Origin of the sequence: Desulforamulus ruminis DSM 2154 (assembly GCF_000215085.1) — a bacterium.
Classification (GTDB): domain Bacteria; phylum Bacillota; class Desulfotomaculia; order Desulfotomaculales; family Desulfotomaculaceae; genus Desulfotomaculum; species Desulfotomaculum ruminis.
The window spans coordinates 3,860,698-3,918,368 of record NC_015589.1 but is presented as its reverse complement, the minus strand read 5'-3'; the positions used below and the strand labels follow the sequence as shown (position 1 = coordinate 3,918,368).

Annotated in this window: 53 protein-coding genes (1 of these 53 running past the window's edge); 37 read left to right on the top strand and 16 right to left on the bottom strand. The window is 46.0% G+C overall.

Annotated features, from left to right (window positions below; all coding sequences use genetic code 11):
- The 12 genes from DESRU_RS19370 to DESRU_RS19315 form a co-directional block, all read left to right on the top strand.
- Positions 1-139: the 3' end of a flavodoxin family protein gene (locus DESRU_RS19370; protein WP_013843795.1), read on the top strand. Its footprint begins 515 nt before the window's first position; only the last 139 of its 654 coding nucleotides appear in the window; its start codon lies off the left edge, out of view; its stop codon occupies positions 137-139.
- A gap of 21 nt (positions 140-160) precedes the next feature.
- Entirely contained in the window at positions 161-964 is an 804-nt protein-coding gene (locus DESRU_RS19365) for a nitroreductase family protein (protein WP_013843794.1), read from the top strand.
- Positions 965-1,162: 198 nt separating this feature from the next.
- A complete protein-coding gene (locus tag DESRU_RS19360) occupies positions 1,163-1,687 on the top strand; it encodes an RNA polymerase sigma factor (RefSeq protein ID WP_013843793.1) in 525 nt (174 codons plus the stop codon).
- Positions 1,674-2,978, top strand: coding sequence for a DUF4179 domain-containing protein (locus DESRU_RS19355; protein ID WP_013843792.1), 1,305 nt, complete (start codon positions 1,674-1,676; stop codon positions 2,976-2,978). The genes DESRU_RS19360 and DESRU_RS19355 overlap by 14 nt, the downstream gene beginning before the upstream one ends.
- Positions 2,979-3,187: 209 nt before the next feature.
- Positions 3,188-3,577, top strand: coding sequence for a GntR family transcriptional regulator (locus tag DESRU_RS19350; RefSeq protein WP_013843791.1), 390 nt, complete (start codon positions 3,188-3,190; stop codon positions 3,575-3,577).
- Entirely contained in the window at positions 3,570-4,469 is a 900-nt protein-coding gene (locus DESRU_RS19345) for an ABC transporter ATP-binding protein (protein ID WP_013843790.1), read from the top strand. Before DESRU_RS19350 ends, DESRU_RS19345 begins: the two co-directional genes overlap by 8 nt.
- Complete coding sequence (locus DESRU_RS19340) at positions 4,444-6,447, top strand: DUF6449 domain-containing protein (protein ID WP_013843789.1); 2,004 nt, start codon at positions 4,444-4,446, stop codon at positions 6,445-6,447. The genes DESRU_RS19345 and DESRU_RS19340 overlap by 26 nt, the downstream gene beginning before the upstream one ends.
- Positions 6,448-6,721: 274 nt before the next feature.
- Positions 6,722-8,032 carry a hypothetical protein gene (locus DESRU_RS20080; RefSeq protein ID WP_013843788.1) on the top strand — a complete coding sequence of 437 codons (1,311 nt, stop codon included), beginning with the start codon at positions 6,722-6,724 and terminating at the stop codon, positions 8,030-8,032.
- A gap of 139 nt (positions 8,033-8,171) precedes the next feature.
- Entirely contained in the window at positions 8,172-9,176 is a 1,005-nt protein-coding gene (locus tag DESRU_RS19330; RefSeq protein WP_013843787.1) for a methyl-accepting chemotaxis protein, read from the top strand.
- Between the two features lie 285 nt (positions 9,177-9,461).
- Positions 9,462-10,154 carry a response regulator transcription factor gene (locus DESRU_RS19325; RefSeq protein ID WP_013843786.1) on the top strand — a complete coding sequence of 231 codons (693 nt, stop codon included), beginning with the start codon at positions 9,462-9,464 and terminating at the stop codon, positions 10,152-10,154.
- Complete coding sequence (locus DESRU_RS19320; protein ID WP_013843785.1) at positions 10,132-12,339, top strand: HAMP domain-containing sensor histidine kinase; 2,208 nt, start codon at positions 10,132-10,134, stop codon at positions 12,337-12,339. The genes DESRU_RS19325 and DESRU_RS19320 overlap by 23 nt, the downstream gene beginning before the upstream one ends.
- A 458-nt stretch (positions 12,340-12,797) precedes the next feature.
- Positions 12,798-13,001: a cold-shock protein gene (locus tag DESRU_RS19315; RefSeq protein WP_041275494.1), complete on the top strand. Its 204-nt coding sequence runs from the start codon at positions 12,798-12,800 to the stop codon at positions 12,999-13,001.
- 89 nt (positions 13,002-13,090) lie between these two features.
- Here the strand turns inward: DESRU_RS19315 and DESRU_RS19310 are convergent, their stop codons facing one another.
- The 7 genes from DESRU_RS19310 to DESRU_RS19280 form a co-directional block, all read right to left on the bottom strand.
- Positions 13,091-13,558, bottom strand: coding sequence for a CarD family transcriptional regulator (locus DESRU_RS19310; protein ID WP_013843783.1), 468 nt, complete (start codon positions 13,556-13,558; stop codon positions 13,091-13,093).
- A gap of 283 nt (positions 13,559-13,841) precedes the next feature.
- Positions 13,842-14,741 (bottom strand): succinate--CoA ligase subunit alpha, encoded by a 900-nt coding sequence (locus DESRU_RS19305; protein WP_013843782.1) that lies wholly within the window; start codon positions 14,739-14,741, stop codon positions 13,842-13,844.
- Entirely contained in the window at positions 14,738-15,856 is a 1,119-nt protein-coding gene (locus tag DESRU_RS19300) for a succinate--CoA ligase subunit beta (RefSeq protein WP_013843781.1), read from the bottom strand. Before DESRU_RS19300 ends, DESRU_RS19305 begins: the two co-directional genes overlap by 4 nt.
- A gap of 16 nt (positions 15,857-15,872) precedes the next feature.
- Positions 15,873-17,291 (bottom strand): acylating sulfoacetaldehyde dehydrogenase, encoded by a 1,419-nt coding sequence (gene sauS / locus DESRU_RS19295; RefSeq protein WP_013843780.1) that lies wholly within the window; start codon positions 17,289-17,291, stop codon positions 15,873-15,875.
- A 28-nt stretch (positions 17,292-17,319) separates the two neighbouring features.
- A complete protein-coding gene (gene xsc, locus DESRU_RS19290; protein WP_013843779.1) occupies positions 17,320-19,059 on the bottom strand; it encodes a sulfoacetaldehyde acetyltransferase in 1,740 nt (579 codons plus the stop codon).
- Between the two features lie 48 nt (positions 19,060-19,107).
- Positions 19,108-19,659 carry a tripartite tricarboxylate transporter TctB family protein gene (locus tag DESRU_RS19285; protein WP_013843778.1) on the bottom strand — a complete coding sequence of 184 codons (552 nt, stop codon included), beginning with the start codon at positions 19,657-19,659 and terminating at the stop codon, positions 19,108-19,110.
- A gap of 23 nt (positions 19,660-19,682) precedes the next feature.
- Positions 19,683-20,657: a tripartite tricarboxylate transporter substrate binding protein gene (locus DESRU_RS19280; protein ID WP_013843777.1), complete on the bottom strand. Its 975-nt coding sequence runs from the start codon at positions 20,655-20,657 to the stop codon at positions 19,683-19,685.
- A 711-nt stretch (positions 20,658-21,368) separates the two neighbouring features.
- On the opposite strand from DESRU_RS19280, the gene DESRU_RS19275 reads away from it, so the two are divergent.
- The 13 genes from DESRU_RS19275 (at position 21,369) to pfkB (ending at position 34,526) form a co-directional block, all read left to right on the top strand.
- Positions 21,369-22,880, top strand: a complete 1,512-nt coding sequence (locus DESRU_RS19275; RefSeq protein WP_013843776.1) for a tripartite tricarboxylate transporter permease — start codon at positions 21,369-21,371, stop codon at positions 22,878-22,880.
- An 88-nt stretch (positions 22,881-22,968) separates the two neighbouring features.
- Positions 22,969-23,652, top strand: coding sequence for a TerC family protein (locus DESRU_RS19270; protein WP_013843775.1), 684 nt, complete (start codon positions 22,969-22,971; stop codon positions 23,650-23,652).
- A 12-nt stretch (positions 23,653-23,664) separates the two neighbouring features.
- A complete protein-coding gene (locus DESRU_RS21570) occupies positions 23,665-24,723 on the top strand; it encodes a response regulator transcription factor (protein ID WP_013843774.1) in 1,059 nt (352 codons plus the stop codon).
- Complete coding sequence (locus DESRU_RS19260) at positions 24,710-25,804, top strand: LytS/YhcK type 5TM receptor domain-containing protein (RefSeq protein ID WP_013843773.1); 1,095 nt, start codon at positions 24,710-24,712, stop codon at positions 25,802-25,804. Before DESRU_RS21570 ends, DESRU_RS19260 begins: the two co-directional genes overlap by 14 nt.
- A 112-nt stretch (positions 25,805-25,916) precedes the next feature.
- On the top strand, positions 25,917-26,453 hold the full coding sequence (locus DESRU_RS19255; RefSeq protein ID WP_013843772.1) for a 2'-5' RNA ligase family protein: 537 nt from the start codon (positions 25,917-25,919) through the stop codon (positions 26,451-26,453).
- A gap of 55 nt (positions 26,454-26,508) precedes the next feature.
- Positions 26,509-26,880, top strand: coding sequence for a VOC family protein (locus DESRU_RS19250; RefSeq protein WP_013843771.1), 372 nt, complete (start codon positions 26,509-26,511; stop codon positions 26,878-26,880).
- Positions 26,881-27,072: 192 nt separating this feature from the next.
- Positions 27,073-28,074, top strand: a complete 1,002-nt coding sequence (locus DESRU_RS19245) for a LacI family DNA-binding transcriptional regulator (protein WP_013843770.1) — start codon at positions 27,073-27,075, stop codon at positions 28,072-28,074.
- A gap of 148 nt (positions 28,075-28,222) precedes the next feature.
- Positions 28,223-29,173: a substrate-binding domain-containing protein gene (locus tag DESRU_RS19240; protein ID WP_013843769.1), complete on the top strand. Its 951-nt coding sequence runs from the start codon at positions 28,223-28,225 to the stop codon at positions 29,171-29,173.
- An 89-nt stretch (positions 29,174-29,262) separates the two neighbouring features.
- Positions 29,263-30,756 carry a sugar ABC transporter ATP-binding protein gene (locus DESRU_RS19235; protein ID WP_013843768.1) on the top strand — a complete coding sequence of 498 codons (1,494 nt, stop codon included), beginning with the start codon at positions 29,263-29,265 and terminating at the stop codon, positions 30,754-30,756.
- A 2-nt stretch (positions 30,757-30,758) separates the two neighbouring features.
- Positions 30,759-31,745, top strand: a complete 987-nt coding sequence (locus DESRU_RS19230) for an ABC transporter permease (RefSeq protein ID WP_013843767.1) — start codon at positions 30,759-30,761, stop codon at positions 31,743-31,745.
- Between the two features lie 10 nt (positions 31,746-31,755).
- Complete coding sequence (locus DESRU_RS19225) at positions 31,756-32,712, top strand: sugar kinase (RefSeq protein ID WP_013843766.1); 957 nt, start codon at positions 31,756-31,758, stop codon at positions 32,710-32,712.
- Positions 32,703-33,557, top strand: coding sequence for a class II fructose-1,6-bisphosphate aldolase (gene fba, locus DESRU_RS19220; protein ID WP_013843765.1), 855 nt, complete (start codon positions 32,703-32,705; stop codon positions 33,555-33,557). The genes DESRU_RS19225 and fba overlap by 10 nt, the downstream gene beginning before the upstream one ends.
- 39 nt (positions 33,558-33,596) lie before the next feature.
- Positions 33,597-34,526: a 1-phosphofructokinase gene (gene pfkB / locus DESRU_RS19215; protein ID WP_013843764.1), complete on the top strand. Its 930-nt coding sequence runs from the start codon at positions 33,597-33,599 to the stop codon at positions 34,524-34,526.
- A 12-nt stretch (positions 34,527-34,538) separates the two neighbouring features.
- Here the strand turns inward: pfkB and DESRU_RS19210 are convergent, their stop codons facing one another.
- The gene (locus tag DESRU_RS19210; protein WP_049786770.1) at positions 34,539-35,930 is read right to left on the bottom strand and encodes an FAD-binding oxidoreductase; all 1,392 of its coding nucleotides are present in this window, start codon (positions 35,928-35,930) and stop codon (positions 34,539-34,541) included.
- 173 nt (positions 35,931-36,103) lie between these two features.
- Here DESRU_RS19210 and DESRU_RS19205 point away from each other — a divergent pair, with 173 nt between their 5' ends.
- Both DESRU_RS19205 and DESRU_RS19200 read left to right on the top strand, forming a co-directional pair.
- On the top strand, positions 36,104-38,299 hold the full coding sequence (locus DESRU_RS19205; protein ID WP_013843762.1) for a DNA topoisomerase III: 2,196 nt from the start codon (positions 36,104-36,106) through the stop codon (positions 38,297-38,299).
- Between the two features lie 227 nt (positions 38,300-38,526).
- On the top strand, positions 38,527-40,242 hold the full coding sequence (locus DESRU_RS19200; protein WP_013843761.1) for a Na/Pi cotransporter family protein: 1,716 nt from the start codon (positions 38,527-38,529) through the stop codon (positions 40,240-40,242).
- A 172-nt stretch (positions 40,243-40,414) separates the two neighbouring features.
- Here DESRU_RS19200 and DESRU_RS19195 read toward each other — a convergent pair whose 3' ends face one another.
- Positions 40,415-41,644 carry a DUF401 family protein gene (locus DESRU_RS19195; protein WP_013843760.1) on the bottom strand — a complete coding sequence of 410 codons (1,230 nt, stop codon included), beginning with the start codon at positions 41,642-41,644 and terminating at the stop codon, positions 40,415-40,417.
- Positions 41,645-41,842: 198 nt separating this feature from the next.
- Between DESRU_RS19195 and DESRU_RS19190 the strand changes: the two genes are divergently transcribed.
- The 4 genes from DESRU_RS19190 (at position 41,843) to DESRU_RS19175 (ending at position 46,372) form a co-directional block, all read left to right on the top strand.
- The gene (locus DESRU_RS19190; protein WP_013843759.1) at positions 41,843-44,365 is read left to right on the top strand and encodes an EAL domain-containing protein; all 2,523 of its coding nucleotides are present in this window, start codon (positions 41,843-41,845) and stop codon (positions 44,363-44,365) included.
- A gap of 90 nt (positions 44,366-44,455) precedes the next feature.
- Positions 44,456-45,013 (top strand): peptide-methionine (S)-S-oxide reductase MsrA, encoded by a 558-nt coding sequence (gene msrA / locus DESRU_RS21860; RefSeq protein ID WP_013843758.1) that lies wholly within the window; start codon positions 44,456-44,458, stop codon positions 45,011-45,013.
- The gene (gene msrB, locus DESRU_RS21855) at positions 44,992-45,429 is read left to right on the top strand and encodes a peptide-methionine (R)-S-oxide reductase MsrB (RefSeq protein WP_013843757.1); all 438 of its coding nucleotides are present in this window, start codon (positions 44,992-44,994) and stop codon (positions 45,427-45,429) included. Before msrA ends, msrB begins: the two co-directional genes overlap by 22 nt.
- A 229-nt stretch (positions 45,430-45,658) precedes the next feature.
- Entirely contained in the window at positions 45,659-46,372 is a 714-nt protein-coding gene (locus DESRU_RS19175; RefSeq protein WP_013843756.1) for a flagellar brake domain-containing protein, read from the top strand.
- Between the two features lie 4 nt (positions 46,373-46,376).
- Here the strand turns inward: DESRU_RS19175 and rocF are convergent, their stop codons facing one another.
- On the bottom strand, positions 46,377-47,276 hold the full coding sequence (rocF, locus tag DESRU_RS19170) for an arginase (RefSeq protein WP_013843755.1): 900 nt from the start codon (positions 47,274-47,276) through the stop codon (positions 46,377-46,379).
- A 190-nt stretch (positions 47,277-47,466) separates the two neighbouring features.
- Here rocF and DESRU_RS19165 point away from each other — a divergent pair, with 190 nt between their 5' ends.
- Complete coding sequence (locus tag DESRU_RS19165) at positions 47,467-48,195, top strand: YkgJ family cysteine cluster protein (protein ID WP_013843754.1); 729 nt, start codon at positions 47,467-47,469, stop codon at positions 48,193-48,195.
- A 276-nt stretch (positions 48,196-48,471) separates the two neighbouring features.
- Here DESRU_RS19165 and DESRU_RS19160 read toward each other — a convergent pair whose 3' ends face one another.
- Positions 48,472-49,116, bottom strand: coding sequence for a spore coat protein (locus tag DESRU_RS19160; protein WP_013843753.1), 645 nt, complete (start codon positions 49,114-49,116; stop codon positions 48,472-48,474).
- Between the two features lie 128 nt (positions 49,117-49,244).
- Here DESRU_RS19160 and DESRU_RS19155 point away from each other — a divergent pair, with 128 nt between their 5' ends.
- Positions 49,245-49,898 carry a hypothetical protein gene (locus DESRU_RS19155; protein WP_013843752.1) on the top strand — a complete coding sequence of 218 codons (654 nt, stop codon included), beginning with the start codon at positions 49,245-49,247 and terminating at the stop codon, positions 49,896-49,898.
- A 230-nt stretch (positions 49,899-50,128) separates the two neighbouring features.
- Positions 50,129-51,565 (top strand): NAD(P)/FAD-dependent oxidoreductase, encoded by a 1,437-nt coding sequence (locus DESRU_RS19150; protein WP_013843751.1) that lies wholly within the window; start codon positions 50,129-50,131, stop codon positions 51,563-51,565.
- 57 nt (positions 51,566-51,622) lie between these two features.
- Here DESRU_RS19150 and DESRU_RS19145 read toward each other — a convergent pair whose 3' ends face one another.
- The 4 genes from DESRU_RS19145 to DESRU_RS19130 form a co-directional block, all read right to left on the bottom strand.
- Positions 51,623-52,309, bottom strand: a complete 687-nt coding sequence (locus DESRU_RS19145; protein ID WP_013843750.1) for an alpha/beta hydrolase — start codon at positions 52,307-52,309, stop codon at positions 51,623-51,625.
- Between the two features lie 62 nt (positions 52,310-52,371).
- Positions 52,372-52,944, bottom strand: a complete 573-nt coding sequence (locus DESRU_RS19140; RefSeq protein ID WP_013843749.1) for a TetR/AcrR family transcriptional regulator — start codon at positions 52,942-52,944, stop codon at positions 52,372-52,374.
- A gap of 203 nt (positions 52,945-53,147) precedes the next feature.
- A complete protein-coding gene (locus DESRU_RS19135) occupies positions 53,148-53,897 on the bottom strand; it encodes a CsxC family protein (RefSeq protein ID WP_013843748.1) in 750 nt (249 codons plus the stop codon).
- Positions 53,898-54,250: 353 nt separating this feature from the next.
- Positions 54,251-54,952: a LytR/AlgR family response regulator transcription factor gene (locus tag DESRU_RS19130; protein WP_013843747.1), complete on the bottom strand. Its 702-nt coding sequence runs from the start codon at positions 54,950-54,952 to the stop codon at positions 54,251-54,253.
- A gap of 161 nt (positions 54,953-55,113) precedes the next feature.
- On the opposite strand from DESRU_RS19130, the gene DESRU_RS19125 reads away from it, so the two are divergent.
- Positions 55,114-55,551, top strand: a complete 438-nt coding sequence (locus DESRU_RS19125) for an ImmA/IrrE family metallo-endopeptidase (protein ID WP_013843746.1) — start codon at positions 55,114-55,116, stop codon at positions 55,549-55,551.
- A 94-nt stretch (positions 55,552-55,645) separates the two neighbouring features.
- Here the strand turns inward: DESRU_RS19125 and DESRU_RS20070 are convergent, their stop codons facing one another.
- Complete coding sequence (locus DESRU_RS20070; RefSeq protein ID WP_013843745.1) at positions 55,646-56,026, bottom strand: transcriptional regulator; 381 nt, start codon at positions 56,024-56,026, stop codon at positions 55,646-55,648.
- 723 nt (positions 56,027-56,749) lie between these two features.
- On the opposite strand from DESRU_RS20070, the gene DESRU_RS19110 reads away from it, so the two are divergent.
- Positions 56,750-57,352 (top strand): hypothetical protein, encoded by a 603-nt coding sequence (locus tag DESRU_RS19110; protein ID WP_013843743.1) that lies wholly within the window; start codon positions 56,750-56,752, stop codon positions 57,350-57,352.
- Between the two features lie 15 nt (positions 57,353-57,367).
- Positions 57,368-57,526 (top strand): aspartyl-phosphate phosphatase Spo0E family protein, encoded by a 159-nt coding sequence (locus tag DESRU_RS20455; protein WP_013843742.1) that lies wholly within the window; start codon positions 57,368-57,370, stop codon positions 57,524-57,526.
- The last annotated feature ends 145 nt before the right edge of the window (positions 57,527-57,671 follow it).

The following is a 57,671-nucleotide window of genomic DNA, read 5'->3' as shown; positions in this document are numbered from 1 at the left end:
GTTTAAGGATTATTCAAAGGTAGTGGCGGACCTTTTTGATCCCGAAAAGAAGGCCAAAAGACGGGAAGAAGTATTTCCGGAGGATTGTCGTAAGGCCTTTGAGTTAGGGGCCAAATTGGCGGCAGCCGGTGGCAAATAATTTTTTTCGGAGGTTTTTACCATGATTGCTGTAAATCAGGATTGTATAAAGTGTGGAGTGTGCGCGGAAGTCTGCCCCGTGAGTATTCTGGATATGGGGCAGGACGGACCCAGCTTGCTTCATCCGAAGTCTTGTATTCAATGCGGCCATTGTGTGGCTGTTTGTCCCCAGGAAGCCTTAGACCATGAACAGTTTCCCCGGAGCCAGCAAGTTCCCCTGGAGCGTTATCCGGTTCTAGACCCGCTGACCGCAGCCCGGTTTTTGAGGTCCCGCCGCTCCATCAGAAGCTATAAAAATGAAGCGGTACCCAAGGAAAAGCTGCTGGAACTGCTTGAGATTGCCAGATTTGCACCCTCCGGCGGTAATAGTCAGGGATTGTCTTATATCGTTGTTACGGAAAAAGAATTGCTGAAGAAGCTTACGGCAGCAACGGTGGACTGGATGGAAGAAGAGATCCGTAAAGGGGTAGCCTGGTCCAAGGCCTATGAAGGGGTGGTCCGGGGTTACCGTAAAACCGGACGGGATTTAATTTTACGGGATGCTCCGGGGTTGATCGTGGCAACGGCGCCGAAGACCTTTCCCCTTGGCCACGATAACACTCGTTACTCTTTAGCCTATGTGGAATTATACGCTCCGGCCCTGGGTTTAGGATCCTGTTGGGCCGGGTTCTTTGAAATGTGCGGCGCTTCGGGTTATCCCGAAATCTACAGACTGTTGGATATTGCCGAGGGAATTACGGTGACTGGAGCCGTTATGGTAGGATTTCCTAAATATCAATATCACCGGTTAGTTGACCGGAATCCATTACAAGTGACCTGGAGGTAAAGAATCCCGGATAAAACCGGCGCCTTGTCCCGGCCCCTTTTTAAGAGTAAAATAAAGCGGGTATCCTGATTTTAGCCAGGATACCCGCTTTATTTTCTAAGTGCTAATTTGTCTTTTACGGTTTTTCTTTAAAAGTTTTATGGAAAATGAACTTTTTGCCGGAGAATCGACTCTTATAGGTGAAAGAGAGGTGCCGGGGTGGTAGAAGAACTTGTGAAAAAAGCCAAGCAAGGGGATAAAGAGGCTTTAATTCAACTAATCATGCTGCGGAAGCAGGAATATTATAAATTGGCCTATGTCTTTACCGGCAATGAGGAAGATGCTTTGGATGCCATGGAAGACATGATTGTCAGTGTATATGAAAATATAAAGAAATTAAAACGGGATGAAGCCTTTTACACTTGGAGTAAAACGATACTGGTTAATGGCTGTAAAAAAATATATAGAAACACCAGGAAAAACGTACCCATTGAAACCCTTGGAGAAGTTGCCGCCGGGGATGGCCTTCAACAAAAAGACAATCAAATTTTACTGGAGAAACATTTGGCCAAATTAAGTGATAAACATCAAGCGGTGATCCGGCTGCGGTATTTTTTAGATTTAGAATATCAGACTATCGCAGATATTTTAAAAATCCCCTTGGGAACCGTAAAATCCCGCCTGGCCTACAGCCTGGAGAGATTAAAAGAGAGTTTGGGGGGTGAGGTTTTTGAAGAACATTGAACAATGGTTAAATGACAAAAAAATTGAGATAGACCAATTAGAAGCGCCCCGGGAGTTGGAGTTTAAGCTGCGCAGTGCTTTGGCAAAGGCGGAAAGCCGGAGAAAAAAGGGTTGGGGAATCCGGGTGGCTGCTGCCTGCCTGGCCATTTTTATCATAAGCTATAACTTTAGTACATTCGCCTATTATGGCAAAAGGCTGGTAGGCTACGATCAGGTTATGGACGGCCCTTTAAACAAGTTGAACCAATTGGGCAAAGGACAGATCATCGACAAGAAGGTTACTTTTAACAATGGCGTGGTCATAACTTTAGACGGGATCATGCTGGATGAAAACCAATTACTTGCTTTTTATCGCATCCAGGACCCAACGGGCAAAGTGGATGTAGAGCAGCTCAATTTCCAAATGCAAATGGAAGGATTTTGGGGCAGATATTATATGCAAAGCGGCAGGGGGGAAATCAAGGAAGAAACCGGGGAAATGAAATGGGTTGCCAGCTTTGGACCCCCCGGTTTATTGGAGAAAAATTTACATCTAAAGATTGGGCTAATAACGGAGAAAGGGCTGCTGGAGGAAGAGGAGATTCTTTTTCCACTGGATAGAAATAAAGCCATGAGCACCACCTTAAAAAAGAATATCCGGCAAACCATTAGAGCAGAAGGAAGCAGCGTCCGGTTTGAGTCAATTTTAGCTTCACCTACCCGGACCGTTATAACGGGGTCCATAGAAAATATTCTAGAACTGGCCATAGACCAGATGAAGGGAGAGCGGATGCGACCGGAAGGTTTGTCCATAAAACTGCTGGCCAATGGTGAACCGGTGCCGCAGCAAGGGGCCGGAATGAGTACCGATATGAAAGGAATCACCTTTGAACATTATTTCGATCCTTTACCGGAAAAACTGCAATCCCTCCAGATTCAGGTGGATAGCCTCTCGGCAGATTATGATGTGAGGCAGGAAGTGGCGCTAAAAAAAGACGGGCAGGGGCAAAACATAGAGATTTTAGGCCAGAAGATTGAAATCAACCGCATTTATCAAGCTCAGGGCAGCAGCTATATCACCCTCACCACCGCGGAAACAACCCTGCTTACCAGGGTGTATCTGGTGGTTGACGGAAAAAAAGTAGCCCTTAAAAAGACCATAACGAATGACTACAAAAAACAGGCAGACGGTAGAATCCTGCACACCCGAACCCTGCATTTCCCGGAGACGGGTAAAAGTTACCGGTTGGACATTGAAAGAATGAGCTTTTTAAAAAACGTGAATAAGCGGATTAATATCCCTGTGAATTAATTCGTTATCCCTGACCTATGGAAGAACAAACCGACGGCAGGCACAGGGTATGGATACGAGCATGACCGAAGCAAATCCGCCTTTACTTATGGCAACCCGTGCCATGGGTAAAGGCGATGATTATTTTTTAGTCTTTACAAAGCAAGAGGGCTCATCTATAATAACTGTATTGGCAGTAATAGTACAGATGGTGCGGAAGGGGGGAGCCCATGTTTGATTTGGATTTAAGAAGTCGCTTACCCATTTATGAACAGTTGGTGGAAAAATTTAAGGAATCCATTATCAATGAAGTTTTAAAAGCAGACGAACAACTGCCATCGGTACGGACCCTGGCCCAGCAGTTGACCATTAATCCAAATACCATTCAAAAGGCCTATCGGGAGTTGGAAAGACAAGGATATATTTACTCCCTGCCGGGGAAAGGAAGTTTTGTAGCCAGCATAAGCCATCATAAAAATGATGAAAAGCTGGCCCGGTTAAAAGAAGAATTAATTAAAGTTTTATCGGAGGCTATGTATCTGGGCATGAAACAGGAAGAAATTTTAGCCGTTGTTTCTCAGGTCCATAGCACGGTGAGGAGGGGTAAGCGAAGTGATTGAAATAAAAGGGGTAAGTAAGTCCTTCGAGGACGTCAAGGCTTTAAAAGAAGTAACCCTCAGGATCAATAAAGGTTCTGTTTACGGATTAATCGGGTCCAATGGAGCGGGGAAAACCACCCTTCTAAAAATCCTGGCGGGAGTATACCAAGGGGATGAGGGAAAGGGTTATATGGCCGGCCAGGAGGTATTTGAAAATGTGGAGATTAAAGCAAAAGTTATTTTCATTCCGGATACTTTGTACTTTTTTTCAACCTACTCTGTGCGGGATATGGCCAATTTTTATAAAAATATTTATCCTACCTGGAACCAGGAACGTTTTGAAAAGTTAAAAACAGCTTTTGATATTGACATCAACAAAAAGATAAATCGACTTTCTAAGGGCATGCAAAGGCAGGTGGCTTTTTGGCTGGCTTTATCCGCCATGCCGGAATATCTAATTTTAGATGAGCCTTTGGACGGTCTGGACCCTGTGATGCGGCAGAAGGTAAAAAATTTAATCATTCAGGATGTGGCGGAGAGAAATATGACCGTTTTAATCTCCTCTCATAATCTGAGGGAACTGGAGGACCTTTGTGACACCATCGGTATTTTGCACCGGGGCGCGTTGATCTTGGAGAAGGAACTGGATGATTTAAAGTCGGACATCCATAAGGTTCAGGTGGCTTTTAAACAAGAGGTATCCGGCCCAATTCTGCAGGATATTCCGGTCTTATATGAAGAGAGCCGGGGCAGTGTCAGGCTTTTTATTATTCGTGGCCACAAAGAGGAGATGATAAGGCAGTTTAAAAAGCATGATCCGGTGATCTTGGATATTTTGCCTTTGACCCTGGAAGAAATCTTTATCTATGAAATGGGGGGGATCGGCTATGCCATTGAGAACGTCATTTTTTAATAAAGGCATTTTTATCGACGATTTAAAAAGATTCAGTTGGATCGGCATTTTGTACACACTGGCTTTGGTCTTTATTGTGCCGCTACATATCTTAATGATCCATGGCCAGGAAGAGCCCAATTACACCCTTTTAAAGGATTTATTTTACCCCGGTAACGGAGATGAGCTGTCCATCTTTGTCTTAGCTTTTGCCATTTTCACCGGAATTTTTATCTTTCGTTATATGCAGGTAAAGGCAACGTCAGATATGATGCACAGTCTGCCCGTTAAAAGACAGGTCTTATACCGGACCCATATTTTAACCGGCTTGGTACTGCTGACTTTGCCGGTATTCATAACAGCCCTGCTTTCCTGGATATTGAACGGTGCGCTGGGCTTAGGAAGCTACTACGGCTTTCAGGATATTGTTCAATGGGCCGGTTTTATCATCTTAATGGAGCTGCTGATCTTCCTTGTTTGTGTTTTTGTGGGCACGCTGGTGGGTATGTCCGTCGTTCAGGGGGTTATCACCGTCATCTTCCTGTTCCTGCCTTTAGGATTAACGGTTTTGTTCACAACCGCTTTGGACACCTTCCTCTATGGATTTACCTTTAATATAGCGCTGCAGGAGGCCGCCCTTTCCCCGGTAGTAAGACTGATAGAAGGGTTTAAGGATCATATGAGCAGCGCCGAAGTCATTACAGATATCCTTCTTTGTCTGGTATTGTATTTTGTATCTGAATTTTTATACCGTAAGAGAAAAATGGAAGTGGCTTCTCAGACTATTGGCTTTCAACAATTTCGCTGGATTTTTAAATACGGCGTAACCCTATGCGCCATGTTAGTGGCAGGCTTTTATTTTAAACATTCCCAGCAGCACATCGGCTGGATTTTATTTGGCTACCTGGCAGGCTCCTTGCTTGGCTATTTTAGCGCAGAAATGATTCTCAAAAAATCCTTTTGGGTTTTTAAAAATATAAAAGGCTATTTAATTTATGCGGTTGTAGCCATGGTCCTCTTATTAGGGCTGCAGGTTGATCTGGTTGGTTATGAGAAGAAACTTCCCGACGTTAGTGAGATCGAAAGCGTTGCTTTTGGCAGTGGCTTTTACGAACTGAGAAACGGACAGAATGTATATGTTGAGCAAAAAGACATCGCCAATATTCAAGGACTGCACAGGCAACTGGTGGCGGACCGGTCGGAAAATAAATATGGGGATAAAAAATCAACCGAGCAAATGGTCTTCGTATATCAGCTAAAGGACGGCAGTCAATTAACCAGGGGTTATTCTGTTGCTCACGATCGTTATGCCCAATATTTAAAACCCATTTGTGAGTCTATGGAATACAAAAAATTTCAATATGAAGTTTTTAAAGTAGATAGTCCGGATGTTGAAAAAATTACCATTCGTCCCGCCTATAGCCGGCAGGATAAAAAGGCCGTTATCCTGGACCCGGAGGAGATTAACGAAGCCATCGAAGTATTACGGCAGGATATTGAAGATGAAACCTATGAGCAGATGACCGACAACAAGGTTCCTTGGGCCAGTATTCATTTGTCCATTGCCAATGACAAGCTGAAAAAGTATTTGGATTTGTATCCGGACATGGATCGGGAAAGAACGGAGATCTCCTTTGGCGCCTCTTGGAAAAAGTCTTACGTTCGTTTTGAGGCCTGGCTGGAACAAAAGGGTTATTTAGACAAGGCCAGAATTCTACCGGAAGAGATCGACTATGTTGTGGTAGAAAAAATCGAGGACTTCCAGCAGTGGGAGGAAAAGCGGCGAAACGGGGAATGGATTAATGAAAAGAGCACCAAGAGACTGGAAATCCGGGATAAAAGCCAGGTTGAAGAATGTTTAAGAAGCCAAACCGATGTATGGGGAGAAAATCGTAACCGCCGGTACATTATCGGATTTTATGCCGAGGGGTATGGCAACATCGGGTATGGAAGTTTTAACGAGGAGCAAGTTCCCTCCTTTATTAAAGAGCGATTATAGCATAAGCAGTGAGCGAGGCATCCTTCATTTGACCTATGGAGACAAAAACCCGGTTTTAACCGGGTTTTTATCATTATCCGCTTATAAAGGGAACTCATAGCTTCCAATTTTAGGTCTTAGAAATACAAAAAATTGCTTTTTCGCTTTGTTGCCAGCGGAGAAGCGGTGCAGGCCGAAGGCCACGATTATTTTAACCGATTTGTAACCCTTTTGTCGTCCGGTTAAAGTAACATAGAATTATCAACTACCATCGCCCGAGAGGAGACTCCATATCATGAAAAGACAAATTAAAAAAAGCGTGAAGCGACAAGCATGCGCCTTTATTCTGGCAGCGGCCATCCTGGCCGGGGGACACGCTGCTTCACCGGCCCTTGCAGCCACCCAGCCTCCGGACCCTTCAGCGGTAAACAGTCTGCCGGCCCTTGATTCCGTTGCGGATCAGACCGGCCTGTTGGTCCGGGACCCCCTTACGATTCTAGGCCTGAACTACCAGGAATTGTTGGAGTTGCAACCGGGGGGCCAATTGCAATATAGCACCGGTATCGCTGGGAAAATCCTGTCCCAAGTGCAATTTACAGAGAGATGGTTTGCAATGGAAAAGCCCGTGCTGGCAGAGTATGCTGTTTCCGGGGACAAAACCCAGCGTATTCAACAGATCACCCTTCATTTCCCGAAAGAAACCAACCGGGAAGAATTGATGCAGCAAATAACCCGGGCACTCAATGAACCAACCCTTCAAGAAACAAGTCAACCGGGAGATTCCTCTGATTATTCCGCTGGTTGGATTAAAGGCGGGGTGGTCTATAACCTGAAAGATACCGGCGGCTTCATGGAAATGTCTATTTTACCGGCTTTGTTTCAGGAGGCGGAAAAGTATAACTTGCCGGAGAATACCTATATTCTGCAGCAAGCGCTGGAGGATGTAACCGGCGACGGTCAAAAAGAGCGTGTCACTCTGTTGGGCAAACGGTTTGACGACACCGCCATGTATATGGAACACCTGTATTTGTTGGCCGAGGACCCGGCTAAGGCTGAGGAGCAGGGGATTTTAATTAAACTGCCGGAGGAGTCGGACGGGGGTTATGGCGCGGAAATGCAGTTGTTGGACTTTAACGGGGATAAAGTAAAGGATTTGTTCGTTACGGCCAATACCGGCGGCAGCGGCGGATATTACAATCATCATATCTACTCTTTAAAGGATGGGCAGGAAAGAATTCTTTACCAACCCGCAGAGGAAAACCAATTAAATATTACCGGTTCCCTGCAGGATCATTATCAGGCGGTGTTATTTATAAAAGAGACCAAGCAGTCCTATACCATTAATCTGCAGGACCGTAAGGATCTCTATCAGGAGCTGAACGTGTATAAAGGCGGCAAACTCTTGGAAAAAGTAGAGGTTTGGCACGGCGGCTACAACTCTCTGGCGCCGGTGGATGTTAACCAGGACGGGATATTTGAACTGGCAGGCGTACAAACCATTAAAGGCACCAGTAACGCCGATTCCATTGCCCAGGCCACTTCGTTGTGGCGTTTTAATGGCCGGCAGTGGGATTTACTGCAGGCAGAGGTGAGTAAAAGGGAGTAGCACCGGATCGCATCATTCATTATTTCACAAGCCGGGTCCCGGATACTTGAAAATCGTGGCAGTTATTATATAATAATGACATGGCAACGGGGCCTACCTTATATTTAGGTAGGCCATTTTTTGTTGGGGGGATAGGATTTTGGCAAATAATGATCTGGTTATCGATGCATCGGTCCTAATCGGCGAACTAAAAAATGCCAATCAAGAGATGAGCAATGTCATTGAATCCATTGAAGACATTGCGGTACGGACAAACTTATTGTCACTAAACTCAGCCATTGAGGCAGCAAGAGCGGGAGATGCCGGCAGAGGATTTAGTGTAGTGGCTTCTGAAATTAAAAGACTGGCCACCAACAGCTTAGCTTCTACCAAAGAAAGCACAAAAATTATTGAAAATATCCAAAGCAAGGCCAATGAGGTAATGGCCGTTCGAACCGCGGATGTAGCCTATGATACCATTGATAAAATTGATAGGAATCTTTTTGAACGCAACTGTGATGCCCAGGCTTGGGCAACTTTTGATAAGGTAAGAAATTGCTTTTGTACTGCGGATACCGAGCGCTTTTCAGCAGCTAATGAGCTTTTGAAAAACCTGGTGGAAATCTATGAGGTTTATCTTGATCTTTATGTATTGACGGATGAAGGTGAAATTGTTGCCGCAGGCGTCCGGCGTGAACTGATTGGAAAAAACATGGGGGATAAAGACTGGTTTATAGAAGCCAAAGCGGCCAATGCCATCTCTGTCAGCGATCTTTATCATTCCGCCGTGGAGAATTTTCACACCGTAGCCTATACCTGTCCCATCCGCAGCGAAGAGGGGAAGATTTTGGGGTATTTCTCCACCCGGTTTAATTGGGAATATATCTATGACATTATTGATTCAGCGCGCATCGGCCATAATGGGGACATCTTCATTATTAATAAGGAAGGGTTTGTGATCGCCTGTCGCAGCCGGAAGGACATTTTAACCGCTAATTTAAAACACCTTGCTGCAGCCCAGCGAGCCATGCAAGGAGAAACCTACGGCTATCTTTTGGATAAGGATGCCCGGGGCAATATCAAAATTTATGGCTACGCCCATACCCGGGGTTATAACGCTTATAAAGGGAAAAACTGGTCGGCCATTATCTGTGAAACCCTTTAACTCCGGCGTAGCATGATATAAAATAAATAGCCCGGAACAAATCCATTTCTCTTGTTTTTTGTTCATCCGGCACGGGACCACAGGCAATAATCTTGTGGTCTTTTATTCTGCCTAAGTGGGAGGGAACTTTTCCCCGTTACGTATTTATGGCTGAAACGTGTCATTGTTAGCGGTGAAGAACTTAAGAAAATCTTAAATATTTTGCTGACCGGATATTAAGAATTGCCTTTTATAATTTAGCTAGCTCAACAGGAGTACCCCTTGAAAGGAGCGTGAAAGTAGAATATGGATCATTACTTTGTGTTGGTTGTGGATGATGAAGAAGAAATCCGGGATGCCGTAGAAATCTATTTGAAAAATGAAGGCATCACCGTTATAAAAGCAAAGGACGGGATTGAAGCCATTGAAAAATTAAATGAGCAGGTGATTCATCTCATTATTTTGGATGTCATGATGCCCCGTCTGGATGGAATTGCCACAACCTTTAAGATCCGGGAAAAGAAAAACATTCCCATTATTATTTTAAGTGCCAAAACCGAGGATACCGATAAAATTTTAGGGCTGCAAGTTGGCGCCGACGATTATGTCACAAAGCCCTTTAATCCGCTGGAATTGGTGGCCCGGGTCAAATCCCAGTTAAGAAGATATGTCACTTTGGGCACCTACGAAGGAATCAGAAAGGTGATTGATCTGAAGGGCCTTACACTGGACCAGTCTGCCAAAGAAGTGACGGTTCACGGGGAGGTTGTCAAGCTAACCCCCCTTGAATACAAAATTGTTGAATTATTAATGACCAATGCCGGACGGGTATTTTCAATCAATGAAATTTATGAGCGGGTGTGGAGGGAACCCGGCTATAATGCGGAAAACACCGTTGCTGTACATATTCGTAAAATTCGAGAGAAGATTGAGATTGATCCAAAAAATCCAAGATATTTAAAGGTGGTATGGGGAATTGGCTACAAGATGGAAAAATAAAGTCGGCCTGGTGGCCTGGATATTATTGTTTACCTTTGGCTTGAGCGGCACCCTATCGGGAGTGTTTCACGGAAGTGAGTACCTTCAAAGAGATTATTTCCAAACCCAGAGGTTTGATGATCAACTCAGTCAATTTACTGATTACTTAAATCTATTTGAGTTAAATAATCCGGGTAAAGAAGAAATGAAAAAAGAGATTACCGTTACCGACGATGAAGTAAATGAGTATCGCTACCGCTATGGAGAGCTGCCTGTGCAAATTGCGGATATCCAGGATCAATACGAAGGTAAAATTCAAGATGCCTTGGCAAACCGGAACAATGAATTGGCCAATATCTATACTGCCGAAAGAGATGAAAAAATAAAAGATATCACTAATAACTTTAAAAACGACGAATATGTTCGGGAAAAAATTATAAAAGAAAAAGAACAGGAGATTGACGAGTATTTCCGGAACTTGGAAAGTCATCGTCCGGAGTTTACAAGGCTTAATACCGAGTTTAAGTATTATTTAAAGGATACTGCAACCGGTGAAGTCTTTACCAATTTAACTGCAGTAACCGATAGGAACGTAGATGAGTGGATAAACAGCCGGAATACCCTATTTATCCGCAGTTATCCTACGGCAGAGCAGGGCTATCTTTCAACCGGGGAACAGATGAATTATTGGGGATATAACGAGACGGTCGATTCATTTGCCAAAAACCGGATGTTCGAAGGAAAAATCGCGGTGGCTAAAGCAACAGCCGGAGCAAGCAGTATCATCAGGAGTTATAATGGCTATCAAGAAAAACAAAGAATCTTTTTCATCTACGCCTTGAGTTCCGTAATCGCTTTAGGCATCAGTATTTATTTGTACAAGAAGATACCTTTATCCCAGCTCGTTGCCGGGGAAAAATGGCAAGGAGCCTATAATCTAATCCCCATTGACGTAAGTGTGATCAGTCTGACTTTTTTCGGGTTATTTACGTTAACGCTGTTGACCATGAATGAGGTGAATGGCAGCCCTCCGGTTTTTATTAAAGAAACTCTTTTTCATGCAATAGGGACCGCCCTTTTGGTTGCGATAACCGCTGTTCAGGGATTTTTTCTTTGGCAGAGGATAATGAATGGCTGTGGGCTGAAGGAAGAATGGCGAAATAGTTTGCTCTGCCGGGTTTACCGGGGGATTAAGGACGCCTTTTTAATCCGCAGCGTGGGGATCCAGGTTTTAATTGTTTTGCTGCTGGTATTTGCTTTCGGCGCGGGGATTGTAATTGTTGGGATTGAGCCCCGGGTCCTGCTGGTTTATGCTCCGGTATGTCTGGTCATCGGGCTTCCCATGATCTATTTCATCGCAAGGAGCACCGGCTATTTTAACCGTATTGTGGGTCACACGGGTGAACTGGTGCAGGGAAATCTGGAACCGGACTTGCCGGTAAAAGGCAAATCGCCGTTGGCTCATTTGGCACAACATATCAATGCCTTAAAGCACGGGGTTAAAACCTCCCAAAGGGAGCAAGCGAAGAGTGAACGATTAAAAACAGAACTGATTACCAATGTCAGCCACGACTTACGAACACCGCTAACTTCCGTGATTACCTATACCGAACTGCTGAAAACCCCGGGCCTGGCCGAAGAAGACCGTGAAGCATACATCCAGATCATTGATCGCAAAGCCAAACGCCTAAAGGTATTGATTGACGACCTTTTTGAAGCGTCAAAAATGGCCAGCGGCAGCATTGAACTGGTAAAGGACAGAGTGGATCTGGTTCAGCTTTTACAACAGGCACTGGCTGAGCACAACGAAACCATGAGTAAGTCAACTTTGCAAATTCGGGTGTCAAAGCCGGATAAACCCCTTTACGCCCTGGTGGACGGACAAAAACTATGGCGCGTTTTTGATAATCTGCTGGTCAATATTTTTAAATATTCCTTAGAAAATACCCGGGTCTATATTTCCGCCAAGGCTTTACCCGACAAAGCGGTTATTGTATTTAAAAATGTGGCCAAATATGAGCTTGGCGAAGATGTGGATGAGCTGTTTGAACGCTTTAAACGGGGCGATGCATCCCGCCACACGGAAGGTTCCGGATTGGGACTGGCCATTGCCAAATCCATTGTGGATCTTCATGGCGGAAGTTTGGAGATTGAAGTAGACGGTGATTTGTTTAAAACAACGGTGTCTTTAAATACCCTGGATTGAAAATTAATTAATCAAAAACTGGAACTGTGGCAAGATAACGTAGAATAGCGCCTCAAGGAACAGGCAGATAACCCAACGAACCACCGGGCTAATAAAAGAATAGAACACGGATTGAACGGATAATACGGATTTTCGCGGATTTTAATTAAAAATTACAAAATCCGTGGAAATCCGTATTATCCGCGTTCTATCCTTTTTTGGAATTAAAGGCCTGCGCAATCCAACCATTCCGGGTTCCTTTGGCAATATCCCTGGGCAAGGGTAAAAGGAGTGGGCCTAATTGGCAAAAACTTGCATTCCAATTTGTTATATGCTATACTGAATTAACATAAATTAGATCCTTGATCACATATTGTAAAGGGTTGTTATTTGTGCGATAAAACCTTTTACAATATGTGATCTCTATTTTTCTTTGGAAAATAAAAAAGGACCTGTTAAATTAAAATTTTGGAGGGAATATGATGCAAGGTACAGTTAAATGGTTTAATGCGGAGAAGGGTTTTGGCTTTATTGAAGTGGAAGGCGGCGGCAAAGATGTTTTTGCCCATTTCAGCGCCATAACCGGTGACGGCTACAAAACCCTGGAAGAAGGCCAACGCGTTGAATTCAACATAGTAGAAGGCAATCGCGGACCACAAGCAGAAAACATTGTAAAGTTATAATTTAGACAAAACGGCCCTTTAACAGTGTTAAAGGGCCGTTTGTGTAAGCGTAGAAAAAGTTACAGGACATTATAAAAAATAGGCTCCAACTAATTATTAATAGCATCGTTCAGCAAATCAAGGGCTTGTTCTTCAGCGATGCCTTTTACCAGTACAAGTTCACTGATTAATATTTGCATGGCATTATCCAACATGGCTTTATCCCCTGCGGCAAGGGCTCTCTTTTTACCCATGAGCATGAGCTCCCGGATCACCTGAGCTCCCTGGTAAATATCGCCACTCTTCATTTTATTCATGTTGCTGCGGTATCTCTGGTTCGGCTTAAGGGATGGTTCTAATTCTCCATCATTGAAAGTAGTAAATACGTCTTCCAGTATATCTAAATCTACAATGGGTCTAATGGGAATGTTAGACTCCAGAGGAAACATTACTTGCATGTTTCGAATGTTCATGATATAGTAAAACTGCTTGTTACCAAGAATTTCCTTTTCTTCAATGGCTTCAATAATACCAGCCCCATGCATAGGATAAAAAACTTTATCGCCAATTTGAAACACAAAAGGTCACCTCCTCTTAGAGTAACTTCATAATTATACCACAAAAATAATAAAATATCAAAAAATTATCTTAACATAGGGATTTTACTCATGTCAATATATTTAGTTTTTTAAGTGCTAATTTATAAATTGCCCGGGGTTTCAAGTCTGTAGGGACATTATATAGGCACAGGTTTCTCCATGTCGGCTCAAATAGAAAACCTATGGGGTTTAGCTGCCCATAGGTTTCTTTGCACGGATGACCTTTTAAGAAGAAAGGTAAAAATCTGTGAGAAGAGGAGATTTACAGGGATACGCAAGGACTGCCCAGTTTCCTTTGCAGCAGGGTGCCAACCATGCTGGGGCGGTCGGCAACCAGTGCTCCGGCCTGGGTTAAAGCCTGAATTTTATCGTCAACCGTTCCTTTGCCGGCTGTAATAATTGCCCCGGCGTGACCCATCTTGGTTCCTTTAGGTGCGGTTCTGCCGCCCATGACGGCGATGAGGGGTTTTGTAAACAAGCCGTTTTTCATTGATTCGGCAACTTCCTCTTCCATGGTTCCGCCAACCTCGCCAATCATCACCACCGCAGCAGTGTTGGGATCTTCCTGAAACAGGGGCAGCAGTTCTGCAAAACGTGTAAAGGGAACCGCGTCGCCCCCGACACCTACAATGGAGGTTGACCCGAAGCCGGCCTTAACGATTTGGGCCGTAATTTCATTGGTTAACGAGCCGCTTCGGGTCATGACGCCAATGCGGCCCGGTTTATAGACCCGTTCCAGCCAGAAGGGGAAAAATCCCATCATTGATTTCCCGGTGGAGATTATGCCGGTGGTATTTCCGCCGATGACCGTAGCCCCAACGGATTTAGCCGCTCTGCGGATCTGCACCTGCTCATGTAAAGGGATGCCGTCGGCAGTGACTACGATGGTTTTAATTCCCGCATCTAGAGCTTCAAAAATGGCCCCCATGGCAAAGCGCGGGGGAACAAAAAGGAGGGAGGCGTCCACCGGATGATGATCCATAGCCCGGCGAACCGTATGGTAGACCGGTATATTCTCCACCAATTCACCTTCTTTGCCGGGAGTCACGCCGGCGACCACCTTTGTTCCGTAATCAATCATGTGTTTTACCCAGAAGCGCCCTTCTTTTCCTGTAGCTCCCTGTACCAGAATGCGGGTATGGGAATGAATAATGATGCTCATTTGGAACCACCCCCTGCAAATTCCACTGCTCGTTTAACCGCTTCCTCGGTATCATTAAGCGGTTCTAGCCCCACACTTTTTAGTAAGGCCATGGCTTCTTCTTCCCCGGTGCCCCGAATGGCGGTGATGATGGGAATGGTTGGTTTTAAATCTTTCACCGCTTCCACAATCCCCTGGGCCATAACGTCCGCCCGGGCAATGGTGCCAAAGGTGGATATGAGTATTACTTTGGGATTGCTGCTGAGCATCATCTCCATGCACTGATGGGCTTTGCGATAATTGGGGCCGCCAAATTCCAGATAATTGGCCACCGTTCCACCGGCATAATGAATTAAATCAAAAATAATATTGGTTAAGCCCGCGCCGGCACACATTAAGCCGATATCCCCGTCAAACTGGATGTAAGGGATGCCTTCCCGGGCCGCTTCATATTCTAAATCATTATTAAAATATTCTCTGGTGATTTGGAAACGGCCCTGCCGGAATAAAGCATTATCATCCAGGCTTACTTTGCCGTCGGCGGCGATAAGACGGCCCTCCCTGGTAATCATCAAGGGATTGATTTCCACCAAGTCGGTCTCATATTTTTGGAATACCTCATATAGTTTCATTAATAACTGGCAGCCCTGTTTGGCCTGTTCACCTTGAAGTCCCAAGGCATACACCAGGTTATAAGCCTGATAAGTCATCAGACCCACCGCTAAATCAACATATTCCACAACTATTTTTTCCGGGCTGGTCCGGGCAATTTCTTCAATTTCAACGCCCCCTTCTAGGCAAGCCATGATCATGGCTGATCCGGAGACAGGATCAACGGTAATGGATAGGTAGATCTCATGATCAAATTCAACCGCGCTTTCGACCAATACTTTCCGGCTGGTTAAGTCAAAAATGCGCTGGGCCTGGGTCCGGGCTTCTTCCATGGAAGCCACCTTGGCGATTAAACCGGCCTTGCCCCGGCCCCCTTGTAAAACCTGGGCTTTAAGAACACAAGGAAAACCGATGCTTGAGACGGTCTCTTCCAATTGATTTAGATCATCCATGATCCTGCCTGCGGGAACGGCAATGCCTTGCTCCTGAAAAAGCATCTTTGCCTGATACTCAAATAGCTTCATGTCTCACCCTCCTTTGCTATTTTCCGTACTTGGACCAATAGGAACCAAAAAGTTTTTCTTCCGAGGGGATCACCTCCGGGATGGTCCTGGATACTTTGGTGATATTCATAAAATGTTTATAATTCAAGTTATCCCCGATATTATTCCCCGCCCAGGTCCCGCCGCCCATGGAAAGGGTAAAATTCATACCGTTATTAAAATTGCCTCCGTTACCAAAGCACTGTATTTGGTTGATCATGATACGGCAGACATCCATTTCAAAGCCAATGCGTTCAATATGGGATTCATCGGTGGTGTGCAACCCGCAGGAATGGCCCCGCCCAACATAATTGAGAATCCTTTTGGTAATTTCCAGTGCGTCGGAAAAGTCCTTGACTTTGTATAAGGCCGCCACCAGTGCCAGTTTTTCCCCGGAAAAAGGATAAGAGCGACCCACTCCCGTTTCTTCAACCAGAAAGAAGGAGGCTTGTTTGGCCTCGGGATTGGTAAAACCGGCTGCTGCGGCCATAACCTCTGCGGATTTTGCCGTGGTTGCTCCCTTGCGTTTGCCCGTGGCTTCATCCCACATGGCTTTTTGCAGTTGAGCTTTCTCCTGTTCATTGCATAAATAAGCGCCCTGTTTTTTTAGTTCTTCAATCATTTGATCATAGACGCCGGCTTCCACAACAATGGCGTTATCGCTGGAACAACTGGTGGCATAGTCAAAAGTTTTACTTTTGGTAATCCTGGAGGCCGCATCCCCGAGGCTTGCCGTGCGATCTACGATGGAAACCACATTTCCCGCGCTGACGCAGGCATTGGGAGTGCCGCAGGACTGTCCCGTTGCCACGTTTTTGCCGGATCCTGTAACCGTCACCATATCGGCCTGCTTCATCAACTCATAGGTTAATTCCTTGGAAACCGGTGCCGGAAGCATCTGCACCAGGTCTTGGGGCGCCTGGATCTTGGCCAATTCTTCATGGACATAGGCAAGAAATTTGGCGCAGGTGGTGGCTCCTTTGGGGGAGGGGGCGAGAATGACGGCGTTTTTACTTTTAAGGGCAAACATGGATTTATTGGCCGGTGTTGCTCCGGGGTTGGTGGAAGGACATACGGCCGCCACAACGCCTACGGGTTTGGCAATTTCCAGAATCCCTTTTTTGCGATCCACTTTAATAATGCCTACGGATTTGGCCTGAGGGTCCAATAAGTCCCGCAAAGCGCCAAAGGTCTTACGCCGATTTTTAAGGACCTTATCTTCATATTTGCCTAGGCCGGTATCCTGTACGGCTATTCTGGCCAACTCCTCCGCACGGTCCTGCCGGTAAATAGCCCAGGCAACCGCCTGGACCAATTCATTGGCTTGTTCCTGGCTGTAGTCTTTAATTTGCTCCATGGCCCCACGGGCCTTGCGCACTAATTCCGCGACGATTCCTTGAACATCCCGTTCACTCATGGGCGATTACCTCCTAGCTCCTGTGATGTTACTCCCAGTTTTTATAATCCAGGTGAGAATATTGGGGCAGGTGGCGGGTGGGCAGGGCAAGGGCATCCTTCCGGAAGGGAGGAGCAAGCTGCGTACCGTCACAAACAATTTCGAGAACCGTAGGCTTCCGGCTCTTCAAGGCCTGGTCCAGGGCTTCTCCCACCTGGCTGGGACTGTCTACACGGATGCCCTGGGCGCCCATGGCCTGGGCCACCGGGACAAAGCTTTCGGGATTGGGAATGTCCGCACCCACAAAACGGTTGTTATAAAAGTCCACCTGATTTTTCTTCTCCGCGCACCAGGCCCCGTTTCTAAACACACAAGCCACCACGGGCAGATTTTGTTCAACCGCCGTACTGACTTCATGCAGGCTCATACCCCAGGCGCCATCCCCAATAATGGCCGCCACCGGAGCCTCCGGGCGGCCCAATTGCGCACCAAGGGCGGCGGGGTAGGCAAAGCCGGTATTACCAAAGGTTAAAGCGGCGATGTGCATGCCCTTATCCCGAAAACGCAGGTAGGTGTTGGCGGTGGAGGCCACGTTGCCAATGTCTGTGGCTACAATGGCATTCTGGGGCAGGGCCCTTTGAATTTCCAATAACGCCCGCCGGGGATTGATGGGGTTGCCGTCCACCATGGCCAGGTTGACGGTTTCTTCTTCCCAATCCTGCTGCCGGGCGCTAATCTGGTTTAAACGCTCCTCATTGATTTGCGGCTGGGGAATTTTGGCCTCCAGGCCCTTTAGGATTTCCAGGCTGGCTTCTTTGGCATCGCCGACGATACCTACCTCAACGGGATGAGTCCGGGCAATGTGCTTGGGATTAATGTCAATTTGAATGATCTTGGCGTCTTCCGGGAAATAGTGAATGTCATACTGGGGTAAGGTGCCAAACACGGAAAGCCTGGTTCCGATAGCCAGAATGACGTCCGCCTCCTGCAGGGAATACATGGCGGCTTTGGAGCCCATATACCCGATGGGTCCCACCATCAGTTCATGATCGGCGTAAAAGCCGTCGTTATGGAGGTAGGTAACCGCAACCGGGGCGGTCAAGTGTTCGGCAATTTTGGCCACGATGTCTTTGGCCTGGGAATCTACAACGCCCCGGCCGGATACAATGACCGGGCGTTGGGCCTGGGCCAACAGTTCGACGGCCCGGTTCAGGGACTCCCGGGAACCGCAGCCTCGGGCATCCACACGATATTGGTGGGGAGCCAGGATGCGTTCCTCCAGCTCGCCGTAAAAATAATCTCGGGGAATGTCATAAAGCACCGCACCCCGTTCGGCATAAGCGATACGGAAGGCCGTTCTCAGGCAGTCGGCAGCCCTTTTGGGATGGGGAACCCGTACCGTGGCTTTAGTAATGGCCCGGAAAACAGACACCTGGTCACACTCCTGGAAGCCGTCCCAGCCGATGGTGGGAGTACCCGCAGAAGGGGATATAACAACCAGGGGAGTGTGAGCCATATTGGCAGCCGCCACCGAGGTAACCATGTTGGTAATTCCGGGGCCGTTTTGTCCCACGCAGACGCCGCATTTACCCGTGACCCGGGTGTAAGCGTCCTCCATATGGGCCGCAGACTGTTCGTGGCGCACCGGGATAAAATGAATCCCGGCTGTGGGAAAGAGATCCAGCATATCCATAAAGGCCGAGCCAACAATCCCGGTAACGTGTTCTACCTTTTCCTGCAATAGTGTTTCAACAATGGCTTCGCTGGGGGTCATTTTTAGCTTGGTCATTTTTCATACCTCCGTTGCTTTCAAAGGATTTATTTCAGCATTCACTGGTTACTGAATGCTTAACAACCTGTAAATGAGATAAGTTACTTCAGCAAAGGGCCCTTTTCCAATGGGCAGGGAAACATAAACCACCTTAACAAATATAAACACGAGAAAAACGGTTCCTAATAAGCTGCTGATCCAGATTACGGCAGTCTGCCGGTACCGGCCTACGTACATAAAGGCCACCAGATATAAAAAAGTGGTTAAAAAGAACCCCAGAGTACTGACCAGTCCCACATAGCCTAAGGTCAGCGCGCTGCCCAGGTAAAGGAGCCGCGGGTATTTTTGCTTGGACTCTTGGGAAGCTTCATCATCAACCACTGCAATCTCTTCAGGAGGTTTAGTGGGCTTCCTAAGAAAGCTCTGGCCAATCTCCATCAGGCACATAATCATAACCAGTATCAGCACGGTCTTGGGCCAAAAATCCGGGCCCAATCGGCCCGGTTTGGCCGCATAGACAAAATGGTTGGTGCTGAGAAACAAGAGGACTGCCGCCGCCAAAAGAACCAGTGTAAATGCGTTTTCTGTAACCGCTTTCCGTAACGTCCGCCCTGGCATGGGTATCACCTCACCTTAAAGCTCTACTTTGCCAGCAGAGCTTTCATATTATCTAATTCCTGTTGCAGATAAAGCTTGGTATCTTCGGGCCCGGAATAACTGTCCTTCGAGGCGTATTGATCCTGCAGGAATTTTTGGTACTCCGCCGTGTCATAAACCTTCTTAAGGGTTTCTGCCAGAATGTTGACCTTTTCCGGGTCGGTACCCGCCTTTACGATGATGGAACGGAATTGAGGCAAGTAGATTTCATAACCCAGTTCTTTGGAACAGGGGACATCTTTAAAGGCCGGATCCCGTTCTTCATTAAAGATGATAAGCGGTCTGATTTGCTGGTTCTCCAGGTATTGGCGCACATCTCCCGCCTGTTCATAAAGCAAGTCCACATGGCCGCCCAGTATGGACGTATAACGCTCGCCGGGACTGGGAAAAGGCACGCCGGTCACTTTAATCCCTTTTGACTCCAGGTAACTGAGCGTAACATCGTCCAGGCTTCCTTCTCCCAGGATGCCCACTTTAAATTTACCCGGATTTTCTTTAGCGGCTTTTTCAAAGTCCGCCCAGGTTTTAAAGGGACTGTCGGCCTTTACAAACAGATAGGAAGGGGATTTCAGCATGATGCATATGGGGGTAAAGTCCTCCAGTTTCCAGGTTGCTTTTCCGGTATTCATGGTGGCATGGGTATCGGCAATATAAACGGATATGGACTGGCCGTTGGCTTCTGCCGCCAGTAATTTGGCCATGCCCGTTGCGCCGGTGGCGCCGGGCACATTAATCACCGGCAGGGAAACCTTTAATTCCTTTTCAGCTTCTTTAGACACTAACCGGGCCAATTGATCCGCTCCGCCGCCGGGTCCCCAGGGAACAATAAACTCAATGGGTCTTTCCGGGTAGTTTGCTTTTTGAGCGGTGGCCGGTTCTTCCGATCCACCACATCCGTTTAAACAAACTGCCAGGAGTAAAAGGGAGAGTGCGACCAAAGCCCTCCGCAGCTTCTTCATTTTCCTACCTCCTTTTTGCTTGACCTTCATTACCCCATGGATCTTAAGCCGGTCTTTTTAAGCATCACCCCCTGGTTTTTCCTTAAGCCTTTGCTTGGGGGTATTCTAGCGATTCTTGTTTTTACTGGGAATAGCCCTTAAGGTGGATTTTCCGGCGGCAAAAAAGGGTTAACAGAATTTTTACAGTGACAATCTTGTCCCTTCATCCAGGCCTGAATATAGAAAATAATCCTTTTAAACAGGAAAGTGCGTAAATGACAAAAGAAAAAGGACTTTCCAAGCAGCCTGACCGGATTAGACCATGGATTCTAAATAAGCCCGGAAAAATCTGTTTGCCAAAAGATAATTCCGAGCACCGAAGGGGTTCTTTTTTTGTCACGCTTCCATCTGTCCTTGAAGTCCGCGGGATAAAGAAAAACAAGGGGCTTTTTCCTTAAAGTTGTCCAAGATGAAATTGGCCGCAGCGGCACGGAGGACGGGAAAAATCCACCTTAAGAGCTATTCAAACTAAAATTAATAATGGCTAAAATACTCCCAACCAAATTTGGCCAGGAGTAAAAAGACGATTAATCGTTTCTGCTAAGGAGGGAGGGATCAGCGGAATCTTCTATTTGGCGTGGTGCTAACGATCCTGGTGGGATATCCATTTTACTAATACGGAGGATGAAACCGTGATAGCGTATTTGAATAAATCCCGGAGGGGGGAATAATATGGCGGATATTTTAAGTAATTTGGCGGTTGGCTTTATCCATGTACTGAACCCAACCATGCTGGCGGTGCTTGTGATCGGCCTGATCGTAGGCTTGATCGCGGGGGTCCTGCCCGGCTTGACTCTGGTGATGGGGGTAGTGCTGCTGCTTCCCTTTACTTACTCCATGGAACCCACCCAAGCCATTGTGTTGTTAACGGCGGTTTATCTCGCCGGGACCTACGGAGGGGCGTTTACCTCCATTTTGTTTAAAATCCCGGGGGAGCCCATTCATGTTCCCCTGTTGTGGGACGGGTATCCTATGACCCGGCAGGGGGAATCGGCAAAAGCCCTGGGGTGGGCCCTATATGCTGCCATGAGCGGGGGGCTGGTGGCGGCCGTATTTATGGTCATGGTGTCCGAACCCTTTGCCAAATTTGCTTTAAGCTTTGCCACACCCGAATATTTTTCCATTGTCCTGCTGGGCTTATGCGGAGTGATTATTTTAGGCACCAAATCCATTCCCCGGGCGGTCATTTCCTTGTGTATCGGCTTGCTGATTGCCACGGTGGGAATTGATGACATCTACGGGGCGGAGCGCTTCACTTTCGGAACCTCACTGCTCCGGGACGGCATTGATTATCTGACCGTTATGGTGGGGGCCTATGCCCTGGGTGAGATACTGACCCGGTTGGAAGAAGGGTTTACTTCCCCCACCCTGGAACAGGCGGGAACCATTAAAACAACCTTGCCCTCTTTAAGAGAATTTCGAGAAAGATCCATGGCTTTTGTCCGGGGGATTTCTGTAGGAACCTTTATCGGGGCGGCGCCCGGTGCGGGAGCCACGGTGGCGTCCTTTGTTTCCTACGGGGTGGAAAAAATGCTGGGCAAAAACAGAGATAACATGGGCAAGGGCGCGCCGGAAGGGATTGTTTCTTCTCAGTCTGCGGCAACGGCTTCGGTGGGAGGGGCTATGCTGCACCTCTTAACCTTAGGAATCCCCGGCAGCGGGGCAACCGCCGTAATCCTGGGAGCCTTCCTGCTGCACGGTATTCAGCCGGGTCCGCAGATTTTTACCAGCATGCCCGAAATGGTTTACGCCATTTTTGCTTCCATGTTTATCGGATTGGCTTTGATGGGATTAATCGGCTACCTGGCGGTAAAACCCTTTGTGAAGGTATTGGATGCGCCGGAAGCGGTCATCTCCGCCTTTATTATGGTATTGTGTTTTATCGGCGCTTTCACCATAAGAAATAATATCACCGATGTGTGGATGATGATTTTCTTTGGTATGGCCGGATATTTCATGGATCGCTACGGTTTTCCCATTGCACCCATGGTACTGGGGTCTATCCTGGGGGTTATGGCGGAACGAAACTTCATGACCACCATGATCAGCTACTCCAATGACTGGACCATTTTCTTTACCCGTCCCATTAGCTGTATCGCGCTGCTGTGCTGTATCCTGATGCTGGGGTTCACCATTTTGTTCCCCATGTGGAGAAACCGGAAAGAGAAAAAATTGACTGCTTAGCTTACATTGATCCATTGCTGTTGAAAAGAAGCGCCTGGTTTCTCAGGGGCTTCTTTTCCAAACAAAGATTGACAGAGGGGGTATAAAGATGGAGGATTTCGGTATTTTGTTGAGTATTATTACATTAAATATTGTTTTAAGCGGAGATAATGCGGTGGTTATCGCCATGGCCGGCCGCAACCTGCCGGAAGACCAGCAAAGGAAAGCCATACTCATTGGCAGCGGCGGTGCCATTGTTTTTAGAATTATTCTGACGGTGGCGGCTTTTTATTTGTTAAAGATCCCCTTCGTACAAGCCGCCGGCGGCCTGATGTTAATCTACATAGCCATTAAATTATTGACCCAGAAGGAGAGCTGTGAAGAATATCAGGCGGCCTGCAGCCTGATGGATGCGGTAAAAATTATTATCTTTGCCGATATCATCATGAGCCTGGACAATACCCTGGCCATTGTAGCGGTGGCCAAAGGCAGTTGGCTGATGCTTTTAATTGGCCTGGCAACCAGCATTCCCATCATCATATTTTGCAGCAAAATCATTATGTATTTTATGAACAAATATCCGATCATTATTTATATCGGGGCAGGCATTCTAGCCTGGACCTCCGGGGAAATGGTAATTCAAGACGAGAAAGTGATGACCTTTTTAGCCGGATTCCTGCCCCATATGGTTCACCGGGTATTCCCCTTGGTGGTTACCATTGCGGTTCTTTTATACGGCTGGCGCCATAATATGAAATCCTCCGAAGGCACGCTAAATACTCATAGTCAGTAAGGGGGGATTGGCTTGACTAAGATAAATCGAATGAAACAGATCAATAGCATCGTTCTTAGTCTAATCCCCATACAGGACCGCCAGACCTTTTTTACTAAGCTCTTTGATGAATTGGAAGAGATTTTACCCTTTCAGGAGGCCTTTGCAGCCAATATTAATGAGTATGGTCATTTAATCTTCTATTCCCGGAATATGAACAGCCAGAATTATCATGACTATAACAAAACCTATTGGCTGATGAATCCGGTACTAAGGGCCTTAAAAAAGAAGGAACGTACGGTGATAAGGCTTTCGGATTGTCAATGGGAGGGCCGTTATAAAACCGATTTCTTTAAAAAATTTATGGAGCCGCAAAATTATAAATATATTTTATCCTCCATACTTTATCGGCAGGAAAAAAATTTTGGCTATCTAACCTTTATCCGAGACGATAAAAATCAAAACTTTAGTCAATTGGATGTTAAGCAGCTTCAATACTTGGCTCCCTTTTTGACCTCTTGTCTGCTCAACATTGAACTAAAGGAACAACATCAATATTGCGAAAACTTTATTCATAACATGCCGGGGATGAGTGACAGAAGCAGCCTGGTGTTCAATAGCAATATGGAGATTGTGTATATTAAAGGTTTTGAGCTGGAAGAAGAAAATAAGGAACTGGTAGAGAGGCTGGCCGAGGTATCCGCCAATATAAAAAAGTATTTCTTAGCCCATAAAAAGCCGCCGGAGCAACAGGAAACGACGGTATTTATTGAACCTGATCTATATAAAATCACAACTTATTTGAGATTTTATATGGATCAGCCCCTTTTTATCCACTTGCTGCAAAAAATCACCTCGGATCTTTTTATCGAACAGGAAAGTTTAATGAGATTTTTAACAGACAGGGAAAGGCAGGTTACCAATCTTATTCTATATGGCTACACCAACCAGGAGATTGCCGATCAATTATTCATCAGCATAGAAACCGTAAAAACACATATTAATAATATTTTTAAGAAATTGTCCGTTAAAAATAGAAATCAGCTCATCAGGTCTTTTAATAGGCCGGGAGGTTATCATGTTTTCAATTGACATGGAAATCTTAAAAAATTTAATTTTAAACCTGTGTTTTATGTTTACGGTAGCTTGGATTTTCAATTTTTATAAAATCTCGGATAATTTAATTGCCAAAATTAAGTATCCTGCCATTTACTACATATTATATTTTAGTTTTATCAGTTTTTTAGGCGTGTTATTTGGCTATAGTTATGGCCCCGGTATCGTAAGCCTGAGATTAATGGGCCCCATCCTGGGAGGGATACTGTTTGGGCCGGTGGTGGGTTTGGGAACCGGGGTGATCAGCGGATTAATCCGGTTTACTCAACAAACCGAGATATCCCTATATACCAGCGTCGCTACAGTGATTATTGGCTTGGTGGCGGGATTGATTCATATCTTTTTAAAGGGAAAAATAAACAAAGTAAACGGAACCCTGGCGGTCCTGGCCATTGAAATTGTTTATGATATTTTAGGCTACTTCATATTGAGCAAAGAAGTTTGGGATAATTTTTTCAGCGTGATGTTCCTGCACCGCAGTCTGGTGGATGTTGCGGCAGCGCTGATCTTTCTGAGAATGCTGGAAATATCCGCCGGCTATAAGGAGGAACTAAATAAGTTTAAATTTCTTAGCAGCGAAGATTATCTAACTGGAATCTATAATATCAGGCATTTTAGCGATACGTTAACCCGTTTGGTAAGCAAAGCCGGCAGAGAAGGGAAACGCCTGGGTCTAATTTTATTCAGCATTGAGGGCATGGAACTCATTGTATCCCAAAATGGCTTTGGCAACGGTAAAATGACGATGAATCAATCGGCTAAAATTCTTCGCAACCTGTGCGGGGGCAACCTTTTGTTTAAGCTGCCGCAAAATGTTTTTGCCATTATCATGCTTCATGAATGCAATAACCTGGAGCAAACAAAGGCTACTCTGGGAGAATTTCTCAAAAATTCCCTGAAGGAAATTAACAAGGAACTGGATGTGCTGGGTTCAACGGCCCTGTTCCCCCGGGACGGCGCCACCATGCCGGATTTATGGCAGCATGCGGAAAAGGGATTGGAGATGGAAAAGCAGCGCCGATTGCCCAATCCTCAGGAGTTGCAGCCGGAGGATTAGAGGGGGATCTTGATTACCGCAGATGCAGGCAGATGAATTATTCCTAAATTGCAGGAAAAAGCACGATGCCATCCAGAAGTAAGATATAAAGCCTGACATCGGAGGGAATCAATTGACATATGCTGTAAATTTATATTTTAATCAAGAGGCGGAAAATTATATAATCAATATCTGGCGGCAGTTGACGGCATTAGAGAAAGGCAAATGCCTGATCTGCTGTAACAGCAGGCCCCATATTACCCTGGCCATTTATGAAGGGATTGATTTAGAGGAAACCCAAAAAAGATTAAAGGCCTTTGCCCGAAATATTCATTCCTTTCATCTCCAGTTTCTGCAAATCGGAATTTTCCCCCAACCTAAGGGCGCCATATTTTTAACACCCAATCTAACCGATGAATTATTTAAGGTCCACCGGGATTTTCATCAGGCGTTTATGGATTACCAGGGACAGGGGTGGGACTATTATAAGCCCAACGCCTGGTATCCCCACTGCACCCTGGCCCTGGAGACTCCCTTAGAGGCCATACCCTGCGTGCTGGGGGAAATTTTAAAGGTTTTTCAGCCCATGGAGGTTTGTGTTGAATCCATCGGAATGGCCTCTTTAGATCCCATTAAGTACTTAATGGAGCTGCAACTGAAAAAAGAATAAAACAGAGAAAGTGTCCTATGAGCGGGACGCGGCAAAGGAATAAGGAGGAAGCGGGATGGAATTAGAACATATCGGCTTAAGGGTTAAAGACGTTCAAAGATCCTTTCGCTTTTATAAGCAAATTTTTGGTTGTGAGTTGATAGAATCTTACCAAGATGAACGGGTGGAAATTATTTTTGCCCAATGTGGCAAGAACGTACTGGAATTGATCCGGGATAAGGGCGGTATGTCCGGCCGGGCAGCCGGGGTTATCGATCATCTGGCCTTTCGGGTGGAGCGACTGGAAGACTGGATGGACAAACTGGCGGAGCTGCAGGTTCCCTTTATTTCGGAGCAGCCCCGGGATTTTAAAGGCGGCCGGATTTTCTTTTTTAAGGGCCCGGACGGAGAAATATTAGAACTGGTAGAGGAACCTCCGCAGAAATAAAAGTGCGACAAGGGAAGGTCACCCTTGCCGCACTTTTTTATGAGAAACGGACGGATAAGAAAATAATAGCAGATCAAAAAAAGGTATTGACTCAATATATTCTGAAATATATGATATTTATAAAATAAAACGATTCAATAATATATTAAATAATAATTGAATCGTTTTAAATTCAATGCCGGGGGTAAGCCGATGGCCACCATAAAAGATGTTGCTAAACTTGCTTCAGTATCGGTAGGGACCGTATCCCGCTTTCTGAATGGATACACCATTAAAGAAGAAAATCAGACCCGGATTGAACAGGCAATCCAAACCCTGGATTTTAAGTTTAACCCCATAGCCAGAGGATTAAGAACCAACAAAACCTACTCGGTGGGTGTATTAATCCCCCGTATCAGCGATATTTTTTGCACCCAGGTCATCGAAGGCATTGAAGAGGTTCTGGAACCTCTGAACTACAGCATTTTGATCTGCAGCTCAAATGATAAGCTGGAGCTGCAGCGGGAGAAAATTAACTTTTTACAAAACAAATGTGTGGATGGCATCATTGCCATGCCGGTGACTTCGGCAGAATTTAATGTGGATAAAGTAACCGGGAATGGAACCCCGGTGGTATTAATTGACCGGCTGGTTAAAGACTGTGAGCTGGATGCGGTTGTGGCGGACAATGTCAATGGAGCCTATTTAGCGGTGGAGATGATCATTAATAAAGGCCATCAAAAAATTGGCATTATTGCCGGACCCCAGGAGATTTACACCGCTCAGGAACGTTTAATGGGTTATCTGCGGGCCTTGAATGATTACCATATTGAAGTGAATGAGGACTATATTATTCACACCCAATATAAAAAAGATGGCGGCATTGATGCTTTTCATCAGTTAATTAGTTTGCCGGACCGGCCTACGGCCATTTTCACCACCAATTATCCCATCACCGTCAATACCATGAGGCTGATGCTGGAAAAGGGCCTCCAAATAGGGCAGGATGTTTCCCTGTGCGGATATGATCAAACAGAGCTTTTTCAAATGCTGAATCCTCCCATATCCGTGGTGGTGCAGCCCTCGAAAGAGATTGGCATCCAGGCGGCGGAAATATTGTTAAAAAGAATAGGCGGGGACTTCAGCCGGTTTCCGCAAATTCAGAGATTGAAGACCTCTCTGATTGCTACGGATTCGGTTAAAACCCTGTTTTAGCCTAAGTTGAGTATACATTATTCGGTATTCAATATTACTTTAGGAGAGGGGTGGAATAGGCTTATTTGATGAAAAGAGAATAGAACAGCCGGATTTTTGCAATTTCACATCCCATAACAATTTATTTCGGTAGGAAAGAGGGGTTAAAATGAAAAAGTTTGGTAAATTAGCTTTAACTTTCATGCTTATTTTAGGTTTGGTTGTGCTCAGCGGTTGCGGCAGCAATGAAGCGGAAAAGGAAAATAAAGACGCCGGGTCGGACAAGCAAGAAATTGTCATCGGCGCTTCCTTGTTAACCCAGCAGCACCCGTTCTATGTATCCCTTAAAAATGCCATGGAAGCGGAAGCAAAAGCCCAGGGTGTAACTTTAAACGTATCCATTGCCAACCAGGATCTTAATAAGCAAATTTCCGATATTGAAGATTTTATTACCAAGGGTGTGGACGCCATTATTCTCAGCCCGGTGGACTCCAAGGGCGTAACCGCCGCTGTTAATAAAGCCAAGGCGGCCAACATTCCCGTTATTACCGTAGATATTCCGGCGGTAGGAGCTGAGACCGATGCCCACGTGGCGACCGATAACCTCACCGGCGGAAAAATTGCCGGGGAAGAAATGGCCAAGGTATTAGGCGGTAAGGGCAAAGTGGCGGTGATTGATTACCCCACGGTACAGTCTGTTATCGACCGTGTAACCGGATTTAAAGAATCCCTGGCCAAATATCCGGACATTCAAATTGTTGCTATCCAGCCCGGCATTACCCGGCCGGAGGCTTTAAGCGCAGCCCAGAATATGCTCCAGGCCAACGGTGACTTAAACGGCATTTTTGGCTTTGGGGATGATGCGGCGCTGGCTGCCGTAGCGGCGGTTAAATCGGCCGGAAAAGAAGATCAAGTGAAGGTGATTGGCTTCGACGGCATGGAAGAAGCGAGAAACGCCGTTAAAAGTGAAAAATCCTTTGTGGCCGTAATCACTCAGTACCCCGACCAAATGGGTAAAGAAGGCCTTGTTACCGCACTGAAGATCCTGAAGGGCGAACAAGTGGAAAAAGTAGTGCCCATTACACCGGGTGTGTTTACGAAAGAGGGAGAAAGAAAGTAACCTTCATTAACCTGTTGATTTGAAACGATTCAAACTCGATACCTTCCCGGCAAAATGCCGGGAAGGTATATCGTTAAGGGGGTGCATTCATGCCGGACGAAATTTTACTGGAGATGAAAAATATTAAAAAGGTATTTGGCCGTGTGGCGGCTTTATCCCATGTAAATCTCATAGTAAAGAAGGGCCAGGTTCATACTTTGTTAGGTGAAAATGGTGCCGGTAAATCAACACTAATGAAAATATTGTCCGGTGTTTACCAGGCGGATGAAGGAGAGATTCTTTTTAAAGGGGAAAAGATTCGGCTGCTGAATCCAAGGGATGCCCAGAGCCGCGGCATCAGTATTATATACCAGGAATTAAGCCTTTGCCCCAACCTCAGCATTGCGGAGAACATCTTTGCCAACCGGGAACCCAGCAAGGGCTTTTTTATTAAAGATAAAGAGATGAACCTGGCAGCCAAGGAATTGCTGAAGCAGATTGAAATGGAGGTTTCTCCGAAAACCCTGGTCAAGGACCTTAGTATTTCTCAAAAACAAATGGTTGAAATTGCCAAAGCTCTCTCGGTAAAAGCGGAGGTGCTGATTATGGACGAGCCTACTTCCGCCCTTAGCAGCCGGGAAGCCGAGATCCTCTTCCGCATTATTGAAAAGCTGAAGCAAAGCGGAGTGGCCATTATTTATATTTCCCACCGCATGGATGAATTATTGAAAATATCCGATGAGATTACGGTATTACGGGACGGCAGTTATATTGGAACCGTCAGCAGGAGTGAGGCGGATATCAACAGCCTGATTCGCATGATGGTTGGCAGAGAGTTAAAAGACATTTACCCCAAACGGAATTCTGAAATCGGTAAAGAAACCTTGTTGGAAGTAAAAGGCTATAGCAAAAAGGGCCTTTTTGAAGATATAAGCTTTGCCTTAAAAAGTGGTGAAATACTGGGTATATTTGGTCTGGTAGGGGCAGGCCGTTCGGACCTGGCCAATGCTTTATTCGGAATAACCAGGCCGGAACAAGGTACCCTGAAGATAAAAGGGAAAGACGCCAAAATCACCAAGCCAGAGGACGCCATTAAACATAAAATGGCTTTTATCACCGAGAATCGGCGGGAACAGGGTCTCGTGGTTTCAGAAACGGTGAAGAGAAATGTATCCATGGTGGTAATTGATAAACTGGTTAAGGGTGGTTTGTTAAACGATAAGAAAGAAAATGCCATGGCCCTCCGGGCGGTGAAAGAATTAAATGTCAAGACCTCCAGTATTCTGCAGCGGGTGAATCATCTAAGTGGCGGCAACCAGCAAAAGATCGTCCTGGCCAAATGGCTGGAGACGCACCCAGACATTCTGATTCTGGATGAACCCACCAGAGGAATTGACGTGGGGGCAAAGCACGAGGTCTATAACATCATGAGGAGACTGTCCCAAGCAGGGGTTGGCATTATCATGATTTCCTCGGAACTTTCCGAAGTGCTGTTCATGAGTGACCGCATGTTGGTAATGCGCAATAAAAAAGTGGTTAGAGAAGTTGTTTCTTCTGCTACTTCCCAGGATGAAGTCATGCTGTATGCCACTGGAGGTAAATAACGATGACAAACTTATCAAATTCAACGGAACTGAAAAATAACGCTTGGAAAGAAGCCGGCATTCATTTTCTGAAAACCTACGGGGGAATTCTCGCCGGGTTGATCGTCCTGGTGGTTCTTTTCTCCTTCAGCTCCCCGCATTTTTTTAAGGTAGGGAATTTGTTAAATATTGTTCTGCAAATCTCCATCATTGCCATTTGTGCCTTTGGCATGACCTTTGCTTTAATTGTTGGCGGCATTGATCTGTCTGTGAGTTCGACCATTGCTTTATCCGGAACGGCGGCGGCCTTACTGCTGCAGAGCAATGTTCCCTTTATCCTGGTGGTGCTCATGGTCGTTGGTTTAGGCGTGGTTTTAGGGGCCTTTAACGGCGTGCTGATTTCCAAAGCCTCCATACCGGCCTTTATCGTCACAGTGGCCACCATGGGAATCTTTAGGGGCATTGCCTATATCTTAACCGATGGCGTGCCTGTATCCATTCAAAATCCAACCTTTTTAGCTTTAGGCAACGGTTCCTTCCTGGGAATCCAGATTCCCATTATTATTTTGCTGGTGTTCTTTGTTTTCAACCACATCCTTTTGTCCAAAACCAAGTTCGGACGTCGCGTATACATTACCGGCGGCAATGAGGAAGCGGCCCTTTATGCCGGTATTAACGTGGCCCGGCTGAAAATATGGGTATATATTATTACGGCTTCCATGGCCGCTATCAGCGGATTGATCTTTGCCTCCAGGCTTTATTCGGCCCAACCCAATGCGGCCAGCGGCTACGAGCTGGACGCCATTGCCGCGGCGGTACTGGGTGGAACCAGCCTGAGCGGCGGCAGTGGAAAAATCTTTGGCACCTTAATTGGCGCCATTATTATCGGGGTCATCAATAACGGCATGAACCTGATGGATGTTTCCTATTTTTATCAGTTAATTGTCAAAGGTCTGGTGATTCTAATCGCTGTTTATATTGACGTAAAAAATAAGAGCAGAAAAAGTTAGGAGAAAGCCTATGTCAGAGATTATCATTATTGGGGAAATCCTGGTGGAAGTGATGGCCAAACATTTAAATCAGCGGTTCGACCAAACGGGAGAATTTCTGGGGCCCTTTCCCAGTGGCGCACCGGCCATTTTTATCGATCAGGCAACCAAGACGGGCAGCTCCTGCGCCATCGTTGCCAAGGTGGGGAACGATGGTTTTGGCCGGTTAAATATTGAACGTCTGCAACGGGATGGGGTCGATGTGCAGTATATTCAGACCGTAGCGGAGAAAACCACCGGCATTGCTTTTGTTACCTACCGAGAGAATGGCGACCGGGAGTTTATTTTCACCCTCAAAGATTCCGCCGCCGCCTGTATTAACCGGCAGGATATTACCGAAGCCATGTTTCAAGGTTGCAAATATTATCAAATCAATGGCTGTTCCGCCTTTAATGAAGAAATGATGGCCACCATAAAAAAAGCGGTGTTCCTGGCCAAAGCCCAGAATGCCCGGATTGCCTTTGATCCCAATATTCGCAAAGAACTGCTGGAGGATGAAAATTTTAAACAGTTTATTGATTTTATATTAAAAAATACCGATGTTTTTCTTCCCGGGGAGGAGGAGCTGAGATTCATCACCGGGTTGGAGGACGAGGAGCAGGCTGTGCGCAAAATCTTAGAGCAAAATGTGCGGTATGTGGTGGTTAAGCGGGGGAAACGGGGCTGCCGGGTTTACGATCAACAGTCTTATTTTGATGCGGCTCCCTTCCAGGTGGAAGAGGTCGATCCTACCGGGGCAGGGGATTGCTTTGCCGGAACCCTGATTTCTTTATTGAATCAAGGGAAATCCATCCAGGAAGCGGTCCTCTTTGCCAATGCCGCCGGGGCCTACGCCGTTACCCAAAAGGGCCCTATGGAAGGAACGGCCACCTTAGAGGAACTGAAAGCGTTTATGCGCTCCAAGGGAGGGGAAACAAGATGCCTTTAGTATCCGGCCGGGATCTTTTAGAGCATGCCAAACAAAATCATTACGCCGTGGGCGCCTTTAATTTCACCAATATGGAGAATCTGCAGGCCATTATCGCAGCGGCGGAGGAACTGAATGCTCCGGTAATCATTCAAATTACCGAAAAGAGCATTGCTTATGCCGGTCTGGGCTATTTGCACGCCCTGGGCAAATTTGCGGCTGAAACAGCCAGGGTGCCGGTGGTGCTGCATCTGGACCACGGCAAAGAATGGTCTACAGTGATTCATTGCATAAGGAACGGTTGGACCTCGGTGATGATCGACGCCTCGAAGAAGCCCTTTGAGCAAAATGTGGCTTTAACGCAAAAGGTAGTTGAAGTGGCCCGGCCGGTAAAGGTTGCGGTGGAGTCCGAACTTGGCTTTATCGGCGGCAAAGAAGGCGATATCACTCCCGAAGGGGATATCTACACCGATGTGGAGCAGGCGGTGGAATTTGCCCGGCGGACCGGAACCGACGCCCTGGCCATCGCCGTGGGAACCGCCCACGGTATTTATAAGGGTGAAGTGAGAATTGATTTTAACAGAATAAAAGAGATTAAAGAACGGACCGCCATGCCCCTGGTGCTTCACGGTTCCTCCGGGGTGCCCGATGAAATGATCCGCCAGGCGGTGGAGGCGGGCATCAATAAAGTGAATTTTGATACGGAAATTAAGCTGGCTCATTTGGCAGCCTTAAAAAATTTTTTACAGGAACATCCTGGTGAGTATGACCTGCGTAAAATGAATGAGCCCGGACGTCAGGCCATGAAGGAAAAGGTGAAGGAGAAAATCCGCCTGCTGTCCAGTGAAGGTCAAAATTGGCAATAGGCCGGGCTGGGACAGCCGGTCCTGCAGGAGGAAGGCATCTTGATTACAACCATTACTTTAAATCCGGCAGTGGATGTAAGATACAATCTGGATTATTTTGCCCTGGATCAATCCCATCGCTGCGCCGATTATCAGAAAACCGCCGGCGGCAAGGGCTTAAATGTCTCCAGGGTCCTGAAAATATTGGGCCATGAGATCCAAGCCACGGGATTTTTAGGGGGCGGCAGCGGGGAATTCATTGCCGGTGAATTGAAGAAGCTGGACATTGATAACCGATTTGTTCAGATCGACCAGGAAACCAGAACCTGCATTGCCATCCTGTCCGAGGGTCCGGTGCAAACCGAAATATTAGAGGCCGGGCCGGAGATTGGGCAGAAATATGCGGCGGAGTTTATGGAGCGGTATGTCCATTTATTAAAGGACGCAACGGTAATCTGTGCTTCCGGCAGTTTGCCCCGGGGACTGCCGGAGGATTATTACTGCCTGTTAATCCGCAAGGCCCATGAAAAGAAAATAAAGTTTATTCTGGATACCAGCGGAGCCGCGCTGAAAAAGGCCATTGCCCACCGGCCCTTTTTGATCAAGCCCAACCGAGCGGAGCTGGAGGACTTATGCGGTAAAGCATGCGCCGGGGAAAAGGAACTGGTGGAACAGGCCCTGGCCCTTCATCAGGCCGGAGCGGAGAACGTGGTTGTCTCTCTGGGTGCGGAAGGAGCCATTTACTTAAACGCCCAGGGGGCCTATAAAGCCTCCGTCCCTGAAATAAGCTGCCGCAACCCGGTGGGCTCCGGGGATGCCATGATTGCAGGTTTTGCCCATGCCGTTACAAACAAAATGAGTCTGGAGGACTCACTGCGGTTTGCCTGTGCCTGCGGCATAGCCAATGCCATGGAGGCGGAAACCGGTAAAATAAATTGCGCTGTCATGGATGAACTAAGGCGGCAAATCCGGGTGGTTGCCATTTACTAAAGAGCGGCAAGCCTACTCTGCTTCAAAGGGAAAGGATTTTAAGTCATTCCGGACGCTCTCGGCAGGTTTTATACTCTGAGGGAAACAGAAGATATTTTCGGGGTCATATTTTCTTTTTATATACTGCAAAATTTCTACGTATTCGCCAAAGTAAGCTTCCTGGTAATCCTTCAGCCGGTTATAGGGGAAGTTAACATAGGAACCGCAGGTAAGAGTTTTTAAATATTTAAAACCCTCGGCTACCCAGGCCTGATGAGCCGGGGCGGCGGATTTATTTTGCCACTCCGATGAAACGGCCATGATATAGTTTGCCGACCGATAGAAGAAAGCCGTACCGGTCTCCGGAATATCCCTCACCGCTCCACCCAGGGAATATACGGCTAGGCGTGAAGTGGTATCCGAAGGGGCCTGATCCATGATCTGAATGAACTTCTCAAGCTCCTCCCGGGAAAAATCCCTGAACACAAACCCGCCCGGGGACTGAAAGGCCGACCGTTCATAACGCGCTCCGATGATATTAACCGCATCGATAAAATCGACACATTCAATGGTACGAAGTGTTAAGCCGGGGATGCTCAAGAAGGGCGCCAATATTTCCTTAGCTTCTGCCGGGGTTCCATAAAAGAACGAGTTTAAATAGGCACTCTTTTTATAAATTCCTCCAAAGCCGCTGATTCTTCTGTCCAAACCCTTTAACCATTCCTGCCATACCTCTAAAAAGGCCAATCTGGCCGGTTTATTTTCCCAGCGTAATTGGATCAGTGTAATTTTCTTTACTGCTTCTATTTTAAACTGATAAGATACCACCACGCCAAAATTTCCTCCGCCAGCTCCCCTTAGAGCCCAAAATAAATCCCGGTTGCAATTTTGATTGACAGTTAATTGGTTTCCGTTGGCGTCAATCATGGTTGCTTCAATTAAATTATCTGCTGTCAGCCCCAAATAACGGGTGGATAGCCCGATTCCCCCCCCTAAAACCAGTCCGGAGATACCCACCGTGGGGCAGGTTCCTCCTGCAAAGGCATAGCCGCATGCAGACAGTGTTTGGTATAAGTCCTTTAAGCGGGTTCCCGCCTCAACGGTCACGGTATTTTGGCAGGTATCTACTTTTATATGGTTCATTAAGCTGGTGTCAATGACCAAGGTGCCCGTACCGCTGGAATAGCCCTCATAATGATGGGCTCCGGAGCGGACGCGCAGCGGGATGCAATGTTTTCTTGACCAACAGATGGCGTTGGCTACGTCTTGGGCGTTACGGCAGTATACAATGGCCCTGGGGAATGTGTCGATGGCCTTGTTCCACTCCTGCCTGGCCAGTGCATATTCGGGATCACAGGGTGTTATGACTCTGCCCGTTAAACCTTCGTAATTCAAAAGAATCACCTTTTTCGCTTTTATTAACATTTTATGGAAAATAAAATAAAATGCTACTTTGCTTAGCGGTGCTTTCTCTTGTTGACCGGGCTTTATCGTGATAATATATGGAAATACTCATGAGGGTAAATTTTTCTCGTAAGGTAAATGAAAATGCCCCGGAGGAGAAGCTTTTCTGCGGGACTTAAGGGGATTATTAATGGATGAATAAAACATTGGTGCTGGCTGAAAAGCCCTCGGTGGCAAGGGATTTAGCCAGGGTGCTAAACTGCGGTAAAAAGGGCAATGGCTATTTTGAAGGAGATCAATATATTGTTACCTGGGCCTTGGGCCACCTGGTAACCCTGGCGGACCCGGAGGCTTATGATCAGAAATATCATTCCTGGAGGCTGGAGGATCTGCCCATCCTCCCTTCCTATTTGAAACTGGTTGTTATTAAGCAGAGCAGCAGGCAATTTTATACTGTTACGGCGCAAATGAACAGAAAAGACGTTGCAGAGATTGTGATTGCCACCGATGCCGGCCGGGAAGGGGAACTGGTAGCTAGATGGATTATTGAAAAGGCCCAGGTGAAAAAAGCCATTAAGCGTCTGTGGATTTCTTCCGTTACGGATAAGGCCATTCGGGACGGCTTCCGCAGCCTGAAAAAAGGGCAGGCCTATGAACACCTTTACGCATCGGCCGTGGCCCGGGCGGAGGCCGATTGGCTGGTGGGCATCAACGCCACCCGGGCTTTAACCTGCAAACATAATGCCCAGCTCTCCTGCGGCAGGGTGCAAACGCCCACCCTGGCCATCATTGCCAAAAGGGAAGAGGAAATAAAGAATTTTAAACCCAAAAATTTTTACGGTATTACCGCTGTAAGCAATGGTTTAAAATTAACCTGGCAGGACAGCCGCAGCAAAGACACCAAAACCTTTGATGCGGATTACTGCGATAAGATTCTGCTGGCCATAAAAAATAAGCCTGCCGAGATTATCGAGGTAGAGAAGGCTCATAAAAAAAGTTTTCCTCCCCAGCTCTATGATTTAACAGAACTGCAAAGGGACGCCAACCGGCTCTTTGGCTATTCGGCCAAGGAAACCCTGTCCCATATGCAAAGGCTGTATGAGCATCATAAGGTGTTAACCTATCCCAGAACCGACTCCCGGTATCTCTCCACGGATATGGTGGAGACCTTAAAAGACCGGGTTGAGGCCTGCCGGGACAACCCCTATACTAAGATGGCCTTTAAAATTTTAAAAAATCCGATCCAGATCAGCAAATCCTTTGTGGATAACAGCAAGGTTTCCGACCACCATGCCATTATTCCCACGGAGCAGCCCCTCTGCCTCAGTGCCTTAAATGATAAGGAAAGAAAGATCTATGACCTGGTGGTGAGGCGGTTCCTGGCAGTTTTGTACCCTCCCTTTGAATACGAACAAACCACCCTAAAGGCTAAAATTGGCCAGGAGCTTTTTATTGCCAAGGGGAAAAGGGTGCTGGCCCAGGGCTGGAAGGAAGTCTACGACAATCAATTTGAGGACGAAGACCAGCCGGAGGGTCTTGCGGAACAAAGATTACCCGGTATAAACAAAGGCGATCGTTTAAAGATCTCGTCCATATCCCAAACCAAGGGAGAGACCAAGCCCCCGGAGCCATTTAATGAGGGAAGCCTCCTTTCGGCCATGGAAAACCCCACCAAATACATGGCCAATCAGGATAAAGAATTAATAAAAACCATTGGCAAGACCGGCGGTCTTGGAACGGTAGCCACCCGGGCGGATATTATTGAAAAGCTCTTTAACAGTTTTTTAATTGAAAAGAAGGGCAAGCATATTTTTATCACTTCCAAGGGCAGGCAGCTTCTGGAGCTGGTTCCCGGAGATTTAAAGGCTCCCGATTTAACGGCGGAATGGGAACAAAAGCTGGAGGCCATTGCCAAAGGGGTTCTGAATAAAAACCATTTTATTGACGAGATGAAGCAATATGCCAAACTTTTAGTGCATGAAGTGAAAAACAGTGAAAATAAATTCCGGCATGATAATCTTACCGGTAATAAATGTCCTCAATGTGGCAAACGGATGCTGGAGGTTAATGGGAAGAAGGGGAAAATGCTGGTCTGTCAGGACCGGGAGTGTGGTTATCGAAAGGGCCTCAGTAAAATAACCAACGCCCGATGCCCCAATTGCCATAAACGCATGGAGCTGCATGGGGAAGGAGAAGGGCAAATCTTTGTCTGTCCCTGTGGTTACCGGGAAAAACTGACTGCTTTTAATGAGCGGCGGGGGAAAGAGAAAACCGGCAGCCTTTCCAAAAAGGAACTCTCCCAATATCTCCAGAATCAAAAAAAGGACGAAAAGGACGGTTTAATGAACACTGCCCTTGCGGATGCACTGGCCAAGTTGAAACAGCCATAACCTGCATGAATCAATGAACAGGGAAAGAAGGGAGCAGGGATTTAGATGCTCCCTTTTTTTATTTAAAAAATGTCATTCTATGGTTTGACACTTTGTTAAGAATTGATTAAAATTATGTTAACAAAACTTCTTATTTGTTCATGTAGTCGTAGTAGCACCCAGGGCTACTTTTTTTAATTAACTGATTTGTGAAAAAAAGAATATGCAGTTTTAAGGGGTGAGGTTCTATGGTATGGCAAGAAGCAATTTTAAGTATGGTCGGAGGAATGGGACTGTTATTATACGGTATGCACCTGTTAAGCGACGGGCTGCAGAAGGTGGCGGGGAAAAAGCTGCGGGAGGCCCTAACGACCTTAACCAAAAATAGAATCATCGCCATGGGCTTAGGGATTGTTCTCACAATCTTGTTTCAAAGCAGCACAGCCACTTCGGTAGTGCTGGTCAGTTTAACCAGTGCCTGTATTATTACGCTAAGGCAAGCCCTGGCGGTGATTCTCGGAGCCAATATCGGTACCACCGTCACGGCTCAGCTCATTGCACTGAAGGTGACTGAAATCGCCCTGCCCATCGTGGGAATAGGGGCGCTGATTATTTTTTATAGTAAAAAGAACAAATACAAGCGCCTTGGCCATGTTTTAATCGGCTTGGGTTTGCTCTTTTTAGGACTTAAAATCATGGCTGAGGCTATGGCTCCTTTAAGGAGTGATCCTTTATTTGTGCAAATACTGACCCATTTAAACGGTCATGAAATTATAGCCCTGATGGTGGCCGCTGTTTTCACTTTTTTGGTAGCCAGCAGTGCCGCCACCATCGGGATTATCATGCTGTTGGCCATGCAGCATATGATTGGACTGGAATTAGCCATTTACATGCTTTTGGGAGCCAATGTAGGGAGTTCCTTTACCGCGGTATTATCCAGTTTGGGGTCCTCCAGGGAAGCCCAGCGGGTAGCCACCGCGCACCTGTTGTTTAACGTGACCGCTGCGCTGCTGTTCTTTCCTTTTGTGGACTACCTGGCGGCCATCATGGCGCGGCTGTTCTCTTCTCCGGGTTTCCAGGTGGCCAATACCCACACTTTTTTCAATATTGCCATGGTTTGCTTGTTTCTGCCCTTTGTACCTCAATTTGCCCGGCTGCTGGAGTTTATTGTCCCCGAAAAGGAAGAGGCGGAGAAAGGGGTTAAGCCGAAGTATTTGGATGAAAGCCTGTTCCCCAGCCCGGAGCTGGCCATCGGTATGGCCACCAAAGAGATTATGCATATCTCCGATCATGTGGCGGATATGACCAAAGGAATTTATGCCTTGTTTAGAAACTTTGATTTTGATCAGGCCGAAAGGCTGCGGCAAAAGGAAGAGGATGTGGATACTCTGTCCAATGCCACCAATAAATATTTAACGCACCTGCTGCGGCAGCAGTTAAGCCGGGATGAGTTTAATAAAGCCATGGGCCTGGTTCATATTGTCAGGGATTACGAATACATTGGAGATGTTATTGAGAAAAATATTTTATATAAAGCGGAAGCTAAAAATGCCAACAATGTTGATTTCTCTGCAGAAGGGCATAAAGATATTATTGCCATGCATAATAAAATTGTGGAACTGCTTTATATAGTCAACTCAGCCTTTGCCACCAATAACTGCCTGCTGGCGGAAAAGGCCAAGTCTCTGCAGGAAGATATTGTTGATCTGGAATTTCGTTTACGCATGAGCCATATTGCCCGCATGCAAAGAGGTGCGACAGAGACAGAAAACACCAGTTTTATTCATATGGATGTGATTAATGCCTATTTAAGAATTAGTGAACATTTAAAAAATATTGCCATGGCGCTTACCGATGAAGTTTCCTGCACCTGGCATGATGAAGCCCTGATTTTGACCCCGCCCTCTGAGATTTGGGAAGGCAACGGTAAAGGAAGTCAAAGCAGAGGCTCGGCGGTGAATTAAGCAGCCTCCCGCTCAGCGCGGTGTTTGGGGCGGTAAAGGGAAGCGAAGATTATCCGGCGGGATTAAAGGAATTCCAAGGCTTGTGTAGTAACAGTATAAATGAATGAGGGGCAGCCGTTACATTGCAAAATGCAGGGGTGCCCCTTTTCCTTTAAGGGAAAAATGCTTCAATTTATTTTAATAATTCAAATGCCGCCAGTGAAACCGCCGCCACCGTCATGCCGGGAAGAAGCAGGGGTTTGTAGGAGCGCATAAAATCCGTTTTAAAATATTCAACCGTTAGAATAAGGCAGAGATGAACTGGAGACAGCATGACTCCCACCACTCCGGAAACGTAGGCCAGCATAACATACCCTGCCGTAGGTTCAATCATGGACATGACCAGCGGGAAAGCCACCCCAATGCAGGCTTGAACCAGTCCGGTCAATAGGCCGATCATCAGAGGCAATAAGAAGATAATGATGTCCGTCGGTATGCCCAGGGATGAGATGGCGCCGCTTACCTGGGGAATGGCACCGGATACTTCCAATACATCCTTAAAGGCCATGGTGCCCCAGGTTAAAAAAACAATTTGTATGGTTAGCCGGTCGGTTAACGTACGATAAATGGCTTTGGGGGAATAACGTTTTTGAAAAATCAACAAACCCAGCACCACACTCAAGGCCGGCACAATGGGGACCCGGCCAAGCACCAGCATCACCGTGGCCCACAGGGGCCAGGTATTGGCAACAAGGGATTTCAGAGGATTTGCGCCCTCCTGAGGGATGGGCCGGTCAGGTTTAGCGGCCTTTATTTTTTCAACAGTATCTTCTTTTTTATAGCGCCTGAATACATACCAATAACCCAGCAGCAGCCAAAGAACGGTAAAGGGCCACTGCCAGATCAATATGGTTGACAGGGGAATTCCTGAAAAATGAGACGCCAGGAGCAGTCCCGGATAGAGTGGCAGAGAGTATTCCCAGATATGCCGAAACCAGAAATTAATGAACACTTTATCCTCCGAGCGGTAGGGTGAACCGGAGGTGGCCGCAGCCACCAGGGGAGCGGAAAAACGGGCGCCCCCTGCGGAGGGTAAAAAGCCAACGATGGCCGGGATAGAAATAAGCAGTACCCGGGGGTTCCAGGGAAGTTTAAATAATGAATCGGTCATGGCCCGCAGCATCAAGGTCTGCCGCATCACAGACTCTAAAATCATAATCAGCACCAGTGCGGCAATTAATTCTACCGTGGACGGACTAACCAGCGTCAAACCCACCTGCCGGATTAAAGGAAGCCAGCCTAGACCGAAAAGAAAACCCAGGACACTGGTGGATACCAGCATGGTAACTCCCAGACTGAATTTTCTGCGCAGCATAATAATGATGATGAGAAAAATAGCAAGAACTTTTAACAAAGGGAACATGGCCGCACCTTCTAAGTAACATATTTTTGATACGAAATTTATTTTACAATGATCATACCAGAAAAATGAATTCTTCTAAACGTCATAATAAAGATTTTGTCGACTAAAAGGCTCCCTCTTATAAGAAAAATTAAAGGAATATGGGGAAGCCGCGAATAAATCAATCCTTTAGATTCTCTACACTGGGAGCTGGGGTACATGGGAAAAATCAGACAAAAGGTTAACCTGTTTGATTTTCATACCATTCGTTGGAGAATAACCCTTGTTATTCTGGTGGTCATCATTTTTCACATTGCCACAATCCTCTGGATAACCAGGCAGGTGCATATCAACGCCACCCAGGCCGCTTTGGAAAAGGTAAAGGGGGATCTGCAGATGGGAGAGGCCCTTCTGGATGCCCATTATCCCGGGGACTGGATGCTGGAGAACGGCAAGCTTTGCAAGGGGAATGTCTGCATGAACAATAATAATTTAATTGTGGATAAAATTGGCCGCATGACCGGCAACACCTGTACTGTTTTTCAGGGAGATGTCCGTATTGCCACCAATATAATGAGAGACGGCAGCCGGGCCATCGGGACTAAGGTGTCGAAGGAAGTAGCCCAGGTTGTTCTCGGAGAGGGACGGGAATATTGGGGGGAAGCGGAGGTAGTGGGAATTAAATACCAGACCGCCTATAAACCCATTAAAGATTCTGCCGGAAAAAACATCGGCATTTTCTATATGGGAGCCAACAAGCAATATGTGGATAGCCTGTTTAGAAACTGCCTGTGGAATGTTGGCGCCACCTTTTATCTCAACTTGCTGATGATTGTCAGTGTGGTTTGGGTATTAACCAAATCCCTGGTGCGGCCGGTGCGGGAACTGGTCCATTCGGCAAATCGGCTGGCCCGGGGAGATCTGGATACTAAAATTGTGGTGAAGGCACAGGATGAGATTGGTTATATTGCCAAGGCCATTGAGAGAATGCGCAAGGAGCGCAAGCGTTCCGAAGAAAAATTACGCTCAGCTCATCAACAATTGCTAAATATCATTGAATTTTTGCCCGACGCCACTTTTGTTATTGACCAGGACAGAAGGGTGATTGCCTGGAACAGAGCGGTGGAGGAGATGTCGGGGGTTGGCAAAGAGGAGATTATCGGCAAAGGGGATTATGCCTATGCCAAAGCCTTTTATAATGAGGCCAGACCTATTTTAATTGATTTGTTTTTTTTCGATTATCCGGAAATCCGGGGGAAATACAACTATATCAAGAATAAAGAGAAAACCCTTTTTGCAGAAATCTTCTTCCCGGAAAGAGGAGATGAAGAGGGGACCTACTGGTGGGCCACCGCGTCTCCCTTGTTTAATGATGAGGGAAAACTGGTGGGCGCCATTGAATCCATCCGGGATATTACCGAGCAGAAGGTGAATGAGAAGCGGCTGGAATATTTAGCCACCCACGATTCCCTGACCTCTATTCCCAACCGCTTCTTTCTGGAGGAGACCCTTAAGCGGGCGGTGGCTAGAGCTAAACGAGGCAGAAAAAGCGCCCTTTTGCTGATTGATCTGGATAACTTTAAAATGGTCAACGATACCCTGGGGCACGACGCGGGGGACCGGCTGCTGCTGTCCCTGACCGGAATTCTCCGCAACAACCTGCGGGAAGAGGACTTTTTAGCCCGCCTGGGCGGGGATGAATTTGCCGTGTTATTGGAAGGAGCCGCTGCGGAAGAGGCCATGGTGGTAGCGGAAAAACTCCGGCGGGTAATCGATGAGAGCGAGCTGTGCCTGGTAATGTACCGGTCGTGTTTTAATGTAAGTCTCAGCATCGGTATTACTTTGGTGGAGGGAGACATGCCGCCCAGCAGGATTCTGGCCCTGGCGGATACAGCTCTTTATAAGGCCAAAGAGGGCGGCAGAAATCGGATTGCCTTCCTGAGGAACGGGGAAGATGAGACCAGTCATTTTTCAGAAACCAATCAGATGGTAACCCTCATTAAAGGGGCCTTGAAGGAAAACCGTTTTGTCCTCTATTTCCAGCCGGTTGTCTCTATTGAAGGCGGTCACATCATCCATTACGAGGTTTTGGTGCGGATGAAGGACACCGAGGGAGAATTGATTTTTCCCAACCGCTTCATTCCGGTGGCCGAACGCTTTGGTCTGATGCCTCAGATTGACCGCTGGGTTGTTGAGTCTTCCCTGAAAGTGTTGGCGCGGAGCCCGGATAAGAAGCTTTTTATAAATTTATCCGGGGTCAGTCTGGGTGATGAAGATTTGTTGCAATTTATTAAGCAGGCCGTTGGGGAGAATAACATCGATCCCTCCAGGATCGGCTTTGAAATAACGGAAACCGCGGCGGTAAAAGATTTGTCCCGGGCGGAGAACTGGATCAGCGAACTCAGAAAGATTGGCTGCCGGTTTTCTCTGGATGACTTTGGTATTGGTTTTTCTTCCTTCTACTATTTAAAGATTCTGCCGGTGGATTACATTAAAATCGACGGGTCCTTTATTCGTAATGTACACCAAGAAAATACTCACAGCGCCCTGGTGCAAGCCATTAACACCGTGGCGCAGACCCTGTCCAAAAAAACGGTGGCCGAATTTGTGGAAAATGAGGAGGACCTGAAAAAGCTGCAGGAGCTGAAAGTGGATTACGCCCAGGGGTATTATCTGGGCAGGCCGGAGCCGGAAGAGTGCGGCGACGCTCCTGGTAGTAAAAAGCCCTTGAAGGATCATTAACCCTTAACTGGGATCTCTGATTTGTTGCTGAGGAGTATGTTTGCCGGCATTTTTGGTATGCTATGTTTAATGTTTGAAAGAGGTGATTGTATGACGGAGGAACGTACTGAATTGGCTACCTTTGCCGGGGGGTGCTTCTGGTGTATGGAAAAGCCTTTTAAGGAGACCGCCGGAGTCATCCGGGTGGTATCCGGTTATACCGGAGGACATAAAGAAAATCCAACCTATGAAGAGGTTTGTACGCACCGGACGGGCCATTTGGAAGCAGTACAAATTACTTTTAATCCCGCAGAGGCTTCCTTTGCCAAATTGCTTGATATATTTTGGCAGCAAATTGACCCTACGGATGAGGAGGGGCAGTTTTTTGACCGGGGATCCTCCTACCAAACGGCTATTTTTTACCATAATGATGAGCAGAAAAGAATCGCCGAAGCGTCCAAAAAAGCATTAAATGAAAGCGGTCGCTTCCCTAAACCCATTGCAACCCGAATTCTTCCGGCCGCAACCTTTTATCCGGCGGAAGACTATCATCAGGAATATTACGCCCGGAATCCGCTCCATTACAACATGTACCGGCAGGCTTCCGGCAGGGACGCTTTTATTAACAAGTACTGGGGTAAAGAATTATGCCAAATAAAGAGTCGCTGAAAGAGAAATTAACCCGGCGGCAGTACGAGGTTACGCAAAAGAACGCCACGGAGCCGCCCTTTCAAAATGAATACTGGGACAATCACCGGGAAGGAATTTATGTGGACGTCGTATCCGGGGAAGCCCTGTTCAGCTCCCTGGACAAGTTTGATTCCGGCTGCGGGTGGCCTAGCTTTAGCAAGCCCCTCCATGCCGAAGGCATCCGGGAGAAAAAGGATACCAGTCACTTTATGGTTCGCACGGAAGTTCGCAGTAAAGAGGCGGATTCACACCTAGGCCATGTCTTTACCGATGGACCGGCGCCTACCGGCCTGCGCTACTGTATTAATTCCGCCTCCCTGCGGTTCATTCCCAAGGAGGATCTGGCAAAGGAAGGCTACGGAGCATACCTGCGGCTATTTGAGAAAAAGGAATAAAAATCGGAATCGCCCCCCAAGTCTTAAGAGGGCGATTTCCTTTTATGGATCCTTTGGACAGCAATGGTAAGGAAAAATCTGGATTTCTTAACGGAAAGGTGAAGATATGAACCTGTCAGCCGAAAATTATAGTAAAGAAGAGAGTTTCAGCATGTTAATAACGGCTGCTTTAATTACATAAATTTAGAGCATGAAAAGAAAGTAATGATAAAGGAGTTGTTTTTAGATAATGGATATTATTCCGGGGGAAAAATTAATTGTTGTTAAGCAGGAAGTGATCATTCGTACAACGGATCAGCCTTCTTTTGCGACGACCGTTTCAGAGGTGGAGGGGGGTAATTTTTGGATTAAACTGCCCCGGGAAGGCAGCCAGGTTTTAATGCTGCGTGTTGGCCAAAAGGTAACCGTAAGTGTTTCCCTGCTGCAAGGTTATTACACTGCCAGTACCCGAATTGTGGCTCTGGGGGAACAGTTCAAGGATTTTTATGCCCTGGCCATTCCCAATGAATTTACCCGGACGGAAGAAGCCCGGTTTGTAAGATCCAACTACTCGGCCAATGTGCGTTTTGAAAGGGACGGGCAGGCCGTGCAGACTTCCCTGGTCAACTTTACCGCAGAGGGCATGATGGTTTATCTGGTTCCGGATCTGGAAAGCCTGCTGCAGAAACCCTCCTCGGAACCCCTATATGTTATTTTGGATTTCCTAAAAAGAAAAATACCTGTACGCTTATCCTGGCAAGAGGTGCGCAATAACATTTCTTTCGCCGGATTTCAGTTTATGAATTTACCCGCAGCAGTGGTTGAAGAAATTGACGAGTTAGCCAGCAAATATTCGGACCCCACCATGAAAGGCGGCGATATTTTTAGCTCACAGCAAGCTTTAAAAAGCAAAAAGCAGCCTGAAAATCTTTATCCAACCCTAACCTCCAAGTGGAAAAGGTAAGGGCTCATTCAAAAATTCGTTTGCCCAAGGCCGAGGTAACCAGCTCCACCGCCAGGCTGGCCGTGTGATTGCCCCCCCGGTCCTCGATGGGATTGACTTCGCAGATTTCCAGGGATCGGAGCATTTTCGTCTCGGCAATTAATTCTAAAGCCAGATGGGCCTCCCGGTAACTGATCCCTCCGGGAACCGGCGTACCCACTCCGGAGGCGATCGAAGGGTCCACCACATCCATGTCGAAACTCACATGAAGACCGCTTCCCCCCTGTCCGGCAATGGCAATGGCTTCTTTTACCACCCGGGCCATGCCCAGTTCATCAATTTTTTTCATACTATAAACTTTGACCCTGGAATTTTTCAGCGAGATCTTTTCATGATAATCAAGGTCCCGGACACCGATTAATACCGTTTTATCCTCCTGCACAAAGGGGGAGAGGCCTCCTAGTTGAACTAATTTTGCGTGGCCCCGGCCGGTGGCCACAGCCAGGGGCATGCCATGAATATTTCCTGTCCGGCTGGTTTCAAAGGTGTTAAAGTCACCGTGAGCGTCAAACCAGATTAACCCAATGTCAGGCACGGATTTTCGTATACCGGCCAGGGTCCCCATGGCAATGCTGTGATCCCCGCCCAGCACCAGGGGAAAGTCGCCCCGGTCTAAAATAGCCTGGACCTGATTGGCTAATGTTCTGCACACCGTTAGAATTTCATCTAAAAAGATGGTATCGGGATTGGCCATCTTGATACTTTCGTGAACCGGAACGTCGATATTTCCGCTGTCAACCACCTGGAGCCCCATTTTAACCAGTGCCTGGCACAGTCCGGCATAGCGAACAGCACTGGGCCCCATGTCTGTTCCCCGCCGGTTTGCTCCCAGATCCAGGGGGACACCGATAATTTCAACCGTCATGTAAGCCACCTCAGTTTCTCTCTTTGCCGCTACCCATTTTATTATAATCAAAATGGCCCGCATTACCATAAAATTTTAATCATTCCAGCCTACTATTCAATCTAGCAATTAATGTCGGAATATTGGGAAAATAATTTTACCAAATTCTTTTATTTTATATTAAGATAGAGCAAAAAAGCAGGTGAAGTCAATGGCGGGAAGGTTGCCCTTGGATTATTCCTATTTGTTTTATCAATGGAATGAATTCACCGATAAGGTTCGCTCCGGCCAAAATATTTTTCCGCAATCCTGGTCTTCTTCTTTGTGGCAGGAGAAGCTGCATTTGCTGCACAACATTATTACCAATCATCCGGATAGCGGGCTTTGCAGCCGCTGCGGAGAATGCTGCCTGGATTTTCCTTTTGCCTGTCGGCCTGTTGAATTTTTTTATATTCTTCCTTATATTGCTTTGCAGTGGCCGAAAGACCGTCAGCAGACTCTTTTTTTAGAACAAATGGGAAAAATAAGAGACGATGGGCAAAATTACTGCCCCTTCCTGGAAAAAGGGGGTTGCTCCATTTATCCTGTGCGTCCTTTACTCTGCCGCCGGGCCATTTGTGGTGAACACATCTGCAACAAACAAAACCGGGATTTTGACAGCCTGGGGGACTGGTGCAATGCCGACCCGGTGATTACTCAACTAACCACCATGAATCTCGTCTATTATTATTTCGACGAACAGAATCAAAGCATTGAATTAAACTGGCCGGTGGAATTGCCGGGGCTCAAAAGCTTTTCCCTAACGGTGGCGCCCTTTGAGATCTGGTTGCTGCTGCTATTGGACCAGCGTGAACTTTGTGCCGGAGTGCTGGAACTGAAAACCTTTAAGCCCATTCTACAGTGCCTTAAACCGGGGACTTTATCCCTGGGAACCGCCTGACACGAAAATGCTATAAAAGGGAGTGTCGTGAAACTATTTTTTTAATAGCGCGCCAAAAGAACAGGCAGATAACACAACAAACAACCGGCTAACAGGAATAGAACACGGATTGAACGGATGATACCGATTTACGCGGATTTTTTAAAACAAAAAATTAAAAAACCCGTGTAATCAGTGAACTCCGTAAAATCCGTGTTCTATTATTTTTCCAGAAAATAGGGGTTGGGCAATGGGAAGCTTTTCGGGTTCTCTTTGCGCAACCCCTTTGTTTTTGACCTATTGCATGGGCATGGTTGACGGTGCTTGGTAGCTCTGAATCATGGTGTTGGTGGTGTTATCGGCCAGGGTGGGAACCTGGTACATGCCCTTTTGGTTCATGTACTGGAAAAGTTCATAGGCCCGGTTGATGGCAGATTGGGCGCAACCGGCCAGCAGGTTTCGCAGATTAGGATCGGCGCATTCCAGGGCGGCCCAGGTGCACTGCAGGGCGGCAGACTTGGCGCAGCCCATCATGCCGGAAGCAACGTCCCGGTCATCAATTTGGTTCATGTTGTTGTTGGGATGCTGGGGAGAAGGATTGCGCAGCCCGTACATGGGGTTGACCGGCCGCGGCGTGCGATAAGGAATCGCCTGATTGCCGCCCCGGTTATGCAGGTAATTCACGATGTTCTGATAGCTGCTTTGCATAAAACGGAGCTGATTTTCCCAGATACCCAATAGCTGAGAATCGGTAATATGGGGCTGGTAAAGCTCAAAGGAATTGATTCCATTGGTCATACCGGACAAAACTTCATGGGCCATTAGCAGTTCGTGGGCACCAATTTTTTGTCCTTGTTGGGAATGTCCTCCTTGGGGAATGCCGGTGATACCCATGGAATACCCTGTGGGATTTTGCCCTTGCGGGAAGGATTGATTATTCATAATGCTACCCCCTATTTTTTTAAGTAGTGTCTCACCGAAATTGAAAATTATACCAACAAAACCAGAAAGGCAAAAAGGGTATGCCCCAGCATAGATTATTTTAAAGCCACAAAAAGGAGGGAAGTAAAATGGAAGAACGCGATCTTCATAAACAGGATGCTGTTTGCCAATTGACCGGAGGTGAAGTGAAGGAAGAAAATGAAGAACTTTATAGAGGCAGTCAAGAAGATAATGCCTTGCGGAAAATCTACGCAGCCAAAACCTATAAATTTATTTATCCCTCCGAAAGCTGTCCCTATCGCGTTGGTTATGATTGTGAACTAAGAAAAGTCAATGTTTATGAAACCAGTAAACACTACTATTCCGATACCTGCTGTAAATCCCGATACCATAAACGGTGCAGGCATTTTGCAGATAAAGTCTCTACCATTAAAGAAAATAGATATTTTAAAGCCAGTTACTGCTGCCCTTATCTGGTAGAAGGTGTTTGTATACTGCGAAATGTAAATATGCGCGGACAGAATCGGGCCTTCTACGATTCTACCTGCTGCAAGACGGAATATATAAGAAGATGCCCTCATTTTCATGAGGCGGTGGGCAGAATAAAGAAAAGGCCTCAAGTAATCAGCGGAAAGGATTGTTGTCCTCATTTGGACAAAGGCCGCTGCCGGGTGAGGGAGATTGATGTAAAGAAACGGTGCCGGGATTTTCATGATCATACTTGCTGTAAAAAGAAATATCATAAATGCTGTCCTCACTATGCACGGGTAGACGTCGATTAAATAATGGAAGTCCGGACCGGCTCAAGGTCCGCTGAACCCCTGTGTTTTCTGCACAGAGGGTTCATTTGTTTTATTCCGGAGAGCAAGAGAGCACGGGATGATAGGCAGGTAAAGTCAAGCTGAAACCCGCAGGGATGCCCGGGTGGGAGGATTTAGTTGTTGAAATATCTGTTAAAATGGTTCAAAATGAAGTTGTTTGCAATATGTTATCGAAGCAGGGGAGTGTCACCATGGAAAAGTATGATGTGATTGTTGTAGGTGCCGGACCTGCCGGAATTTTTACCTGCTATGAGCTGGTATTAAAGGCCCCTCATTTAAAAGTGTTGTTAATCGACAAAGGTCGCGACATTTATAAGCGCCAGTGTCCCATTCTCCAGAAAAAACAGGTGAAGTGTCCTCCGCCCAATGAAAAAAAAGAGGTTGCCGGCTGCCTGCCTGCTTGTTCCGTCACCAACGGCTTTGGCGGCGCAGGGGCTTATTCCGACGGTAAATATAATATCACCACCGAGTTTGGCGGATGGATGGCCGATTATATGCCGGCTTCGGAAGTTTTTGAATTGATTCAGTATGTAGACCAAATCAATTTACAACATGGAGCAACCACCGTGACTTCCGACCCCACAACACCGGCCGTAAAAAGTATTGAAAAGCGGGGTCTGGGTGTTGGGCTCAAATTACTGCGGGCTAAAGTGAGGCATCTGGGTACCGAGCAAAACCTGGAGATTTTAAAAAGCATTTTTGAGTTTTTAAAAAATAAAGTTGATATGCTTTTTGAAATGGAAGTGGAGGACCTAATCACTTCTAAGCTGGATGGGAGTTATGAGATTAAGGGGATTAAGGTCAAAACCGGAGAGGCCTTTTATGCCTCAAAGGTTGTTGTTGTGCCCGGCAGGGACGGTTCCCAATGGTTGTCCGGCGTACTGAAGGCCCGGCATTTGGAATTGACCAATAATCAGGTTGATGTGGGGGTCCGGGTGGAAACCCTGGACACCATTATGGAAGAGATCAACGAGAATTTATACGAGGGAAAATTTATCTACAGGGCTTCCACCGGCACCACGGTGAGAACCTTCTGCAGCAACCCTTCGGGACACGTTGTGGTGGAAAATCACAGCGGGGTTATGCTGGCCAACGGCCATGCCTATAAGGATAAAAAATTGGGCAGCAACAATACCAACTTTGCTTTGCTGGTATCCCATAAGTTTTCTTATCCTTTTAATAAACCCATTGAATACGCCAAATCCATTTCCCGGTTAGCCAACGATTTATCCAACGGAAGTGTTTTAATCCAACGGTTCGGGGATATTCTCAAAGGCCGCCGGTCAACGGATAAAAGGATTCAGGAGGGCTTTGTGGAACCCACCTTGAAGGAAGCGGTACCCGGAAATCTCAGTCTGGTATTGCCCTATAACACCATGAAGAGCATTATTGAAATGATTCACGCCCTGGACACAGTCACACCGGGAATCGGGTCCGAGCACACGCTGCTCTATGGGGTGGAGGCTAAATTTTATTCCTCCCATCCTAAACTAAATAACCGCTTTGAAACGGAAATAAAGGGCTTATATGCCGGGGGAGACGGAGCCGGAGTCACCCGCGGACTGGCTCAGGCCGGGGCCTGCGGAGTGGCCATGGCCCGGGATATTGTAGAGAAAATTTCATTGTAAATCCAAGGACCCCTGGAGCTTTTTAGCGTTCCGGGGTCCTTTTATTAGGGCCATGGCTCAGCGGCAATGAAGAAAATCCTGCACCAGCCTGCACACCTCGGAGGCTTCCCCATCACAGCAAATTAAATGACCGGATTCCGGGAGATAATGCACCTGTTTTTGGCTTGAGCCTGCCCACCGGTAAATATAATCGGCGCTCCGGGGTTTAACCGTATCGTCCTTTAACCCCTGGACCACCAGCAAAGGGACGGTAATGCCGGGAATCAGAGGCTTTGTCCTAGCCAGCAGCAGCTTAAAATGAAGGACTGACCGGAGCGGTGTCCGCATCAGGTTGCCGGGGTATTTGCGAATTCGCCGCCGGGAGTCTTTATTTTTAACGGATAATAAAATGTTTTGGGCAATCCTTTTCATATTCAAAATATAAATGGGGGCGCTTAGGGTAACCAGTGCCTGAATAGGATATTTGCGGGCCAGATGAATACCGATGAGCCCTCCCATGGAAAAACCAATCACCATCACTTTCGGATAAGCGGCCAGCAGGTGTTTTAAAGGCCGCTCTGCCGAGGCAAGCCAGTCCTGATAGGAAACAGGGCCCAGGCTTGCCGGGAGATCCCCGTGCCCGGCCAGGATGGGAACCGCCACTGTATAGCCCAGGCTTTTTAAATGCTCTGCCAGGGGCAGCACTTCAAAGGGGCCGCCGGTAAATCCATGAAGAATAAGACAGGCTTTTTTTTCTAAAAGCATGCAGGTTCCTCCCGTTCCCATTTGAAAAGTTAACAATTGTTAACTCGAGGGCATAAAATAAATCAAGTCAGTAGTTTCCAAACTTTGGCCATGATCCGTTGCTTTAATTCCGGTAATTCCGGCAGCACCTCCCGGAAATAGGGATACTGGGCCAGAGGCTCCAGCAGCAGGCCGGTGTAAAGCGTAATGAGAAAATAAACTTCCTCCCGGGGAATTTGGCCGGAAGCCATCCCCTCCTCTAAAATGGTTTTAATTAAAAGGTGTGGTTTCCTGTTTTCCGGCAGATGATCCCAAAATTTATACTGGGATAACAGGGCAAAACGGATTTCCGAAGGGTGTTCCTGATAAAGATCATAAGTCATGGATACGATTCTGCATAACTTTTCAACGGCGCTTATTTCCAGAGCCATAATTTGCTGCATACGATGGCAGTAATCCCGGATGATTTCCCCAAAAATATAGAGAGACATGTCTTCTTTACCGTTAAAGTGTTTGTATAGAGCGGCTTCAGTAACCCCGGCTGCTTTGGCGATGTCCCTTACGGATACGGCATCGTATCCCCGGGCGGCAAAAAGTTGAATGCTGGCTTTTAGGAGCTCGCCCTTTTTGCCCTGATGCGAGAAAAGAGCTTCCATAAAAATTTCCTTTCTAGTTAACGATTGTTAACTTCAGTATATGGAGGTACACTGATTTGTCAAGGGTTACTATGAAAAATTGCCTGCCAAAGAAAGGCAGGCAATTAGAGGTGTTTGCTGTTCTTAACGCTTTGGAAAGATCCAGGTTTAAGTTGCTCTCTATATTTCCGTCTGTGCCAAAACTTGGGGCCAGGCGGACCGTTTTAAAAACCGCAGAAAGGACGACATTTTTTCTTGGGAGCAGGCTTGGTAGCATTGCTGATTTGAACCTGTTGGTTTTGCAATACCTTTAATTTGAGGAAAATAACCATTTTTTCTCTAAAACAATCAAAGTAGGAGCCTACAAAACATTTAGAGAACTTCTGCTTTTTAAATTTCTTAGGATGCAGGTGAATGTCTTCCTCAAAAATGGTAGCGGAAACTAATTCGCAGAAAGGTTTTTCGTTAAATTTCTCAAAGGTAAAGAAATGATCGCTCTCCTTCTTGTCGCAGCAGCAATCGTCATCATCTTCAAATTCGAATTCCTTATCAATCCGGGGCACTGCAAAATCCGGTTTGTTGCTAAATTGAATGGGTGTGGCGCATTCAAAGGGAACGTCTACGGTACAGGTGCGAAGATAGCCGCAGAAGCCGCCCTTGCAGGAACTCAAGGAAACCGGAACATATTCAATATTTTTGCGGACATAGCCCTTTAGGAACAATTTGTTGCTGTTCAGGACCAGTTCGCACTGCTCCAGGAAAACATCCTTTTTAATCCGTTTGATTTCAACGGCGGGTTGATCTAATTGGATGTCTGCTTCCACATCAATTTGAATTTTGGTTTCGGCCAGCACCACCGGAACCTTTACCGTGTCTTTGGCAACAGGTATTGGTTTGCTGGGGCAGCATGCCATCGTACGCACATTATGGACTTGAGCGCAATCTTCGAGGCATTTCAGATCGCAATTATCCATTACGAATCCTCCTTGTAAATAATTGTAATTTATACTGTAATATATAAAAAGGACTGGCAAAATGTTACAAAGAAGAAAATGTTTGCCCGGTAATTTTATCTTAGTTTTTGTCGGAAAAGTTTGTGCATATCAAGTTCCGATCAAAAAATAAACTTCTTCTCCTCGTTAAGGAAAAGTCCTAGGGAAATCTAGCCAAAGTAAAAGTCCGCCATCCTTTTCCTGGCGGACTTTTACTTTGGCTAGATCACAATAAACACACCGATTAATTATATGAATAGGCCCCAAAAACATATAAATACACTAACCGGCTTGAATCAACACAAAAATTTGGTTATATTTGTGGAAATTAGGAATTAAGTCCTATAAAGTAGGTCACAGAGTTCCCTATATTTTGATCGAACCAGTAGAGCCGTTTTCTCCGACTGGTCGAATTGGACCGTATAAGAAACCGCGTTGTTTGGGATTAAGCCTCTTACTTTTTCGATATTAATAATGTAGCTCTGGTGAGCTCTTATAAATGTATCCGGAAGCAGTTTAGAGAGATTATTTAAGGTATCATAGGTTTCCAGGATCTCATTATAAGTATGGATTAAAACTTTTTTGCCCACTTTTTCAAAGAACAAAATGTTTTTATAGTCTAAAAAGGATATGTTGGCCCCTATCTTTACGGGGATTTTTAAAGGAGCTTTTTGTTTAGCCCTTTTCTTTACTTTTAAAAGTGCACGCAGCAATCTCTCATCATCAAAGGGCTTGACCAGATAATCGGTAACGTCGAGGTCAAAAGCACTGTGGGCATATTGAGAATGTGCCGTGATAAATACAATTTGTATGGCCGGAGAAAAGGCAAGAATGGTTCTGGCCACATCTAACCCCGAGGTTTTACCATCTAAATCAATATCTAGAAAAACAGTGTCTGGAGAATGAGAACTTACGATGTTGATACATTCCATTGGTGTAGAGGCTTCGTAGATTTCCTTAACTTCTTCAATATTTTGAAGAACTGTCTTTATGAATTTTCTTATCTGATCAACATCGTCCACAATTAGCACATTCATAAAAAAACAGCTCCTATTAGTAAAGAAATATGTCTTATAAAAGGATTTTTATGGTATTGTTCTTTTTTCTACAAATATCTAATAGAAACCTTTATTTTTAATTCATCAGGAAGATATACGAAAGATAAAATCATTACAGTTAGAGGGGTGGTATAAATCGTATGATGTCAAAATTATTGGAAATGGCTAAAGGGGAAGGAATAGATATTCTATACTGGGATTTTAGAGAACCACTTCAAGGAGTTTACTGTACCGGGACAAATATACCATCAACCATTGCACTAAGTAACCGTCTTATTGCCAGCAGTTGTAATGATATATGTTCCATTCTGGCCGAATTATTAGGAGCACATTTTAGTTTTGCAAGAGCTGGGGAGGAAGTGATATATCCCTGCTACAATGGCAAAAAGGAAAGGACGACTCTCTTGGCCAAGGAATGGGCCGCCAATTACTTAATTTCTCAGGATGATCTTCATAAGGCATTGGCTCAGGGTAATACAGATGTAAATAAGCTGGTAAATTATTTTGGATTTTCTGAAGAACTAATTAAAATTCGGTTAAAAATTGCCATTATAAACAAAGAACTTGCTGTAAGCTAAGAACAAAATAGAATCTCTAACGGGCAAGATCAGAGGATTTTTGTAAGGACTAAAGGATAAAGATAAACCATGCCAAAGTTAGCATGGTTCATTTTTATGAGCGGTTTAATTTAGATTTTACATGATGTTTTATATAAAGATATTCTATAAAATCCTCAAGACTTTTTTGAGCTTCTTCCGGAAGTTCTGCGACAAGCTCCACCAATCGCTTTTCAATCTTTACCTCTTCTTTTTCAGGTATTTCTTCATGATCTGCAATGTAGCCTGCTTTTTGAAGCATTTTATTAACACTGATATCAAGACAGGGAGCTAATTTGGCAAGGGTGTCATGATCCGGGTTTATAGTAGCACCCCGTTCCAGTCGGGCAATGGTGGAAGTGCTCACTCCTGACCTGCGGCTTAAAGCAGCCTGACTTTTATACCCGGCGTTAATCCTCAGCTCGGCTAAATATTCACCAAACTCTTTTGGACCCAAAACAACACCTCCCTGTAGATAGGAAAATTATACAATATAGCCTCAATGCAGGCAATTGTGTCAGGTGGGATGAAAAAGGCTAGGGATAGCAGCATCTAAAAAAACGTGTCTCTGAAGATATAAAACGGAAAATAATATTGCATTAATGACGTAGTTATGGTAATATCTTGTCATTAATGATATGAAATTATGCTAATCATGTCATCTATGATAAAATTAAGGCAGGTGAGAAAAAATAAAAAAGATTGAAGAAGTAATGGAAAATGTCCATGTTGCTCTTAAGATTAAAAATCTAGAAGATTTTATGCAATCAAGAAAATTAACCGATATTAAATTGGCAGCGGAAACAACAATAAGCTTAAGTCAGATTATCAAGGTAAAAAAGGGCACGTCCGGGATCGGCAGCGAGTTCATTGCTAAAATGATAAATACATACCCGGATCAGGGTTTTGATTATTTTTTTGAAGTACTCAGTAAAAAAAAAAGATTAGCTGTGTGATTTAAATAGTTAACTAAAGTGAGCTTTAAAAAAATTCTCACTTGGTTATAAAGACAGTGGTTGGTTCTTTGACAACAAAGCGGTAAGCAGAGTGGGATTACGCTGAGAGTCAGTGAAGCCAGTATGAGAACAACAAAGTATTGTTCTTCGGCAGCCCCACTATTTCGCCCCGTTCCGGGAGCCTTTAAGTTATTATGGGTTTCGGGAAGGGGGTGAGGCTCAATATGGGAAAAATTAGAAAAATTAAGTATAAAACCATAAGAGAAATTGAGTTTTTAAACATCTGTGATTATCTGGAGCCTTTCAAGGAGGACATTTGCCGTTGGTATCTTAAAAAAGGCCAGGAATATACCATAAAATACATATTTACCCAATTCGACATCGTGATATATTCTAATGAATTAAAAAATTTTGTTGACGATGAGCAATGTCAACTGAAGATCATGAATGATGAATTCGGCCAGTATAAGAGCAATGTATATGATTTTTATAAAGCAAAGGGTCTCCGGCGCCTTAAGAATTATGTTTTTAACCAATTTGGCTTTAAACTGAAAAAAAGCCATCTGAGAATGTTCCTTGGCTTGAAAATCAACAAACATTATTTATATGTACAGGAGATAAGAAAGATTTCCTGGAATGTTTGTGGTTTCAACGGATCTTATTCACCCATTGCCGCAGATAAATACATGAATACCTGCCCAGGGAGAATGAGTGAAATATTAGACGAGAAGACAAATGGAGAAGGACAACGGATGGTTAATCATAACAAAATAATTCTCTTGTCGGCCGGGTTGCTGCAGCAAGGAAGAAAATTAGGTCATGTATAAGGAGTGTGAAGTTTGATGCCTGAGGACAAATTGAACATCCTTATTAAACTTGGTAAAAGAAGATTAGTCATTCTGGTATTAAAATATGGCTTTCAACATTCCCGGGTATTACGTTGCAGTCATTGGCTTGATAAACGAATCGTCATGGCTCAAAGAAAGAGGAAAGCCGCCTAATCAGGGATTTTTTTGACCCCCTTAAGCAATTCAAGTTTTGCCTTGCCCATAAAGCAAGGCTTTTATTTTTTGAGCTTTTAATTTAAATCTAAGGAATGTCCATTAGATACCAAGTAGAGAGGATATATTGAAAACCGAATTTTCC

Coding starts and splice junctions, on each gene's coding strand:
- DESRU_RS19260 (WP_013843773.1), top strand. CDS start 24,710: ATGTTTTCAATTGACATGGAAATCTTAAAAAATTTAATTTTAAACCTG.
- DESRU_RS19225 (WP_013843766.1), top strand. CDS start 31,756: ATGTCAGAGATTATCATTATTGGGGAAATCCTGGTGGAAGTGATGGCC.
- DESRU_RS19145 (WP_013843750.1), bottom strand. CDS start 52,309: ATGCTTTTAGAAAAAAAAGCCTGTCTTATTCTTCATGGATTTACCGGC.
- DESRU_RS19275 (WP_013843776.1), top strand. CDS start 21,369: ATGGCGGATATTTTAAGTAATTTGGCGGTTGGCTTTATCCATGTACTG.
- DESRU_RS20080 (WP_013843788.1), top strand. CDS start 6,722: ATGAAAAGACAAATTAAAAAAAGCGTGAAGCGACAAGCATGCGCCTTT.
- DESRU_RS19175 (WP_013843756.1), top strand. CDS start 45,659: ATGGATATTATTCCGGGGGAAAAATTAATTGTTGTTAAGCAGGAAGTG.
- DESRU_RS19315 (WP_041275494.1), top strand. CDS start 12,798: ATGATGCAAGGTACAGTTAAATGGTTTAATGCGGAGAAGGGTTTTGGC.
- DESRU_RS19250 (WP_013843771.1), top strand. CDS start 26,509: ATGGAATTAGAACATATCGGCTTAAGGGTTAAAGACGTTCAAAGATCC.
- DESRU_RS19200 (WP_013843761.1), top strand. CDS start 38,527: ATGGTATGGCAAGAAGCAATTTTAAGTATGGTCGGAGGAATGGGACTG.
- DESRU_RS19280 (WP_013843777.1), bottom strand. CDS start 20,657: ATGAAGAAGCTGCGGAGGGCTTTGGTCGCACTCTCCCTTTTACTCCTG.
- DESRU_RS19305 (WP_013843782.1), bottom strand. CDS start 14,741: ATGAGCATCATTATTCATTCCCATACCCGCATTCTGGTACAGGGAGCT.
- DESRU_RS19245 (WP_013843770.1), top strand. CDS start 27,073: ATGGCCACCATAAAAGATGTTGCTAAACTTGCTTCAGTATCGGTAGGG.
- DESRU_RS19210 (WP_049786770.1), bottom strand. CDS start 35,930: ATGTTAATAAAAGCGAAAAAGGTGATTCTTTTGAATTACGAAGGTTTA.
- rocF (WP_013843755.1), bottom strand. CDS start 47,276: ATGACGGTTGAAATTATCGGTGTCCCCCTGGATCTGGGAGCAAACCGG.
- DESRU_RS19325 (WP_013843786.1), top strand. CDS start 9,462: ATGGATCATTACTTTGTGTTGGTTGTGGATGATGAAGAAGAAATCCGG.
- DESRU_RS19300 (WP_013843781.1), bottom strand. CDS start 15,856: ATGAAGCTATTTGAGTATCAGGCAAAGATGCTTTTTCAGGAGCAAGGC.
- DESRU_RS19230 (WP_013843767.1), top strand. CDS start 30,759: ATGACAAACTTATCAAATTCAACGGAACTGAAAAATAACGCTTGGAAA.
- DESRU_RS19140 (WP_013843749.1), bottom strand. CDS start 52,944: ATGGAAGCTCTTTTCTCGCATCAGGGCAAAAAGGGCGAGCTCCTAAAA.
- fba (WP_013843765.1), top strand. CDS start 32,703: ATGCCTTTAGTATCCGGCCGGGATCTTTTAGAGCATGCCAAACAAAAT.
- msrB (WP_013843757.1), top strand. CDS start 44,992: ATGCCAAATAAAGAGTCGCTGAAAGAGAAATTAACCCGGCGGCAGTAC.
- DESRU_RS19235 (WP_013843768.1), top strand. CDS start 29,263: ATGCCGGACGAAATTTTACTGGAGATGAAAAATATTAAAAAGGTATTT.
- DESRU_RS19340 (WP_013843789.1), top strand. CDS start 4,444: ATGCCATTGAGAACGTCATTTTTTAATAAAGGCATTTTTATCGACGAT.
- DESRU_RS19350 (WP_013843791.1), top strand. CDS start 3,188: ATGTTTGATTTGGATTTAAGAAGTCGCTTACCCATTTATGAACAGTTG.
- DESRU_RS19365 (WP_013843794.1), top strand. CDS start 161: ATGATTGCTGTAAATCAGGATTGTATAAAGTGTGGAGTGTGCGCGGAA.
- DESRU_RS19110 (WP_013843743.1), top strand. CDS start 56,750: ATGGGAAAAATTAGAAAAATTAAGTATAAAACCATAAGAGAAATTGAG.
- xsc (WP_013843779.1), bottom strand. CDS start 19,059: ATGACCAAGCTAAAAATGACCCCCAGCGAAGCCATTGTTGAAACACTA.
- DESRU_RS19190 (WP_013843759.1), top strand. CDS start 41,843: ATGGGAAAAATCAGACAAAAGGTTAACCTGTTTGATTTTCATACCATT.
- DESRU_RS19125 (WP_013843746.1), top strand. CDS start 55,114: ATGATGTCAAAATTATTGGAAATGGCTAAAGGGGAAGGAATAGATATT.
- DESRU_RS19160 (WP_013843753.1), bottom strand. CDS start 49,116: ATGAATAATCAATCCTTCCCGCAAGGGCAAAATCCCACAGGGTATTCC.
- DESRU_RS19165 (WP_013843754.1), top strand. CDS start 47,467: ATGGCGGGAAGGTTGCCCTTGGATTATTCCTATTTGTTTTATCAATGG.
- msrA (WP_013843758.1), top strand. CDS start 44,456: ATGACGGAGGAACGTACTGAATTGGCTACCTTTGCCGGGGGGTGCTTC.
- DESRU_RS19135 (WP_013843748.1), bottom strand. CDS start 53,897: ATGGATAATTGCGATCTGAAATGCCTCGAAGATTGCGCTCAAGTCCAT.
- DESRU_RS19285 (WP_013843778.1), bottom strand. CDS start 19,659: ATGCCAGGGCGGACGTTACGGAAAGCGGTTACAGAAAACGCATTTACA.
- DESRU_RS19130 (WP_013843747.1), bottom strand. CDS start 54,952: ATGAATGTGCTAATTGTGGACGATGTTGATCAGATAAGAAAATTCATA.
- DESRU_RS19240 (WP_013843769.1), top strand. CDS start 28,223: ATGAAAAAGTTTGGTAAATTAGCTTTAACTTTCATGCTTATTTTAGGT.
- DESRU_RS19195 (WP_013843760.1), bottom strand. CDS start 41,644: ATGTTCCCTTTGTTAAAAGTTCTTGCTATTTTTCTCATCATCATTATT.
- DESRU_RS19205 (WP_013843762.1), top strand. CDS start 36,104: ATGAATAAAACATTGGTGCTGGCTGAAAAGCCCTCGGTGGCAAGGGAT.
- sauS (WP_013843780.1), bottom strand. CDS start 17,291: ATGAGTGAACGGGATGTTCAAGGAATCGTCGCGGAATTAGTGCGCAAG.
- DESRU_RS19155 (WP_013843752.1), top strand. CDS start 49,245: ATGGAAGAACGCGATCTTCATAAACAGGATGCTGTTTGCCAATTGACC.
- DESRU_RS19150 (WP_013843751.1), top strand. CDS start 50,129: ATGGAAAAGTATGATGTGATTGTTGTAGGTGCCGGACCTGCCGGAATT.
- DESRU_RS20455 (WP_013843742.1), top strand. CDS start 57,368: ATGCCTGAGGACAAATTGAACATCCTTATTAAACTTGGTAAAAGAAGA.
- DESRU_RS19270 (WP_013843775.1), top strand. CDS start 22,969: ATGGAGGATTTCGGTATTTTGTTGAGTATTATTACATTAAATATTGTT.